General features: G+C 65.0%; 55 protein-coding genes, 1 tRNA gene and 5 pseudogenes (2 of these 61 cut by a window edge). 33 read left to right on the top strand and 28 right to left on the bottom strand.

Annotation, left to right across the window (positions count from 1 at the left end; all coding sequences use genetic code 11):
• Positions 1-955, top strand: partial view of an SPOR domain-containing protein gene (locus tag H5J25_RS12500; protein WP_202091468.1) — the 3' end only. 1208 nt of this gene lie to the left of the window's left edge; 955 of the gene's 2163 nt are visible here — the last part of the coding sequence; the start codon falls outside the window, past its left edge; the stop codon is at positions 953-955.
• Between the two features lie 34 nt (positions 956-989).
• Positions 990-2147: a deoxyguanosinetriphosphate triphosphohydrolase gene (locus H5J25_RS12495; protein ID WP_404829535.1), complete on the top strand. Its 1158-nt coding sequence runs from the start codon at positions 990-992 to the stop codon at positions 2145-2147.
• Positions 2148-2533: 386 nt separating this feature from the next.
• On the opposite strand, the gene ypfJ is transcribed toward H5J25_RS12495, so the two are convergent.
• A complete protein-coding gene (gene ypfJ / locus H5J25_RS12490) occupies positions 2534-3439 on the bottom strand; it encodes a KPN_02809 family neutral zinc metallopeptidase (RefSeq protein ID WP_202091464.1) in 906 nt (301 codons plus the stop codon).
• 143 nt (positions 3440-3582) lie between these two features.
• On the opposite strand from ypfJ, the gene H5J25_RS12485 reads away from it, so the two are divergent.
• The 3 genes from H5J25_RS12485 to H5J25_RS12475 all read left to right on the top strand — a co-directional run bounded on the left by H5J25_RS12485 (position 3583) and on the right by H5J25_RS12475 (position 6290).
• Positions 3583-4758, top strand: a complete 1176-nt coding sequence (locus H5J25_RS12485; protein ID WP_202091462.1) for a patatin-like phospholipase family protein — start codon at positions 3583-3585, stop codon at positions 4756-4758.
• Between the two features lie 12 nt (positions 4759-4770).
• On the top strand, positions 4771-5556 hold the full coding sequence (locus tag H5J25_RS12480; RefSeq protein ID WP_202091460.1) for a 3-hydroxybutyrate dehydrogenase: 786 nt from the start codon (positions 4771-4773) through the stop codon (positions 5554-5556).
• A 92-nt stretch (positions 5557-5648) separates the two neighbouring features.
• On the top strand, positions 5649-6290 hold the full coding sequence (locus H5J25_RS12475) for a DUF4893 domain-containing protein (RefSeq protein ID WP_225883098.1): 642 nt from the start codon (positions 5649-5651) through the stop codon (positions 6288-6290).
• On the opposite strand, the gene H5J25_RS12470 is transcribed toward H5J25_RS12475, so the two are convergent.
• Positions 6283-7242 (bottom strand): cation diffusion facilitator family transporter, encoded by a 960-nt coding sequence (locus tag H5J25_RS12470; RefSeq protein WP_202091458.1) that lies wholly within the window; start codon positions 7240-7242, stop codon positions 6283-6285. The genes H5J25_RS12475 and H5J25_RS12470 overlap by 8 nt on opposite strands.
• Before the next feature lie 131 nt (positions 7243-7373).
• Between H5J25_RS12470 and H5J25_RS12465 the strand changes: the two genes are divergently transcribed.
• The 3 genes from H5J25_RS12465 (at position 7374) to H5J25_RS12455 (ending at position 9658) form a co-directional block, all read left to right on the top strand.
• Complete coding sequence (locus H5J25_RS12465) at positions 7374-7589, top strand: AbrB/MazE/SpoVT family DNA-binding domain-containing protein (RefSeq protein WP_318781302.1); 216 nt, start codon at positions 7374-7376, stop codon at positions 7587-7589.
• Between the two features lie 12 nt (positions 7590-7601).
• Positions 7602-7973, top strand: coding sequence for a type II toxin-antitoxin system death-on-curing family toxin (locus H5J25_RS12460; protein WP_225883524.1), 372 nt, complete (start codon positions 7602-7604; stop codon positions 7971-7973).
• Positions 7974-8269: 296 nt separating this feature from the next.
• Positions 8270-9658 carry a helix-turn-helix domain-containing protein gene (locus tag H5J25_RS12455; protein ID WP_202091456.1) on the top strand — a complete coding sequence of 463 codons (1389 nt, stop codon included), beginning with the start codon at positions 8270-8272 and terminating at the stop codon, positions 9656-9658.
• Positions 9659-9712: 54 nt separating this feature from the next.
• On the opposite strand, the gene H5J25_RS12450 is transcribed toward H5J25_RS12455, so the two are convergent.
• Positions 9713-10876: a glycosyltransferase gene (locus H5J25_RS12450; protein ID WP_202091454.1), complete on the bottom strand. Its 1164-nt coding sequence runs from the start codon at positions 10874-10876 to the stop codon at positions 9713-9715.
• A 210-nt stretch (positions 10877-11086) separates the two neighbouring features.
• Between H5J25_RS12450 and parC the strand changes: the two are divergent.
• A pseudogene (parC, locus tag H5J25_RS12445) lies at positions 11087-13341 on the top strand (DNA topoisomerase IV subunit A).
• 78 nt (positions 13342-13419) lie between these two features.
• On the top strand, positions 13420-15135 hold the full coding sequence (locus H5J25_RS12440; RefSeq protein ID WP_202091452.1) for a putative bifunctional diguanylate cyclase/phosphodiesterase: 1716 nt from the start codon (positions 13420-13422) through the stop codon (positions 15133-15135).
• On the opposite strand, the gene H5J25_RS12435 is transcribed toward H5J25_RS12440, so the two are convergent.
• The 4 genes from H5J25_RS12435 to H5J25_RS20760 all read right to left on the bottom strand — a co-directional run bounded on the left by H5J25_RS12435 (position 15111) and on the right by H5J25_RS20760 (position 18038).
• Positions 15111-16310: a CCA tRNA nucleotidyltransferase gene (locus H5J25_RS12435; RefSeq protein WP_202091450.1), complete on the bottom strand. Its 1200-nt coding sequence runs from the start codon at positions 16308-16310 to the stop codon at positions 15111-15113. The two genes, H5J25_RS12440 and H5J25_RS12435, sit on opposite strands and share 25 nt — an antisense overlap.
• A complete protein-coding gene (locus H5J25_RS12430) occupies positions 16298-16897 on the bottom strand; it encodes a CoA pyrophosphatase (RefSeq protein WP_202091448.1) in 600 nt (199 codons plus the stop codon). The genes H5J25_RS12435 and H5J25_RS12430 overlap by 13 nt, the downstream gene beginning before the upstream one ends.
• On the bottom strand, positions 16894-17460 hold the full coding sequence (locus tag H5J25_RS12425) for a DUF1285 domain-containing protein (protein WP_202091446.1): 567 nt from the start codon (positions 17458-17460) through the stop codon (positions 16894-16896). The genes H5J25_RS12430 and H5J25_RS12425 overlap by 4 nt, the downstream gene beginning before the upstream one ends.
• Before the next feature lie 68 nt (positions 17461-17528).
• Positions 17529-18038: a GNAT family N-acetyltransferase gene (locus tag H5J25_RS20760; protein WP_225883097.1), complete on the bottom strand. Its 510-nt coding sequence runs from the start codon at positions 18036-18038 to the stop codon at positions 17529-17531.
• A gap of 204 nt (positions 18039-18242) precedes the next feature.
• Here H5J25_RS20760 and H5J25_RS12415 point away from each other — a divergent pair, with 204 nt between their 5' ends.
• Positions 18243-18614: a dihydroneopterin aldolase gene (locus H5J25_RS12415; protein WP_202091442.1), complete on the top strand. Its 372-nt coding sequence runs from the start codon at positions 18243-18245 to the stop codon at positions 18612-18614.
• Positions 18611-19003: a Rossmann fold domain-containing protein gene (locus H5J25_RS12410; protein WP_202091440.1), complete on the top strand. Its 393-nt coding sequence runs from the start codon at positions 18611-18613 to the stop codon at positions 19001-19003. The genes H5J25_RS12415 and H5J25_RS12410 overlap by 4 nt, the downstream gene beginning before the upstream one ends.
• Here the strand turns inward: H5J25_RS12410 and H5J25_RS12405 are convergent.
• On the bottom strand, positions 18946-19797 hold the full coding sequence (locus tag H5J25_RS12405; RefSeq protein ID WP_225883096.1) for a hypothetical protein: 852 nt from the start codon (positions 19795-19797) through the stop codon (positions 18946-18948). The two genes, H5J25_RS12410 and H5J25_RS12405, sit on opposite strands and share 58 nt — an antisense overlap.
• Before the next feature lie 215 nt (positions 19798-20012).
• Between H5J25_RS12405 and H5J25_RS12400 the strand changes: the two are divergent.
• The 5 genes and pseudogenes from H5J25_RS12400 (at position 20013) to H5J25_RS12380 (ending at position 23087) form a co-directional block, all read left to right on the top strand.
• Positions 20013-20682 (top strand): annotated as a pseudogene (locus H5J25_RS12400) (TonB family protein).
• Positions 20683-20749: 67 nt separating this feature from the next.
• Entirely contained in the window at positions 20750-21532 is a 783-nt protein-coding gene (locus H5J25_RS12395) for a MotA/TolQ/ExbB proton channel family protein (RefSeq protein WP_202091438.1), read from the top strand.
• 97 nt (positions 21533-21629) lie between these two features.
• Entirely contained in the window at positions 21630-22109 is a 480-nt protein-coding gene (locus H5J25_RS12390) for an ExbD/TolR family protein (protein ID WP_202091436.1), read from the top strand.
• Between the two features lie 30 nt (positions 22110-22139).
• The gene (locus tag H5J25_RS12385; RefSeq protein ID WP_202091434.1) at positions 22140-22568 is read left to right on the top strand and encodes an ExbD/TolR family protein; all 429 of its coding nucleotides are present in this window, start codon (positions 22140-22142) and stop codon (positions 22566-22568) included.
• 165 nt (positions 22569-22733) lie between these two features.
• The gene (locus H5J25_RS12380) at positions 22734-23087 is read left to right on the top strand and encodes a tetratricopeptide repeat protein (protein ID WP_202091432.1); all 354 of its coding nucleotides are present in this window, start codon (positions 22734-22736) and stop codon (positions 23085-23087) included.
• A 702-nt stretch (positions 23088-23789) separates the two neighbouring features.
• Here H5J25_RS12380 and H5J25_RS12375 read toward each other — a convergent pair.
• The 7 genes and pseudogenes from H5J25_RS12375 to H5J25_RS12345 form a co-directional block, all read right to left on the bottom strand.
• The gene (locus tag H5J25_RS12375; protein WP_202091430.1) at positions 23790-24149 is read right to left on the bottom strand and encodes a hypothetical protein; all 360 of its coding nucleotides are present in this window, start codon (positions 24147-24149) and stop codon (positions 23790-23792) included.
• A 34-nt stretch (positions 24150-24183) separates the two neighbouring features.
• On the bottom strand, positions 24184-24738 hold the full coding sequence (dcd, locus tag H5J25_RS12370; RefSeq protein WP_202091428.1) for a dCTP deaminase: 555 nt from the start codon (positions 24736-24738) through the stop codon (positions 24184-24186).
• A 77-nt stretch (positions 24739-24815) separates the two neighbouring features.
• A pseudogene (map, locus tag H5J25_RS12365) lies at positions 24816-25593 on the bottom strand (type I methionyl aminopeptidase).
• A 1-nt stretch (position 25594) separates the two neighbouring features.
• Positions 25595-25813 carry a ParD-like family protein gene (locus tag H5J25_RS12360; protein WP_202091425.1) on the bottom strand — a complete coding sequence of 73 codons (219 nt, stop codon included), beginning with the start codon at positions 25811-25813 and terminating at the stop codon, positions 25595-25597.
• Between the two features lie 57 nt (positions 25814-25870).
• The gene (locus H5J25_RS12355; RefSeq protein ID WP_202091423.1) at positions 25871-26347 is read right to left on the bottom strand and encodes a cytidine deaminase; all 477 of its coding nucleotides are present in this window, start codon (positions 26345-26347) and stop codon (positions 25871-25873) included.
• Positions 26348-26364: 17 nt separating this feature from the next.
• A complete protein-coding gene (locus H5J25_RS12350) occupies positions 26365-27057 on the bottom strand; it encodes a GH25 family lysozyme (RefSeq protein WP_225883095.1) in 693 nt (230 codons plus the stop codon).
• 4 nt (positions 27058-27061) lie between these two features.
• Complete coding sequence (locus H5J25_RS12345; RefSeq protein ID WP_202091421.1) at positions 27062-27544, bottom strand: UPF0262 family protein; 483 nt, start codon at positions 27542-27544, stop codon at positions 27062-27064.
• A 164-nt stretch (positions 27545-27708) separates the two neighbouring features.
• Between H5J25_RS12345 and H5J25_RS12340 the strand changes: the two genes are divergently transcribed.
• Positions 27709-29523: a methyl-accepting chemotaxis protein gene (locus H5J25_RS12340; RefSeq protein WP_225883094.1), complete on the top strand. Its 1815-nt coding sequence runs from the start codon at positions 27709-27711 to the stop codon at positions 29521-29523.
• 409 nt (positions 29524-29932) lie between these two features.
• On the opposite strand, the gene H5J25_RS12335 is transcribed toward H5J25_RS12340, so the two are convergent.
• Positions 29933-30484: a phosphatase PAP2 family protein gene (locus H5J25_RS12335; RefSeq protein WP_202091419.1), complete on the bottom strand. Its 552-nt coding sequence runs from the start codon at positions 30482-30484 to the stop codon at positions 29933-29935.
• 333 nt (positions 30485-30817) lie between these two features.
• Here H5J25_RS12335 and H5J25_RS20755 point away from each other — a divergent pair, with 333 nt between their 5' ends.
• From H5J25_RS20755 to H5J25_RS12320, 3 genes are all read left to right on the top strand, one after another.
• Positions 30818-31492, top strand: coding sequence for an FxDxF family PEP-CTERM protein (locus tag H5J25_RS20755; RefSeq protein ID WP_225883093.1), 675 nt, complete (start codon positions 30818-30820; stop codon positions 31490-31492).
• A gap of 211 nt (positions 31493-31703) precedes the next feature.
• Positions 31704-33122 (top strand): replicative DNA helicase, encoded by a 1419-nt coding sequence (locus tag H5J25_RS12325; RefSeq protein ID WP_404829613.1) that lies wholly within the window; start codon positions 31704-31706, stop codon positions 33120-33122.
• Positions 33123-33138: 16 nt separating this feature from the next.
• Entirely contained in the window at positions 33139-34518 is a 1380-nt protein-coding gene (locus H5J25_RS12320; RefSeq protein WP_202091416.1) for an RNB domain-containing ribonuclease, read from the top strand.
• Between the two features lie 312 nt (positions 34519-34830).
• Here H5J25_RS12320 and H5J25_RS12315 read toward each other — a convergent pair whose 3' ends face one another.
• From H5J25_RS12315 to H5J25_RS12280, 8 genes are all read right to left on the bottom strand, one after another.
• Entirely contained in the window at positions 34831-35586 is a 756-nt protein-coding gene (locus tag H5J25_RS12315; protein ID WP_202091414.1) for a phosphoadenylyl-sulfate reductase, read from the bottom strand.
• Positions 35579-36037, bottom strand: coding sequence for a DUF934 domain-containing protein (locus tag H5J25_RS12310; protein ID WP_202091412.1), 459 nt, complete (start codon positions 36035-36037; stop codon positions 35579-35581). The genes H5J25_RS12315 and H5J25_RS12310 overlap by 8 nt, the downstream gene beginning before the upstream one ends.
• The gene (locus H5J25_RS12305; RefSeq protein ID WP_202091410.1) at positions 36030-37661 is read right to left on the bottom strand and encodes a nitrite/sulfite reductase; all 1632 of its coding nucleotides are present in this window, start codon (positions 37659-37661) and stop codon (positions 36030-36032) included. The genes H5J25_RS12310 and H5J25_RS12305 overlap by 8 nt, the downstream gene beginning before the upstream one ends.
• Before the next feature lie 45 nt (positions 37662-37706).
• Entirely contained in the window at positions 37707-38003 is a 297-nt protein-coding gene (locus H5J25_RS12300) for a DUF2849 domain-containing protein (RefSeq protein ID WP_202091408.1), read from the bottom strand.
• Positions 38000-38788 carry a uroporphyrinogen-III C-methyltransferase gene (cobA, locus tag H5J25_RS12295; protein WP_202091406.1) on the bottom strand — a complete coding sequence of 263 codons (789 nt, stop codon included), beginning with the start codon at positions 38786-38788 and terminating at the stop codon, positions 38000-38002. Before cobA ends, H5J25_RS12300 begins: the two co-directional genes overlap by 4 nt.
• A 97-nt stretch (positions 38789-38885) precedes the next feature.
• Positions 38886-39542: a peptidylprolyl isomerase gene (locus H5J25_RS12290; RefSeq protein ID WP_202091404.1), complete on the bottom strand. Its 657-nt coding sequence runs from the start codon at positions 39540-39542 to the stop codon at positions 38886-38888.
• Between the two features lie 57 nt (positions 39543-39599).
• On the bottom strand, positions 39600-41015 hold the full coding sequence (gene astD / locus H5J25_RS12285; protein ID WP_202091402.1) for a succinylglutamate-semialdehyde dehydrogenase: 1416 nt from the start codon (positions 41013-41015) through the stop codon (positions 39600-39602).
• Between the two features lie 42 nt (positions 41016-41057).
• Positions 41058-42419: a protein adenylyltransferase SelO gene (locus H5J25_RS12280; RefSeq protein WP_202091401.1), complete on the bottom strand. Its 1362-nt coding sequence runs from the start codon at positions 42417-42419 to the stop codon at positions 41058-41060.
• 37 nt (positions 42420-42456) lie between these two features.
• On the opposite strand from H5J25_RS12280, the pseudogene H5J25_RS12275 reads away from it, so the two are divergent.
• From H5J25_RS12275 to H5J25_RS12225, 11 genes and pseudogenes are all read left to right on the top strand, one after another.
• Positions 42457-43316, top strand: a pseudogene (locus H5J25_RS12275) (alpha/beta fold hydrolase).
• 82 nt (positions 43317-43398) lie between these two features.
• Positions 43399-44157 (top strand): SDR family oxidoreductase, encoded by a 759-nt coding sequence (locus tag H5J25_RS12270; protein WP_202091398.1) that lies wholly within the window; start codon positions 43399-43401, stop codon positions 44155-44157.
• Between the two features lie 25 nt (positions 44158-44182).
• On the top strand, positions 44183-45301 hold the full coding sequence (locus H5J25_RS12265; protein WP_202091396.1) for a glycoside hydrolase family 130 protein: 1119 nt from the start codon (positions 44183-44185) through the stop codon (positions 45299-45301).
• Positions 45302-45393: 92 nt separating this feature from the next.
• Positions 45394-45573: a CsbD family protein gene (locus tag H5J25_RS12260; RefSeq protein WP_202091394.1), complete on the top strand. Its 180-nt coding sequence runs from the start codon at positions 45394-45396 to the stop codon at positions 45571-45573.
• 112 nt (positions 45574-45685) lie between these two features.
• Complete coding sequence (locus tag H5J25_RS12255) at positions 45686-46822, top strand: glycosyltransferase family 4 protein (RefSeq protein ID WP_202096348.1); 1137 nt, start codon at positions 45686-45688, stop codon at positions 46820-46822.
• 66 nt (positions 46823-46888) lie between these two features.
• Positions 46889-48292 carry an NAD(P)H-dependent flavin oxidoreductase gene (locus H5J25_RS12250; RefSeq protein ID WP_202091392.1) on the top strand — a complete coding sequence of 468 codons (1404 nt, stop codon included), beginning with the start codon at positions 46889-46891 and terminating at the stop codon, positions 48290-48292.
• 82 nt (positions 48293-48374) lie between these two features.
• The gene (locus H5J25_RS12245; protein WP_202091384.1) at positions 48375-48911 is read left to right on the top strand and encodes a superoxide dismutase family protein; all 537 of its coding nucleotides are present in this window, start codon (positions 48375-48377) and stop codon (positions 48909-48911) included.
• Positions 48912-49117: 206 nt separating this feature from the next.
• Positions 49118-49855 carry a Bax inhibitor-1/YccA family protein gene (locus H5J25_RS12240; protein WP_202091382.1) on the top strand — a complete coding sequence of 246 codons (738 nt, stop codon included), beginning with the start codon at positions 49118-49120 and terminating at the stop codon, positions 49853-49855.
• Positions 49856-49982: 127 nt separating this feature from the next.
• A complete protein-coding gene (locus H5J25_RS12235) occupies positions 49983-50762 on the top strand; it encodes a transglutaminase-like domain-containing protein (RefSeq protein WP_202091380.1) in 780 nt (259 codons plus the stop codon).
• An 88-nt stretch (positions 50763-50850) separates the two neighbouring features.
• The gene (locus tag H5J25_RS12230) at positions 50851-51141 is read left to right on the top strand and encodes a hypothetical protein (protein ID WP_202091378.1); all 291 of its coding nucleotides are present in this window, start codon (positions 50851-50853) and stop codon (positions 51139-51141) included.
• Positions 51142-51421: 280 nt separating this feature from the next.
• The gene (locus H5J25_RS12225) at positions 51422-51961 is read left to right on the top strand and encodes a hypothetical protein (protein ID WP_404829534.1); all 540 of its coding nucleotides are present in this window, start codon (positions 51422-51424) and stop codon (positions 51959-51961) included.
• A 39-nt stretch (positions 51962-52000) separates the two neighbouring features.
• Here the strand turns inward: H5J25_RS12225 and H5J25_RS12220 are convergent.
• The 4 genes and pseudogenes from H5J25_RS12220 to H5J25_RS12205 all read right to left on the bottom strand — a co-directional run bounded on the left by H5J25_RS12220 (position 52001) and on the right by H5J25_RS12205 (position 54950).
• Positions 52001-52730: pseudogene (locus tag H5J25_RS12220) on the bottom strand (extensin-like domain-containing protein).
• Positions 52730-53488 (bottom strand): NUDIX hydrolase, encoded by a 759-nt coding sequence (locus tag H5J25_RS12215; protein WP_202091374.1) that lies wholly within the window; start codon positions 53486-53488, stop codon positions 52730-52732. Before H5J25_RS12215 ends, H5J25_RS12220 begins: the two are co-directional and overlap by 1 nt.
• Positions 53485-54765, bottom strand: coding sequence for a chymotrypsin family serine protease (locus H5J25_RS12210; RefSeq protein WP_202091372.1), 1281 nt, complete (start codon positions 54763-54765; stop codon positions 53485-53487). The genes H5J25_RS12215 and H5J25_RS12210 overlap by 4 nt, the downstream gene beginning before the upstream one ends.
• Positions 54766-54874: 109 nt before the next feature.
• Positions 54875-54950 (bottom strand) — tRNA-Ala (locus H5J25_RS12205).
• Positions 54951-55183: 233 nt separating this feature from the next.
• Between H5J25_RS12205 and H5J25_RS12200 the strand changes: the two genes are divergently transcribed.
• On the top strand, positions 55184-56132 hold the 5' portion of the coding sequence (locus H5J25_RS12200; protein ID WP_225883092.1) for a DUF2171 domain-containing protein. The gene runs 311 nt beyond the window's last position; the window shows 949 of its 1260 coding nt (coding positions 1-949); its start codon is at positions 55184-55186; its stop codon lies beyond the right edge, outside the window.

The following is a 56132-nucleotide window of genomic DNA, read 5'->3' as shown; positions in this document are numbered from 1 at the left end:
TCGCACGGTCGCGCCGTCCGCGCGGCCGCAGGTGCTGGAGGAAGCGGCTGGCCCGTATGAGCCGATCGGCCGGCAGGTGGTGGCGTCCTCACCGTCTGCCACGGTCGCGACGGCGCCTAACGCTACGACCACGCCTGCCACGATGGCCCCGGCCCCGGCCCCGATTACTTCCCCGGCAACGGTGGCAGCCGCCCCGACGATCAGTTCGTCGCGACTAAGCGGAGAGGGGGCTTATCCGTCGCCGGTCGTGACCGCGGCAGCGCCGACCGCCAGCACGATCAAGCCGCTTCCGCCCGTCCCCGGCCCGGTGAAGGGCGAGGATCCGATCCTGGCGGCGATCATCGCCAACATCACGGTGCCGGGATCGGAACTGGAAGTGTCGCAGCCGGCATCCGAACCCGAGCCGGTGCGGATTGCCGAGGCAAGGCCGATCCGGCCGATCGCACGTGCTCCGGTCCGTACCGAACCGGACACGGCGGCGCTTCAGGCAAAGGCGCTGGCTGACAAGACGGCTGCCGATAAGGCAGCAGCGGATAAGAGGCTTGCCGACAAGAAGCTCGCGGATAAAAAGCTGGCCGACAAGAAATTGGCCGACAAGAAGATCGCCGATGCGAAGAAGCTTGCCGATGCCAAGAAGGCGGCGGAGGACCTGAAGAAGAAAAACGATCCCAAGCTGCTGGAGCCGTCGCGTATCTGGGTGCAGGTGGCGGGCGGCGCGAACGAGGGCGACCTGCCGAAGGAATGGTCGAAGGTGCGTGAGAAGGCGCCCGCTGCGTTCAAGGGCAAGAGCGGCTGGATGACGCCGTTGCGCGCGACCAACCGCGTGCTGACCGGGCCATTCAAGACCGATGCGGAGGCACGCTCGTTCGTCAACACGCTGGCGAAGGAAGGTGTGTCCGGATTCGCGTTCACCAGCGAGGCGGGGCAGAAGGTCACCCGGTTGGCCGGCAAGTGAGGGCCCTGACCGCGAGCGCGCCGCGCGCGTGATCATGCCTGCGCGCTGGGCCTCCGACCCGGATCATAGCCGGGGCCGGCTGCATGCCGAACGCACGGGCTCGGTGCGCGGGCCGCGCGACGCGTTTCAGCGCGACCGCGACCGGATCATCCACTCGATCAGTTTTCGCCGGTTGCGGCACAAGACGCAGGTGTTCCTGGCGCCGGACGGCGACCATTTCCGCGTTCGACTGACGCACAGTCTGGAGGTCGCGCAGATCGGACGGACGATCGCGCGCGCGCTGGGGCTGAACGAGGATCTGACCGAGGCATTGTGCCTGGCGCACGATATCGGCCATCCTCCGTTCGGCCATGCGGGCGAGGATGCGTTGCAGGCGGCGCTGGCCGGGCGGGGCGGCTTCGACCATAACGGCAACACGCTGCGCGCTCTGATGACGATCGATTCCCCCTATCCGCGCTGGCCCGGGTTGAACCTGACCTGGGAAACGCTGGAGGGATTGGCGAAGCATAACGGCCCGATCGCGGCACCGGGCTGGGCGCTGGCCGAGGCGGATGCGGCGTTCCCGCTGGATCTGGGGCGCTGGCCCAGCCTGGAGGCTCAAGTCGCGGCGATCGCGGACGATATCGCATACGACAATCACGATATCGACGACGGGTTGCGTGCCGGGCTGTTGACGGTCGATCAGATGATGGCGGTCGGTTTCGTCGCGCGCGGCTGGCACCAGACTTGTTCCGACAATGACGATATCCGGCCCGAACGGCTGGTCGGCGAGCTGATCCGCGCGCAGATCGGCGCGATGGTCAACGACGTGATCGCCGAAACCTGGCGACGGCTGGCCGAGGCGCGGATCGAGACCGCGGAAGACGTTCGCGCGGCGGGGCAGCTGGTCGGATTTTCGGACGGGATGCGCGAGGACGAGCGTGAGTTGAAACGCTTCATGTACGCGAACCTGTATCATCATCCGCGCCAACTGGCGGCGGCGGAGGCGGCGCACGGCGTCGTCGCGGGGTTGTTCGCGGCCTATCATGCCGATCCGGGGTTGATGCCGGGCGAATGGTCGCGGCGGCTACCGGCGGGTGAGCCGGGGCGGAGCCGGCATATCGCGGATTTCATCGCAGGGATGACGGACCGATATGCGGTGACGCGCTATTGCGAGGCGATCGGCCCGGTGGATCTGCCCGAGGGGTTTTGAGGCTGCGTTGTTAGGGTGGTTGGGTCCGGGAGGCAGGTGCTTCGACAGGCTCAGCACGAACGGGGGGTTGATGGGAATCCCTCATTTTCCGTTCGTTTCGAGCGTAGTCGAGAAACCTTTGCGACGGAGCGCGGGGTTTGTTTCTCGACTTCGCTCGAAACGAACGGGGGGTGAGAGGTTGGGGTGAGCGGTTGGGGGAGCGACCGGGTAGGGAGGTGCTTCGACAAGCTCAGCACGAACGGTTTGGAATAAGGTCCCTACGCTTTTTCGCGCTGGACCCCATATTCCCGTTCGTGCTGAGCCTGTCGAAGCACCTGTCCCTCAAGCCCGCCCGTCTCGTTTCGACCGCGCGAAGGTCACATAAAATTCGCGGCTTCCCCGCCCCGTCAGATCGCGCCGCTGAACGTATCGCACTGGCGCGGGTCGCCGCTGTCGAGACCGCGCTTGAGCCAGGCCTGGCGCTGTTGCGAAGATCCGTGCGTGAAGCTGTCGGGGACGACGCGGCCCTGCGATTTCTGTTGCAGCGTGTCGTCGCCGATCGCGTGGGCGGCGGTCATGCCTTCTTCCAGATCGCCGGGTTCCATCCGGTCGCGGTTCTGCGCGGCCCAGACGCCGGCGAAGCAATCCGCCTGCAGTTCGAGGCGGACGGATAGTGCGTTGCCCTCCGTGCGGCTCGATTGCGCCTGTTGCTGCTGGACCTGTGTCGACGTGCCGAGCAGGTTCTGAACGTGATGGCCGAATTCGTGCGCGATCACATAGTCCTGCGCGAAATCGCCTTTCGCGCCGAAGCGGGTGGCGAGTTCGTTGAAGAAGTTGGTGTCGAGATAGATGCCCTGATCGCTCGGGCAATAGAATGGCCCCATCGCGCTTTGCGCCGCACCGCAGCCGGATTGTCCGCCCTGCGAGCCGAAGAAAACGAGTTTTGGCGCGCGGAATTCGGACCCGAGCAATTGCTTCCACGTCTTGTCTGCCGAACTGAAGGCGTTGCACGCCGCCTTGCTTTCGTCATTCAGGGTGCAGCTGCTCGCGGTGTCGGTGCCCGCCTGCCGTTCGCTCGATTGGCCGACGCGCGACGTAGGGGCGGGGCCGCCGCCGCCGCCCAGGATCGATCCGAACCCGCCGAACACCGCCAGACCGATCAGCAGGATGGCGACTCCGCCGCAGCCGAAGCGGCTGAAGACCATCGGCAGCAGCCCGAGCAACATGCCGCCGCCCCCGCCGCCAAACCCGCCGCCGCTGGCACCGCGCTGGTCCTCGACATTGATATTGGGATCGAAATCGTCGAGCCGCATTGCCGGGCGCCTTAAATCGTTGTCGTTGCGGTATGAATGATCAGTCGGCGGTGTTGTTGCAAGCGGCGGTTGAATTTGTCGGAACGCGCGGCGATCGACGTGGCCGTTGATCCCGGCGCGCGGCTGGCCCATGACCCATATCAATGGCCGATGTCGAACCCCAGCCCCGATCCGGGCGCCGCCGCCGCGCGAAATCGCTTCCGCTCCCCGATTGCGTGGCGCTCGTCCTGCAAGGCGGTGGCGCGCTGGGCAGTTATCAGGCGGGCGTGATCGAGGGGCTGGCGGGCAGCGGGATCGATGTCGACTGGGTGGCGGGCATCTCGATCGGGGCGGTGAATGCGGCGCTGTATGCTGGCAATCCGGCAGACTTGCGCGTCGAACGGCTGCACGCCTTCTGGAACAAGGTGACGGGTGCGCTTCCGAGTTTTCCGATCTTTCCCAACGACATGGTGCGCGAATTCGTCCACGAATGGTCGGCGGGCTTCGTGATGATGGCAGGCGTCCCGGGCTTCTTCTCGCCGCGCATGGTGCCGCCCGTCTTCGCCGCGCCTGGATCGATGGAGGCGATGAGCTTCTACGATTCCGCGCCGTTACAGGCGACGTTGGACGAACTGGTCGACTGGGACCGGCTGAACAATGGCGACGTGCGGTTGTCGGTCGGCGCGGTGGATGTCGAGAACGGGAACTTCCGCTATTTCGATACGACCGAGACGCGGATCGACGCGCGGCACATCATGGCGTCGGGCGCGTTGCCGCCGGGATTGCCGCCGGTGGAGATCGACGGGCGGCTGTATTGGGACGGCGGGCTGGTATCGAACACGCCGCTGACGCATGTGCTGGATCATCAGCAGGGCGATCTGCTGGCGTTCCAAGTCGATCTGTTTGCAGCGGCGGCGGATCGCCCACGCACGATCATGGACGTCGCGGCGCGGCAGAAGGAAATCCTGTTCTCCAGCAGGACGCGCCAGGTGTCGGATCAGGTGATGCGCGTACGGCAGGACCGCGAAGCGATGCGCCGCGTGCTCGACAAACTGCCGGCGGCGATGCTGGACGATCCCGACGTGCAGGCGCTCGCCGCACGATCGGCGGAGGATGCGGTCAACCTCGTCCAGCTCGTCTACCGCGCCAATGCGTGGGAAGGCGGCAGTCGCGACTTCGAATTCTCCACGCGAACGATGCGCGAGCATTGGGCGGCAGGGCTGGAAGCGGTTGCCGAGACGATGGCCAATGCGCAAGTGGTGGCGGCCAATATCGAGACGGGCAAGAGCGCCGCCTTCGATCTGGTGCGCAAGCCGGTATCAATCGAACAGCAGGTATAAGGAGTTTCAGCGATGTTCCTGAAGGGCAAGAGCGCGATCGTCACGGGATCGACGTCGGGCATCGGGCTGGCTTATGCCAAGGCGTTCGCGGCCGAAGGCGCCAGCGTGGTGATCAACGGGTTCGGCGATGCGGCCGGGATCGAGAAGGAGCGGGCCGCGCTCGCCGAGACGAGCGGGGCGAAGGCGCTATACGATGCGGCGGACATGACCAAGCCGGGCGAGATCGCGGCGATGGTCGCGCGGTGCCATGCCGAGCTGGGCGGGCCGGACATCATCGTCAACAATGCCGGTATCCAGCATGTCGCGCCGATTGAGGACTTTCCGGCGGACAAGTTCGAAGCGATCATGAAGATCAACCTGACCTCCGCCTGGTATCTGATGCAGGCGGCGGTGCCATTGATGAAGGCGGCGAAATGGGGGCGGATCATCTCCACCGCGTCGGCGCATTCGCTCGTCGCCAGCCCGAACAAGTCGGCGTACGTGATGGCGAAGCACGGGATCGCCGGGCTGACCAAGACCATCGCGCTGGAAACGGCGACGTTCCGGATCACGGTGAATTGCATTTCGCCGGGCTATGTCTGGACGCCGTTGGTCGAGGGGCAGATTCCGGACACGATGAAGGCGCGCGGGCTGACGCGCGAGCAGGTCGTCAACGACGTTCTCCTGTCCGCGCAGCCGACCAAGGAATTCGTCACGGCGGAACAGGTCGCGGCGATGGCGGTGTATCTGTGCGGCGATGCGGCGAAATCGATTACCGGCGCGAACCTGTCGATGGACGGGGGCTGGACGGCGGCCTGATCCGGCGGCGACCAAGGGGGCTTTCCCGCAACGGGTTGGCAACCCTTTACGGGCATGGTTAAACCCATGTCCATAATCGGAATTGGTCGCACATGAAATCGATGTCGGGATTCGCGCTCGCCGCCTGTGCGGCGCTGGCGGCATGCGGGGGTGGCGACCGCCCCGCGCGGGCCTCCGTCAAGGCCGGGACGAGCGCCGCGCTGGACTGGCGGCAGGTGGCGACGCGCGCTGATCGCGACCGGTTGCGCAACTGGCGGACATCCTGGGTAGCCGCGATCGACAAGGCGCGCGCGTCTGGCAACGGCGCGGCGCTGGCGGCGGAAAGCAAGCTGTTCGAACCCGATCGCGCGCTGTCCGGCGCGGTGCCCCCGCCGGGGGCGTATCGCTGCCGCGTGTTCAAGATCGGCGCGAACGGGACGGCGGCGCGCGATTTCACCGCCTATCCGTATTTCGACTGCCGGATAGAGGCGGAGGGGGACGTTTCCAGTTTCTTCAAGACGGGCGGATCGCAGCGCCCGGTCGGCCTTGCCTTTCCGGACAGCGACACGCGCGCGGTGTTCCTCGGTACGATGATGATCGGGGACGAGAAGGCGGCGCTGCAATATGGCCGCGACGCCGAACGCGACATGGCCGGGATTGTGCAGCGCGTGGACGAGAAGGTGTGGCGGATCGCCTTGCCGCAGCCGCGGTTCGAATCGATGCTGGACGTGGTGGAGATCGTGCCGGTCAAGTGACGGGGGGTATCGCCGCCGGTTTGAAGACAGCGGCATTCTCGCGCTTTTCGGGGCGGATGTAGATCGAGGACAGCATTGGTTCGGCGACGCGCAGATCGTCCTCAATGCGTTCGATCAGGCTTTCCGCCTCGCCCATCGTCAGCAAGTCATCGAAATCCGCGCTGATCGCGACGAAGATGCTGTCGGGCGCGGTGTGGATCGTGCGGACGTGATTGACGGACGTGATCGCGGCGTGGCGATCGACCACGGCGCGGACCTTGGCGACGACCTTCGGGTCCGCGCCTTCGCCGATCAGCAAGCCCTTCGCCTCCCGCGCAAGCAGCATCGCGACCAGAGCCAGGATCAGGCCGATCGCGATCGAGGCGACGCCGTCGATCCGCGCGTCGGCGTAAGCGTGGCTCGCCCACACGCCGATCGCGGCGATGACGAGCCCGCCGAGCGCGGCGCTATCCTCGAACAGGACGATGAAGCCGGCCGGGTCCTTCGACCGGCGAACGGCCTGCCACCATCCGTCATCGCCCTTGGCGCGTGCGAATTCGCGCATCGCCAATACCCAGGACGTGCCCTCCATCGCGAACGCGACGCCAAGGACGATATAGTTGATCAGCGGATCGCGCAGCGGTTCGGGTTCGAGGATGTGGGTATAGCCTTCGTAGATCGACACGCCCGCGCCGACCGCAAAGATCAGGATCGCGACGACGAACGCCCAGAAATACAGTTCGCGGCCATAACCGAACGGATGCGCCTCATCGGGCGCGCGCTTTCCGCGATGCTGGCCGTACAGCAGCAGCACCTGGTTGAGGCTGTCGACGACCGAGTGGAACCCCTCGGTCAGCATCGAGGACGATCCCGAAATCCCGGCGGCGATGAACTTCGCCACGGCGATACCGAGATTGGCCGCCAGCGCGGCGAAGATGACGAGGTTCGATCCGTCGTGTTTCGATGCCGCCATTATCCAAACATCCCAAATGCATGCTCCTGCGGCTTATGGCTGCGTGCAGGTCGCGTCCAGCGCGGTTGTGATATGAAGGCGTTTCGTGTTATAACGTCTGTATGAACATGTTGTCGCGTATCTTCAAACCGTTGAAGCTCATTAAGATCGGTAACTCGGTCGGCGTAATCCTTTCCAAGGACGTGCTGGCCAAGTTGCGCGTTTCGCAGGGCGAAACATTGTACCTGAGCGAAACGCCGACCGGCTACACATTGTCCGCGACCAATCCCGAGTTCGTCGATGCGATGAAAAAGGCGGAGGAGATCATGCGGGAGGATCGCGACATCCTTGCCGTGCTTGCGAAATAGCGAGCGAACGACATCCGCTTCATCGAGACCGAGATTGCCGTCGCCGTGCATGAACGGCAATTGGCGGAGCATGGCGGACTGAGCGGGACGAAGGATATCGGCCTGCTGGAATCTGCGATGGGCCGCCCGCTCAACAAGCATTCTTACGGCGAGACGGACCTGTGCGCGCTTGCTGCTGCCTATGCCTTTGGCATCGCGCGCAACCATCCGTTCAACGATGGGAACAAGCGCACTGCGTGGGTAATCGCGCGATTGTTTCTGCGGTTGAACGACGTGTCCATTGCGTTCGAAAAGACGGACGCGATCGAGACGGTGCTCGCACTTGCCGCCGGCCAATTGCCGGAGGAGCGACTAACCGAATGGTTCGGATCAAAGATCGTTTAGACACAAGAAAATGCCCGCCGAGACGTGCTCGGCGGGCATCCTTTCCTCCCCAGGAACGTGTGCGGGGCGGCGGTGCAAACCCTTTACAGGTTCCTGCGTCGCGTCGCGTCGCGCCGCGCTTCGCTGACGGTGTAAAGCCACGATATCGTTGTGTTCCGCCAGCTTCCGCCTTGGCCGGTCGCGGTCAAGATGTCGTCGGACATGCCGGGCATCATTGTCCTGTTGTAAATAGATGACAAATTAGGTCATGGGGCGGGGCGTTATCCGAACCAGTAACGCCACGGGGGATCAGGATCATGGCCGATCGCAAATTGTTCGCGGGGCATGCGGTGCGGCGGTTGCGGCGTCAGGTGGGGCTGACGCAGGCGGCGATGGCCGAAGCGCTGACCATCTCGCCCAGCTACCTCAACTTGGTGGAGAAGAACCAGCGGCCATTATCGGCGGCGTTGCTGGTCAAGCTGGCGGAATCGTTCGATTTCGATCCGCGGTCATTGGCGGCCGGGGAGCCGGGCGGGGGCGAGGCGGCGATCCGGCGGCGGCTTGCCGATCCGCTCTTCGCCGATCTGGAAATCGACCGGAACGAGATCGAGGAATGGCTGGCCGGCGCGCCCGGCGGCGCGGAGGCGTTCGCGCGGGCATATGACCGGGCAGGCGCGGGTGGCGGCGATACGACGGAGGGAGTAGCCGATCCGGTCGCGGAGGTGCGGCGCGAGATCGAGCGATGGCGCGGGCACTTCGCCGATCTGGACACGATGGCGGAGGCGCTGGCCGATGAATTGCGACTTGGCGCGGGCGACCTGTACGGCGCGATCGCTGAGCGGTTGCGGGTCAAGCATCAACTGACGATCCGTGTGCTGCCGGTCGATGTCATGCCCGATCTGTTGCGCCGCACCGATCTGCATGCGCGGCAGTTGCAGTTGAGCGAGACGCTGGACCCCGCGTCGCGGACGTTCGCCGCGGCATTCCAGCTGGCGCAGATCGAGGCGCGAGGCGAGATCGAGGCGCTGGCAAAGGGGGCGGGTTTCGCCGATCGCGCGGCGGAGCGGATGTACCGGCGCCACCTTGCCAGCTATTTCGCGGCTGCCGTGATGATGCCGTACGCCCGCTTCCTGCGCGGCTGCGAGGCGACGGGATACGATCTCGAACTGTTGCAGCGTCGCTTCGGCGCGGGCTTCGAACAGGTCGCGCATCGCCTGACCACGCTGCAACGCGTCGGCGCGCGCGGCCTTCCGTTTTTCATGGTGCGGATCGACCGGGCGGGTCAGGCATCGAAGCGCTTTTCGGGCGCGAGTGGCGCTGCCTTGGCGGAGGCGGAGCGGCGCTGCCCGTTATGGCGCATCCACCACGCGTTCGACCGGCCGGGTGCGCTTGCCGTGCAACTGGTTGAACTGGAGGACGAGACACGCTGGCTGACGTTGGCCCGGACGGTGGCCCCGCAAGGGCGGCGATACGGCGCGGTCCGGGCGGAATTCGCGGTCGGCCTTGGCGTGGCGAGCGAGCATGCCGGCACGCTGGCCGCGGCGCGCGGGATCGATCTTCGCGGGGAAGCGACTCCGATCGGTCTGGGGTGCCGCGCCTGCCTGCGCAGCGACTGTCCACAGCGATCGATGCCGCCTGCGGGTCGGGTGCTGTCGATCAACGATCGGGAGCGCGGGCTGAGCGCCTTCACTTTCGCTGGCGACTGATCGGAGATCGGGTTTCTCATTTTGCCTGATCACGCCGTGGAAGTGCGCGACCGGCTATGTCGTCGCTTCGGTCAGCAGCGCATGATGCAGTCGCCCCGTTTCCCGCCAGTTGAACGTCTCGGCATAGGCGCGGGTCTTCGCCCGATCGGGCGGATCGGCAATGAGGTGGGCGATGGCATCCGCGATCGCGGTGTCCGAACGGTCGCGCGCCAGCATTCCGGCCTCGGCGCACGATACGACCTCCGGCGATCCCCAGACGGGCGTCGCGACCAAAGGGGTTCCGCACGCCAGCGCTTCCAGCAGGACGTTTGAAATCCCTTCGCGCGCGGAGCAATTCGCGACGATGTCGGCCGCGCCGTACAATTCGGGCAGCGATTGCTGATCGACATGGCCGAGGAAATTGACCCGATCGCGCACGCCTAGCGACTCTGCCAGCGCCGTCAGCGCGGTGGCACAGGGGCCGGTCCCCGCGATCATCAGCCGGACGCCGGACAGGAGGGCGATCGCGCGGATCGCCAGATCGATACCCTTGTTTTCGACCAGATAGCCGACGCACATCACGGTCGGTCCGGCCATACCGAGCCGTGCGCGTAGTGCGGCGCGGTCGGGCGGCGGACTGAACAGGTCGAGATCCACGCCGTGCAGCACCACGCTGATATTGTCCGGCCGTGCGCCGAGCGTGAGCAGTTGATCGCGCAGCGCGCCCGCGACGGTCGTGACCGCCGCCGCCCGCCGCGTCGCGGACAGGATCATGTGCCGGGCGGAGGCCGATTCCGGAATCTGCGTCACGTCGCTGCCCAGCGCCGTCATCGTGAACGGCACGTCCAACCATTTGGCGAGCAACGCCGCCGCGACCCCGTCGGGATAGAGATAATATGAATCGATCACGTCGAATTCGAACCTCCGGCGCAGCTTCGCCAGCACGGGATACAGCGCCGCCGCCATCAGCATCGGTGCCAGCGTCATCCCCACTTTCGGGATGACGGGATAGCGCGGATAGATGACCGCAACGCCGCGGCGCGTCGTCGCCTTCGGGATGCGCGTCAGGGCGGCGTAGTGGCCGAACCGGGGGTTGCTGCTCGGGAACCACGGGACCGGTGCGACGACCTGGATCTCGTCACCGGCGCGCGCGAGATGCGCGACGCGATGTTCGATGAAGATCCCGTGGCGCGGCTGTACGTCGTTTGGGAACAGGCTGGAGAGGACCAGGATTTTCAACGTCGTTCGGTCCCGGTGCGCGGCATAGCCTGAAGGGTTTACGACAAAGGCGGCTAAATTTGCATTAAGTGTTCCGGATGACGGGGCGGGTGGGGAATGTACGTCCGTGATCGAGGACCGGGGCGGTTGGCGCCACGAGCGAACGAACCACACCACGCCGCCCCGTCGTCGCCCTTTGATCGGCGCCCGCACGCCTGCTAGGCAGTCTTCATGCCGACAGACGTCAAAGACCCGGAAGATCCCTTCAACGCCATCGTGGACGCGCCGTTCGACAGCGCGTTGAGCGACCGGTATCTGGTCTATGCGCTGTCGACGATCACGGCGCGGTCGCTACCCGACCTTCGCGACGGGTTGAAACCGGTCCATCGCCGGCTGCTCTGGGCGATGCGGCTGCTCAAGCTGGATCCGGCGCAGGGCTACAAGAAATGCGCGCGCGTCGTCGGCGACGTGATCGGCAAATACCATCCGCATGGCGACCAGTCGGTCTACGACGCGATGGTGCGGTTGGCGCAGGGGTTCGCGATGCGATATCCCCTGGTCGACGGTCAGGGGAATTTCGGGAATATCGACGGCGATAATGCCGCCGCCTATCGCTATACCGAGGCGCGGCTGACGCAGGTCGCGATCGATATGATGGACGGGCTGGACGAGGACGCCGTCGATTATCGCCCGACCTACAATAACGAGGATCACGAGCCGGAACTGTTTCCCGGCCTCTTCCCCAACCTGCTGGCCAATGGCGCGGCGGGGATCGCGGTCGGCATGGCGACGAGCATTCCGCCGCACAACGCCGCCGAACTGTTCGACGCCGCGATCCTGCTGATCGAGCAGCCGGATGCCGGCGATGCGCAGATGCTCGAGTTCATCAAGGGGCCGGATTTCCCGACCGGCGGGCTGGTGGTGGATTCGCCGGCCGCGATCGCCGAGGCCTATGCCACCGGGCGCGGCGGCTTTCGCGTGCGTGCGCGCTGGTCGGTCGAGCGGGAGAAGGGCGGCACCTGGAATGCGGTGATCACCGAAATTCCGTACGGCGTGCAGAAGGGCAAGCTGATCGAGCAGATCGCCGGGCTGATCAACGACAAGAAGCTGCCGATCCTGGCCGATGTGCGCGACGAATCCGACAGCGAAATCCGCATCGTCATCGAACCGCGCAGCCGCAGTGTGGATGCGGACATGCTGATGGAAAGCCTGTTCCGGATGACCGATCTGGAAAATCGGGTCAGTCTGAACCTCAACGTGCTCGACAAGACGCGGACGCCGCGCGTGATGAGCTTGCGCGATGCGTTGAAGGGCTGGGTCGATCACCAGTTCGTCGTGTTGCAGCGGCGGTCGCAATACCGGCTCGACAAGATCGCCGACCGGGTCGAGCTGCTCGACGGTTATCTGATCGCCTATCTCAATCTCGACCGTGTGATCGAGATCATCCGCAGCGAGGATGAGCCGAAGCCGATCATGATCGCCGAATTCGGCCTGACCGACCGGCAGGCGGAAGCGATCCTCGACATGCGGCTGCGGCGGTTGCGGAAGCTGGAGGAGATGCAGATCCGCAAGGAGCGTGAGGGTCTGGAGGCGGAGAAGTCCTCGCTGGAGGCGCTGCTGGGCAGCGACGCGCGGCAGCGGACCCGGTTGAAGCGCGACATGGCGAAGCTGCGCGATCGCTACGGCCCCGAAACGCCGCTGGGCAAGCGGCGGACGACCGTGGCGGAGGCTGCACCGGCGCGGGAAATTCCGCTGGAACTGATGATCGAGCGCGAGCCCATCACCGTGATCCTGTCCGAACGCGGCTGGATCCGCGCGATGAAGGGGCATGCCGACGATGCCGCGATCGCCGCACTGAAGTTCAAGGAAGGTGACGGGCCGGCCTTCGCCTTCACCGCGCAGACGACGGACAAGATCCTGCTGGCGGCGGAGAACGGGCGCTTCTTCACGCTCGCGGCGGACAAATTGCCTGGAGGGCGCGGGTTCGGCGAGCCGGTGCGCCTGTTGATCGATCTGGACGGCGAGGTCGGGATCGTCGCCTTGCTTCCCGCCAGCCGCGCGAAGAAGCTGCTCGTCGCAGCATCGGACGGGCGCGGCTTCATCGTGCAGACCGCCGATACGATCGCGGAGACGCGCAAGGGCAAGACGGTGGTCACGCCGCGGATCGGGGCGAAGCTGAAACTGGTCAAGCCGGTGGAGCCGAATGCGGATTACGTCGCGGCGATCGGCGACAATCGCCGGTTGCTCGTCTTCCCTTTGTCCGAACTGGCGGAACTGTCGAAAGGGCAGGGGTGCAGCTGCAACGCTATGGCGATGGCGGCCTGTCGGATGCGATCACGTTCGTCTACGCCGACGGTCTCAGCTGGCGGATGGGCGGCGAAACCGGGCGGACGCGGACCGAATCCGATCTGTCGCAGTGGCGAGTTGCGCGGGGTGCGGCGGGGCGGATGCCGCCGACCGGATTCCCGCGCGATAACAAGTTCTGATCGGTACCGGTCGTTGGGATAGCGGAATGAACCGGGCTTTAGCGGGCCTTAACTAAGTTAGCTTACCGCTCAAGTGTAATGGTGACGCCAAGGCCACTGAACCTGTTCCGCAAGAAGCTGCCCACGCCCGTGGACGGCCCGGCGCCCTATGCGCCCGATCAGGCGATCTCCACGGCGACGATCAACTTGCTGCCGATCCCCGCGGCGATCATTACCCATGTCGATCAGGTCTTTGTCCTGCACGCGCATAACGACCGGTTCCGGCTGGCGGGACTTGGCGTGTCTTCGGATCAGTCGCCGTTCATCGAGATTTTCGGGGCCGAGATCGCCGACTTCCTGGACAGCGACTCGCTGCAACGGGAATGCGACTGGGCGTTCGGCGAGAGTATCGACTGCCGGCATTACCGCGTCACGATCGCGCGGGTGCAGCGGAACGAGCTGCGCCGGTGCCTGGTGACCTTCGTCGATCACACGTCCGAACTGCGCACCGAACACAATCTTCGCCGCGAGATGATGACGGACAGCCTGACCGGGCTGCCGAACCGCGCCGGGTTCTCCGATCGGCTCGAGGGGCTGATGGCGGTTCCGGCCGAACGTGCCTCCTATGCGGTGATGGTGCTGGATCTCGATCGCTTCAGCCGCGTCAATGCGTGCCTGGGGTCGATGGCGGGGGACGAATTGCTCATCACGCTCGCGCGCCGGCTGAAGGGGGCCTTGCGCGCCCACGATGTGCTGGCGCGGACGGGGGGCGATGAATTCGGCATCCTGCTGACGCTGGAGGACGGGCCGGGCGATGCGCAGCATGTCGCCAAGCGGATCGAAGGCGCGCTGGCCACGCCCTTCCGCCTGACGGATTTCGAGATCAAGGTGTCCTGTTCGATCGGGATCGCGTTCGGATCGACCGAGATGGACGATGCTGAGGAATTGATCCGGCACGCGCAGTTTGCAGTGAAACGCTCGAAGATCAGCGGTCGCCCCGAAGCCTATCAGATCCAGCAATTCGATATCGCGCGCGAACAGTTCGGCATGGAAACCGCGCTGCGCCGCGCGATCGAGAACGGGATGATGCGGCTGACCTACCAGCCGATCTGCGATCTCGCGACGGGGCGAATCGTCGCATTCGAATCGCTCGCGCGCTGGACCGACGAGGATGGACGCGCGCATTCCCCGAACGATTTCATTCCCGTGGCCGAAGAATCGGGGCTGATCGTACCGCTCGGGCGCTGGGCGATCGACGAGGCGGCGACGACGCTGGCTGGTTGGGATACCAGATTCGGCGGCGATTGCGGCGTGAAGCTGGCCGTCAATTTGTCCGCGATCCAGTTGCAGCGTGATCGCATTCCGATCCTGGTTGAGCGTGCGCTGAGCGCGAACGGTCTCGACGGGCGGCGCTTCACGCTGGAACTGACCGAAAGCGCGCTGGTGACTGACCCGGATCGCATCGCGGCGATCATGCATGCGCTGAAGGGGCTGGGCACGACGATCGCGATGGACGATTTCGGCACCGGTTATTCGAACCTCGCCTATCTCCAGAAGCTGCCGATCGACGTGCTGAAGATCGATCGCAGCTTCATCACCGGCATGCTGGCCGATCGCGACAAGGTGTCGATCGTCCGCGCGATCCTGAGCCTCGCATCCGCCCTGGGCATGAAGACCACGGCGGAGGGGATCGAGACGAACGAACTCGCCCAGACGCTCGCCGCGCTCGGCTGCACCTACGGACAGGGCTATAGTTTCGCGCGACCGCTGGAGGCGGACGCTGCCTACACCTACCTGCTCGCCACCAACCACTGAGCGACCGCCGCGTCGGCAATCGCGTTGGTCCGTTCGGCATCGGGAAAGCCCTCGGCAACCCACTGGCTTTCCACCACGCGCAACAGGCGCGCCACGTCCGGCCCCTTGCCGACCCCGCGCGCGACGAGGTCGCCGCCCTTGATCGGGAAGTTCTGCGTGGTGAACCCGGTCAGCGCGCGGGCGTCGTCGATCGGGCGATCGGACAGCAGCAGACGATCCGCCGCCAACGTCTCGCCCAGCCGATAGTGCAGCGCGCGGGCCTCGTCCCCCGCATCCGGTTCGGTAGCGGCGATCAAGCGACGACGGTCCACGTTCGACAGCCGCAGCCGCGCACCGACATCCTCCGCCAGAGCGGCATCGCGCGGCAGCAACGCGGCGAGGCGGCGGATCGGATCGGGCGCGATCCCGGCCTCCGCCTCCCGCGCTGCCAGCGCGACCAGACGATCGGCTGTGTCGATCTCGGGCAATACGGGGCGGAAGATGCCGGAATCGATCATCAGCGCCACGACGCGCGGCGCATGTTTCGCGACGAGCAGTTTCAGCAGTTCGGCCGCGATCCGTTCGCGCGACAGTGCCATCAGATCGTTGGCGCGGTCCCGACAGGCGGCCAGACCCTCGGCATCGGGCACGTCGCCGAAACGCGCATGGAAGCGGAAGAAGCGCAGGATGCGCAGATGATCCTCCGCGATACGCTGTAAGGGATCGCCGATGAAACGCACCCGGCCCGCCGCGAGGTCGTCCAGGCCGCCGAAATAATCGATCACTTTCAGCGATACCGGATCGGCGTATAGCGCGTTGATCGTGAAATCCCGCCGTGCGGCATCCTCGCGCCAGTCGTCGGTGAAGGCGACGATCGCATGACGGCCATCGGTCGATACGTCGCGGCGCAGCGTCGTCACCTCGACCGGGCCGGACGGCAGGATCGCGGTCACCGTGCCGTGCGCGAGGCCGGTCGGCACGACCTTGATCCCGGCGCGCTTCACCGCGTGGATCACGTCCTCCGGCTGATGCACCGTCGCCAGATCGACATCCGCCGCGTCGATCCCGATCAGCGTATCGCGCACGATTCCGCCGACGAACCGCACCTCGCCACGCGCCGCGCCGAGCGCCTCGGTCAGCGCGGAAAGGCCATCGCGGTGCAGGAATGCGGCATCGGCGGAAATCAACTGGTCCATCGTAGCCGCCGCGAAAGGTTGACGATCATCGCTGCAGTCGCGCCCCAGATGCGGTGCCCGCCCCATAGTATCTCGTAATAGTGCCGGTTACGGCCCTGAAACTCCACCGAAGCCTCGAGATGATTCGCGCCGTCGAGGATGAAGTCCAGCGGCACTTCGAACACCGCCGCCACCTCGGCCTCGCTTGGCGTCAGCACCAGATCGGGCGGGATCACGCCGACAACGGGCGTCACCTCGAACCCGGTGATCGTGCGATAGCGATCCGCGATGCCGACGACCGTCACCGCTTCGACCGGGAGTGCGATCTCCTCCTCCGCCTCGCGCAGCGCGGCGGCGACCGGTCCGCTATCGCCGGGGTCGATCCGCCCGCCCGGAAAGGCGACCTGTCCGGGATGCTTGCTCAGCGTATCGGTACGCCGTGTCAGAAGGACACCCGGATTGGCGCGATCCGTCACCGCGATCAGCACGGCGGCCTGCATCGGCGCGTCCATCACCGCATCCCCGTCGACATGATCGCCGGTAAGCAGAACGGGGTCGGCAGCATTCCCGGTTTCCAGTGCGTGAAACAGCCGTTCGGCCAGCGTCACGCCTTATTTTCCAGCGGGAAGAAGGCGCCCGCACTCCAGATGCCGGGCGGTTGATCGTCGCCGGCCAGCGCCAGCGTGGCGAGTTCGTAATAGACCGGCCGCGCGACCAATGCCTCCAGCCCGCCGCGGACGTGCAGATAGGGGCGGGGGCCTTCGTCGGTCGATTCGAAGCGCAGCGGATGCTCGGCGCCGGCGGTCACGATGTCGCCGGTGTTCAGGCGGAAGGCGAGCGTGGTGCCTTGGCCCTCGCCCTCGATCTTCACCTCGACGGCCTGAAACGGCGCATCCTCGACGGCGATATCCAGTTTCTCGACCGGCGTGACGAGCACGTAGCCGCCATCGGGTTCGCGCCGCAGGATCGTCGAGAACAATCGGACCATCGCCGGGCGCCCGATCGGCGATCCCTGGTGAAACCATGTGCCGTCGCGCGCGATCCGCATTTCGCTGTCACCGCAATGCGTGGGATTCCAGCGTTCTACCGGCGGTAGGCGATTCTCCTCCGCCAGCCGGGCAATGTCGGCGAGCGAAAGGGAGGACAGATCGGGAAGGGGGGGCATCGGCATATCGAACCGGTAGGCGCGGTGCCGCCAGGCCGCAAGAGTCGCCAAAGGGTGACGACGGTCGCGGCGTGTCAGGTACAGGCCGGAACGCGTGGCCCCAGCATACCGGCGGCATCGGGCACATCCGCTCCGCGCGCGAGCAAGCGGTGGCGTTCGACCGGGCCGGGAACGCGCCACGCGGCGGTCGCCGTCGCCGTGAAACCGAAGAAGCGTCCGTAATATTCGGGATCGCCGATCAGCATGACCGCGGGCGCGGCGCTGTCCGCATCGATCGCGGCGAGCGCATGCGCGGTCAACGACCGGCCAAGCCCACCCTGTTGACGCAGCGGCTCGATCGCCACCGGGCCGAGCATGATCAGCGGAAGGCTTCGTCCGTCATCCGTATCGAGCGCGATCGGCCAGCATTGGATCGTCCCGATCAGCGTTCCGTCCTCGACCCCGGCAAAGCTGAACGCCGGCAGCGCGTCCATGCCCTCGCGGATGCGATACGCGGTGCGGGCGCGGCGGGCGGAACCGAAGGCGCGATCCAGCAACTGTTCGACCGCATCCGCGGACACATCGGCAATCGGCACGATCTGCACGGCAAACCCTTCGCGTTCCGCACAGCCGAACGCCGCGCGGGATGCGCGATTTAGGAGGGTGTGGGGGGAGAGGCCAAGCGGAATGGCACCCGCAGGCCCGCGGTGCGCCTTTCCCGCGGCCGCGCTTCTGCTATGGCGCGGCTTTGACGGTCCCGGCCCGCACAGGCGGCGCGGGCGGGGCGATTGCGAAAGGAATATCCGGGTTTGGACGACAGTCTCACGCTCGAAGTGCACGATCTCGAAGTCCAGGTGCTCACCGGAATTTATTCCGAGGAAACGCATCTGCCGCAGCCGTTGCGCATATCGATCACGCTGGGGATGACCTGCCCGGACCGATTCGCGCCGGATACGCCGCTGTCCGCGTCGAAAAACTATCTCGATCTGAAACACTCGGCGACGACCGCGCTTCCCGAGGGCGTGCATTTCACGCTGATCGAGGGCGTCGCCGATCATATCTGCGAGACGTTGTTCCTGCAGGACGATCGCGTGACGTGGGTCGAGGTGAAGATCGTCAAGCTGGCCATTTCCGAAGCGGGCGAGGCGATCGGAATGACGTTGCGCCGCCACCGGCGATGACGCTGGCGGACCTGATGGCCGAGGCGTTCGCGCGCGATGAAGGCGTGGCGATCGTTTACATGACGGACGGGCCGGCATCCGCGATCGACCGAGTCCGCGAGGGAACGAAGGCGTTTACGCTGGTGGTCGTGGATAGCACCTCCGCATCCGTCGACCGGGCGATGATGCTCGCCGCAATCGGTGCGCTCGCGATCGAACTCGGGCCGGAGCGGCGAATCGGGGCGCTGGACGTGGGTATCGATGGTGCGCCAGCAGACAGTGTATCGGCCGCGCGGTTCCTCGCTGGCGCCGGATCGACCACTGGCCAGATCCTGGCGCTGACCGCGAACGGTCAGGCCGGGGGGCTTCCCCGGTCGCAGGAGCCGAGCGAGTCGAGCACGAAGCGATAATCCTCCGCCGCCTGCGGTTCCGCCGTGCCGGGCAAAGCGGGCGGCAGGAAGCAGGCGAGGCGATACCATAACAAGGTGTCGCGTTCCGGTGGCCGCGCCGCCTGGTCCACCACGTCGCTGAGCGAGACGACCCAGCGCTTCGTTCCCGCGGGTTGCGTGACGATGCTGAGCGAAACCGGGCGCGCATCGGCCGTGATCAGGAAGATCTGCGTCTCGCCTTCGCCGGGCAGCGCGCCGGGCGTGTGGAAGCTGTTGCCAAGCCCTGTGATGCTTGGCGGCGCGTCGGCCGCCAGCACTTCGGTCGTGATCCGGCGGGTGAGCGCGTCCGCGGCGGGGGTCCAGTCGCGCTGCGCATCCGGGCGGATCAACTGGATCTGCGCATCGTTCCCCGCCACCGGGCGGGCGAACAGCAGCACGCGCAGCTTGCGGAGATTGGGCAGCCGCCCGCGCGCATCGGGGCGGACGTCGAGCAGATAACCGATGCGCAGCGGCATCGCGGCGGGGCCACGAATCAGCGACTGGATATCGGCCTCGACATACAGACGCGCCAGGCCGGGGGGGACGTTCGCGGCCTCGGGACCCTTGATTCGCGTGGTGCTGCGAATCGCCGCATCGACGATGACCGGCGCGTCGAGCACCAGATCGGCGAACGGTGCATATGGCGGCGGGGGCAGGGGGGCGGCGAGCTGCGGACCGGATTGGGCCTGCGACTGCACCGCCGGTTGCGCACCAATTGGTGTTGCAAAGGCCAGCGTGGCGGTTGCAACGGCCAGCATTTTTCGGATCGACTGCATGCCCCGCAGGTTACGCGATCGTGCCAGGGTTAAACAGAAATAATTCTGCCACCTCGCGATTGTACGTTTGTTGCGTCCGACAAAGCGTTTGCGTCGTAGTTTACGCCGCGATAGAGGTTTGGGCTCTGTCCGAGGATACACTAGCCCATGGCAGGCGGAATCATGGTCAATAGGCCGGTGCCGGGGTTGCCGTGATTGAGGAGTGTCGTTTCTGAATGGCTTACGCTGACCAAAAGATGAGCGGTGGTAAGGTGGTCGCGATCGTTATCGTCGCGCTCATCCACGCCGTTATTGGATATGCCTTCGTCACCGGGCTCGCGTACAAGTACGTGAAGAAGGCGACGGAGAAGATGGATGTGTTCGACGTGGAGGAGCCACCTCCCCCCGCCGCCGGATGAACCCCCACCCCCGCCGCCGCCAGACCAGCCGCTGCCTCCGCCGCCGGTGGTTTCCCCGCCGCCGATCGTGAACACGCCGCGTCCGCCGGTCGTGATGCAGACGGTTACGACGCCGCCGCCGGCTGCGCCGATGGTGCCGATCGCGGCGCCGCCGGCTCCGCCAGCACCGCCGGCTCCGCCGACGGTCATCAGCAAGGCGGCTGGTATCAAGGGTAATCCGCAGTCGTGGATTACGGATGACGACTATCCGCCGTCGTCCGTGCGTGATCAGGAACAGGGCGTCAGCGGCCTGACCTTCGAGGTCAACGCACAGGGTCGTATCGAGAATTGTCGCGTCAGCTCCAGTTCCGGTTCGTCGACGCTCGACCGTACGGCATGCTCGCTCGTGACGCGTCGTGGTCGGTACACCCCGGCATTGAACGCCGCGGGCCAGCCGGTTCCGGGTGGTACGAAGACGCTGCGCTTCACCTGGAAGCTTCCGGAATGACGAATTCAGCCGGAGCCCGCCGGGCTCCAGCCATCCATATGCTGCTATCTAAGAGGGATTTACCGCAATGATGACCACCATTCTCGCCGCCGGTGCGGCACCCGCCGCCGGCTCGAACCCGTACGGTTTCTGGGAAGCACTCGAACAGGGCGGCGTTATCGCCTGGACCGTGTTCTGCATCCTGGCGTTCATGTCGATCGTGTCGTTCTACATCATGTTCACCAAGTTGTTCGAACAGCAGAAGGTGATGAACCAGGCCAAGCGCGTGCGTCAGACGTTCTGGAGCTCGCCTAACCTGAAGGAAGGCGCTGCCAAGCTCGAGAAGAACTCGGCCTATCGCCAGATCGTCGACGACGGCCTCGCCGCTCAGGAACAGCACACGCAGCTGACCGATCCGGTCGAAGCGCATGACTGGCTGCACGGTTCGCTCGCGCGTTCGGAAGCAACGATCAACTCGAAGCTGGGTGGCGGTCTCGCCTTCCTCGCGACGGTGGGTTCGGTCGCTCCGTTCGTCGGTCTGTTCGGTACGGTTATCGGCATCTACCGCGCACTGATCAAGATCGGTGCGGCTGGTCAGGCATCGATCGACGCCGTTGCCGGCCCGGTCGGTGAAGCACTGATCATGACCGCACTCGGCCTCGCCGTCGCCGTTCCGGCCGTGCTTGCCTATAACTGGCTGCAGCGTCGCAACAAGTCGATCGCGGAAGACCTCGCCGCCTTCTCGAACGACGTGCTCGGCTTCCTGGCATCGAACGGTGCGGTTCGTCCGACGGCTCGCAAGGCGGCTCCTGCCGCTGCGGTGAAGCCTGCTGCGACGACCACGACCGCCGGCACCACGCCGCGCGCATAATTGAAGGACACGGGGTTGCGGGCGTCCGCCCGCATCCCGGTCCCCCGCTGCAGGACCCGGTCCGGCAGCGCGATTGAACACATAGGGATAGCCCTCAATGGCAATAAGTGCTGGCGGTGATACCGAAAAACCAATGTCGGACATCAACACGACCCCGTTGGTCGATGTTATGCTCGTCCTGCTGATCATCTTCCTGATCGCGGTTCCGGTCGCGATCCAGGCCGTCAAGGTCAAGCTTCCCAGCGTGAAGTACGATCCGACGACGACCAAGCCGGAAAACGTGTCGCTGTCGATCACGACCGATAAAGAAGGCAAGTGCGCAATCTACTGGAACATGACGCGGGTGACGCATCAGGAACTGCTGGATCGCGCCGTAACGAAGCTGAAGGCGGAAATCGATCGGCAGGGCGGCGTAGGCAATCCTGCGCTCGAACTGCCGGAAGCGCATATCCGCGGTGACGTAGCGACGCCCTACCAGTGTATCGGTGGCGCGATCTACACGATGCAGATGGCAGGTTTCGCGAAGGTCGGGTTCATTTCCGAACCACCTCCGGGCGAAGCGACTGCCCGTCTGTAACGAACCGCGCAAGACTCAGGAGTAATTGATATGGCAATGGCTGGCGGTTCCGACGACGGTGAACCGATGATGGAAATGAACATGACGCCGTTGATCGACGTCCTGCTCGTTCTCCTCATCATGTTCATCATCACCATCCCGATCCAGACTCACGCGGTGAAGGTCGATCTTCCGGTCAACGACCCGAACAACAAGACGCAGGTCATCGATCCGCAGAAGAACAAGGTCGTCATCGATCCTGCGGGCACGATCTCGTGGAATGGTGCACCAGTCGACGGCGTGACGCTTCAGCAGTATCTGGAGCAGACCACGCAGATCAAGCCTGAGCCCGAGCTGCACTTCCAGCCCGATCCGCAGGCGCGGTATGCCCGCGTCGACGAGGTGCTGGCCGTGATCAAGCGTTCGGGCGTGACGAAGCTGGGCTTCATCGGCAACGAGCAATACCGCAACGACTTCTGATCCCGGATCATCGTCGTTGACGCCGATAAGGGCGGTCCCAAAAGGGGCCGCCCTTTTGCGTTGGGGCCAATTCATCTGCTCTTGCTTCCGTTACACAAAAGTGACACAAGGATGTCACAAAACTGAAACCTTCGGATAAGCGAAGGCGGTAACGGGAGATCGAGCATGCGGACGTTTGCTGCCACCCTGGTCGTTCTGGGCGCTATGGCGCTACCGGCGACGGCGCTCGCGCAGGATCATACCGGCTATCGCCAGATCGCGACCGGTGACTATGCCCGTGCCGAGCGGTCGCTGGCATCGCAGCTCAAAGCCTATCCGGAACGTCCCGAACTGATGCTTAACCTCGCAGCCGTCTATCGCCACACGGATCGGCAGCAGCAGGCACGCGCGGCTTATGAAGCCGTCCTGGCGCAGCCGAACGTGCTGATGGACCTGTCGGGCGAGAAGACTGCCTGGTCCCACAATTTGGCGCGTGCCGGCCTCGGGAAATTGGTTGGCGTCCAGCTTTCGTCGCGCTGACCGGAACTCGTCCTGTCGCACGGCCGCTTGGGTTCTGGTCCCTGCAATAACGGCGCGGGCCTACACGGCTGGGCCTCAACGTGAGCCAGTCCTGCACGGTTTCGTTCCTGGGCGCTTTCGGGTAATCTGGCGTCGCGCCGTCCAGGCCGTTCGCACCGAATACCGCAAGGGCAGGCAGGACGTCCCCGGCGGTTCGCTCAGCATCGCGGCGGGTGTGCCACCGTGTTGCTGGAACCAACCGACCTGCCGGTCCTCGGACTGAATTGCTCCAGCGATCCCGCCACCCCGGAAAGAGCCACGGGCGATAATGGCTTCCGGCTTCACGATCTTTTCGCGAGGCCCTCTTAACTCCCTCCCGCTTGCGGGAGGGGCTGGGTAGGGGCTGTTCTGGCGAATTGCCTGAACCCCCAGACCCTCCCCCGACTCCTACCGCAAGCGGGAGGGGGGAAGAGAGTGGCTGGCTCAGGATCGCGATGCCGCCGGTTTCAAGCCTCGACCGTCGTCAGTATGACGTTCCGGTCCGGCAAGCGCATTTCGCACGGAATTCCCGTTCGAACACCGCATGGTCCGTCAGCCACGATCTGTTCCGGGGACTATACTCACCCGAATCCCGCGCTGACGGGAGCGGCGGTCCAGCAAGCACGATCGGATTGCCGTCATCGGACGCCCGCTCGATACGGGCAAAGCCTGCCCAATCCGACTCTATTGAAAGCGCGATAGTTTCTCGAAGCCGGTATTGGTCTTCGTCATCTTGATCACCTTGCGCAGGCAGGCTCGGACTTCGCGTTCGAAGCGGCGGTCGTCATGGATGCCCGGCCGGCGATATTCATCCTGCGCCAACAGCGTCTTCAGCAGCGCCTCGAACCGCTTAGGATCGTCAGCAGCGTCGCCCCGGCCGGCCGCGCGGCAGACCCATTCCTCGGCCGCGGCCTTGTCGTAATCATCTTCGTGACCGCGCCCGTTCCTGTCTGCACGGGCCTGTTCGGCGAGCGATGCCTCGATCCGGCGATCGAGCCATGTGCGGACTCGCCCGCCATCCCAGCTATCGATAGGTTCGCTCATTCCGCCCCGCCACTCCATATCCCCGGACGACCGCTCAAAGCTTCGGCAAGGTCACCCCGCGCTGGCCCATATATTTGCCCGCCCGGTCGGCATAGCTGACCTCGCACGGCTCGTTCCCTTGCAGGAACAGGAACTGGCACGCGCCTTCATTGGCGTAGATCTTCGCGGGCAGGGGCGTGGTGTTCGAGAATTCCAGCGTAACATGCCCCTCCCAACCGGGTTCCAGCGGCGTGACGTTCACGATGATCCCGCAGCGCGCATAGGTCGATTTGCCGAGGCAGATGACCAGCACGTCGCGGGGCACGCGGAAATATTCGACCGTGCGGGCCAGCGCGAAGCTGTTCGGCGGGATGATGCAGACATCGGTCTTGCGATCGACGAAGCTGTTGGCGGCAAAGTCCTTCGGATCGACCATCGCGCTGTCTATATTGGTGAAGATCTTGAATTCGTCCGACACCCGCGCGTCATAGCCATAGGAGGACAGGCCATAGCTGATGCAGCCGTCGCGTTGCTGCCTATCGACGAACGGCTCGATCATACCGGTGGCGAGCGCCTGCTCGCGGATCCAGCGGTCGGACAGGATAGACATGGCGATTCCCCTTTTCCGTGTCTTCGCGGGATCGGGCCAAGGAGGCAAGCGCGCGTTCCACTCGGGGCGTCGCGGGCTCAGGCCCGAGGCAAAGCGTGCTTCTCGTCACTGCGGAGCGTCAGCACCTCGACACCGTGCCGAGTCACCGCGACGGTATGTTCGAACTGCGCGGAAAGCTTGCCGTCGTCGGTCACCACGGTCCAGCCATCCGCCTCGGTCGAGACGCGGCGCGTGCCCTGATTGACCATCGGTTCGATCGTGAAGACCATGCCTTCGCGTAATTTCAGGCCGGATCCGGCACGCCCGAAATTCAGCACCGCCGGTTCCTCGTGCATCTCGCGGCCGATGCCGTGGCCGCAATATTCGCGCACCACCGAATAGCCGTGGCGTTTCGCATGCTTGTCGATCGCGAAGCCGATATCGCCCAGATGCGCGCCCGCCCGGACCTGGCCGATGCCCTTCCACATCGCCTCCTGCGCCACGCGGACGAGGGCGCCGCGCGGCGGGCGTCGCCTCGCCGACCAGATAGGTCTTGCTCGAATCGGCGATGAAGCCGTTCTTTTCCAGCGTGATATCCAGGTTGATGATGTCGCCGTCGCGGACGATCCGGTTCGCGTCGGGCACGCCGTGGCAGACGACATTGTTGATCGAACAGTTCAGCACGAAGCCGTAATCATACTGCCCCTTGCTTGCCGGGCGCGCGGCGAGATCGACGGTGATGAACCGGTCGACCAGATCGTTGATCTCCAACGTGGACAGGCCCGCCAGTTGCTGCCGATCCAGCATCTCGAACACGGACGCGAGCAGTTTGCCCGATACGCGCATCAGCGCCAGTTCGTCGGGCGTCTTGACCATGTCAGGCGGCTGCGAGTTCGGGGCCGAGTTCCGGCAGGCGGACGTTGGCGGCGGCAAGCTGCATCCGCATGATCTGGGCGAACGACAGCGCCGGATTCGCCTCCGCCAGCATGCCGATCCTGATCCAGTATTCGGCCTGCGCATTGATCGAGCGGCACATCGCGCCGCTCGCCCGGCGCACGTCGGCATGCAGTTCGTCGTCGATCTTCACGATGCCCAAAATACGTCTCGCAATGCGGTCGATATACGAAACGTATACGATCCGTATCGCGACCCGTCAACGCGGGGGCGTGCTGATCCCCAGATCCGCCGGGCCGAAAGCGTGCGGAAGCAGTTCCGACAGCATGTGCCGGTCGACCTGCGCGCCGGTCGCGCTGCCGCACCAGACGACGATGTCGCGTCCGCCGATCTGCGCGGCTTCGTTGATCACTTGGCGACACCGGCCGCACGGGCCGACCGGCGTGTCCCCGGTCACTGCGCCGTCACGGATCGCGCCGCCGATCACACCGACCGCGACGACGTCCGCCAATCGGCCCGCGCTGTTGGCGGTGGCGAGCGCGACGGTTTCCGCACAGAGCGACAGGCCGTAACTGGCATTCTCGAAATTGGCCCCGGTCACGATGCTGCCATCGGTCAGCAGCAAGGCCGCGCCGACGCCGAAGTTCGAATAGGGGGCATGCGCGCGGGTGGCGGCGTCGCGCGCGGCGGCGATCAGCGTGTCGCGCACGGTGTCGTCCAGCGTGAAGTCAGGCATCACAATCTCCAGATACGTCACGGGGCCACCACGTTCCAGCGCACTGGACCGTTCACGCCATCGATATGCCGAATGTCGCTGGCCTGCCACATGCGCCACGGGCGGGCGGCGTAGTTCGGTGGAATGAAGTTGCGCATGCTCCACAACGGGCGCTGGATCGCGGCGGAAAGTTCGTACTGCGTCTCGACCGGCGCGGCGATCTTCAACAGGATCGGCGTGCCCGTATGCGCCTCGACCATCGACGCGAACCGGTCGATCTCCGCGATCAGCGCAGCGCGGTCCGGCTGGACGGTGCATCCCGGCGAGACCTGGATCAGGACGGCGGCGGGCAGGGCGTCGTCGACGCGCGGCACGGTGGTATTGAAATTGTTCGCCTGATCTGCGGCCGGCTTGCAGAAGGACCAGATGTGCAACGCGCCCCGCCGCATCCCGGCGGCATGCACGTCCGCCCAGTTCGTCGCGAAGCGCGAATCGCGGCCATCGGCGCCCATCGTCGCGCGGACATAGGCGAAATCGGCGCCCCCCGCGGCGATCGTCGGCCAGCGGATCGCGCCTTGCTCGTCCGAAACGTCGATCCCCTGGAAGACATAGGTCTTGCGCGACGGGTGCCACCCGGTGACGACCCACCAGCCGAGCACGCCGATCAGCGCGAGGATCACCGCGCCGATCGCGACACGCCCGGTGCCGCTGGCAAGAAACCGCAAACTCACCGCCTCAACCCTTGATGTGCAACACGCAGATCAGCGTGAACAGGCGGCGGGCGGTGTCGAAATCGATCTCGATCTTGCCCTCCAGCCGTTCCTTCAGCAGTTCCGCCGCCTCGTTGTGGATGCCGCGCCGCGCCATGTCGACCGTCTCGATCTGCGCCGGCGTCGCGTTGCGGATGGCGGCGTAATAGCTGTCGCAGATCGCGAAATAGTCCTTGATCGGCCGCCGGAAGCGCCCCAGCCCGAGGACATAGGTCTCCAGATGCGTATCGTCCGCGCGGTTGATCGCGATGCCCAGCCGCCCTTCCTCGACGCTCAGCGCGATCTTGTACGGCCCGGCATAGCCGTCGGGATGCACGCGTTGCGGCGCGAAGTGATTGCCCTCGATCAGATCGAAGATCGCGATCCGCCGTTCCTGTTCGATATCCGCCGAGCGCCACAGGATGGTGCGCTCGTCCAGCGTGACATCGATGATCCGGGGGTCGGCCATCGTCACGCCCTATAAGGGATGCGAAGCCGGGACAATGCATCGATCTGCAATACGGTCGCGCAGATTGCACGTGCCGCCCGCCCGCCGGCGCTGGTTCCCTCCTATGATGCCTCGGCATGGTCGCTCGTGATCCGCTTGAGCGGCAGGTGAAAGGTACGTCCGGGATGAAAATACGCAGCCTCATTGCAGGCGCGGCCGCAGCGTTGGTCGTCCTGCTCATCGTGGCGGCGGCGACGGTGTGGCTGGTGGTCGAGCAGATCAAGATGGGTGGCCCGCTACAGGTGCAGTCGCAACACGCGTCCGATTACATCGCCGACATCCTGCCGCCGCCCGAATATATCATCGAACCGTATCTGGAAGCGACACTGGTCCTGGCGCATCCGGCGGAGGTCGCGGCGCGGAGCGAGCGGCTCGCGGCACTGCATCGCAGCTATGACGAACGCCACGAATATTGGCTCGTCACGACGATGGACGCGAAGCTGCGCGATCAACTGACCATCACCACGAACGCCCCGGCACAGCAATTCTGGAAGGAACTGGAAACGCGCTTCCTACCCGCGATCAAGGCGGGGCGGACGGAGGAGGCGGGGGCAAGCTATCGCCGCCTCGCCTCGGCCTATGATCGCCACCGTGCGGCGATCGACGTTGCCGTGACGTCCGCTACCGAATTCCAGACGGCGCTGAAGGCCAGTTCCGCGCGGTCGGTCCGTAACGCGCAAATCGCCGCGGCGGGGGCGGCGATCGCTCTGCTCGCGGGCCTGGTCGGCTTCCTGTGGATGATCAACCGGCGGGCGATCGCACCGCTGAGCGTGGCGGCATCGAACATGCAGCGTCTGTCGGCGGGCGACTACACGGCGGCGACATCGGTGGGCACGCGGCGGGACGAGATCGGCGCGCTGAATGCGGGTCTGGAGACCTTCCGCCTTGCCGCAATCGCCAAGCGAGACGCGGAGAATGCCAAGATCAGTGCCGATCGCGAACAGAAACACGTCGTCGATACCGTGTCTCGCCATCTGGCGGATCTGGCCGGGGGCGACATGACCGCGACGATCCACGAACAGTTTCCGCCGGACTATTCGGTCCTGCGATCCAATTTCAACGACGCCTTGGACAAGTTGCGCACCCTGATCGGATCGGTCGGCGACAGTGCGGCGGCGATCCGGCTGGGATCGGGCGAGATCGCGCAGGCATCGGAGGATCTGGCACGCCGTACGGAAGGCAGCGCCGCGTCGCTGGAACAGGCGGCAGGCTCGCTGTCCGCGGTGGACGATCGCATCAAGGCGTCGGCGGACGTCGCCTCGCAAACCGTCGCGCGCGCGGATCAGGCGATCGCCACGGTCGGCGGCGGACGATCGAAGGCGAGCGAGGCGCGGCAGGCGATGGACCGCGTCAGCGGCAGCGCGCGGGGTATCGACGACGTCATCGAAGGGCTCGACAAGATCGCCTTCCAGACGCGCGTTCTGGCGATGAACGCCGCGGTCGAGGCGGGGCGCGCAGGCGATGCCGGACGCGGCTTCGCTGTGGTCGCGGATCTCGTCTCCGCACTGGCGATGCGCGCGGAAGAGGAAGCGAAGCGCGCCCGCGACCAGTTGACCGTGACGCAGGCGGACATCATCACCGCCGTAGATGCGGTGACGCTGGTGGACGAGGCGCTATCGGACATATCCTCGGACGTCGGGCACGTGCATCAATTGCTGGCGACGATGGCAAGCGACAACCGGATACAGTCCGCCGCGATATCCGAGATCGCCGCGGCGGTCGGCCTGATGGACCGGTCGACGCAGCAGAATGCGGCGATGGTCGAACAGACATCCGCCGCCGCGCGCAATCTGGCGAACGAGGTCGGCGGCCTGACGCAGCAGGCGAGCCGGTTCAAGCTGGGCAGGGACGGGGGTGGGGCCGGGGCTGGGGCTGGTTCCGGGACCGGCTCGGGGCGGCGGGCGTCGGCGGCGCACTTCGATCTCGCCGAGGCCTGCTGAGCGATACCCGATCATCCGGCACGTGGGAGCGACGCGACCCCGAGCCTCGAAGCAGCACCGCCGCCCCCACCGTTCGTCCTGAGCCCGTCGAAGGGCGTGCGCCACGCACAGGTGCTTCGACAAGCTCGGCACGAACGGTGGGATTGGAAACCCTGTTGGCCTTCGAGAACCCGGCCCGACGCAGGCTGTCCTACACGGACGCTGCCGACTATCTTCCTTGCCGCTACTAATCCCGCTCTTTCAAATCGTCGCCCAACAATGATCCTTTGCCCAGCCAATCGCGCGCCGTGCAGGACCCGATATCGTGTGAACTTGTGTGAACTTCGGCATACACGATCGGCCGCGATAGTGTGACCCTGATGTGACCCTAATGCGATTTTTCGTCCCGCTCTTCCCGGCTCGGCGCCGGTCAGAACCGCATCGCGAACGACACGCCGCCGCCCTTGCTGTCGCCAAAGGGTAGCAACCGAACGGAAGAATTCCGCTTCCGTGTCAGCAGCAACCCGCTTCCCGTTCCGATCGCCGCACCGGCAACGACGTCATACCAGCGATGCTTGCGCGCGGTCAGGCGGCTGGCGCCGACGAAGGTCGCGACGGCGAAAGCCGGAACGCCGACTTTCCAGCCATAGCGATTGTCGAGCGTCGCGGCGGCGGCAAACGCGGTCGTCGCATGACCCGATGGAAAGCTGCGCGAATCGCTTCCGTCCGGGCGCCCGGACGGGATGATCCGCTTGAGGCCGTAAGTGATCCCGCTGCCGACCAGGATGCTGCCCCCGGCCTGCAAGCCGCCCTGCCAGTCGCCCTTGATCACGGGTATCCCGAGCGCCGCCCCGACCAGCACGTTGCGCCCGATATCCCCCGCCATATCCCAGCCTTCCGCATGCGCCGCACCGGGCATCGCCGCCGTAAGCGCGATCGTTCCGACCAAGATCAGGCGACGGGAAGAAGAAGGGGTATGCATAGGTGATCCCGCACGATTTCCGCCTTGGTGGCCCGATCCTTCACTTTGCGCAATGACATGAAGCAACCACGCGCCTGCCTGTCGTGGGGCGATGCAGCGATCCGGTTGAAATAATTTAATACTTAATATGAAATCCAGGATCTTTCAGAACTTGAAAGTTAATCGAGGGCACCGGCTAGAGAGCACACGTATAGGGGTGTAAGAGAAACTTACATTAACTATCGCCTCCAAGCGTGTTTACCATCGCGATGGCACGAAAGCCGCCATTGGCACGGCAATTGCTCTGATGTCCCCGTAGGCACATCGCCATCATCGAGACACAGGATTTTTGCCATGAAGAAGTTCAACAGCCTGCTCGCCGCTACGCTTCTGTCCGCAACCGCATTCGGCGCCGCACCTGCGATGGCCTCGGTGGTTTTCGACAACCAGGTCGGATCGAACGTCGCGGGCGGTAATAACCCTCAAGCTCTGGATAATTGGGTTGCCCAGGATTTCGTGCTGAGTGAAGCGACGGCGCTGACCAGCTTCACGTTCAACGCTTTCACAAGGCAAACGACGGTGCCAACGTCGGCAATCCGCCTGAACATCTATGAAGGCGGCAATAGCGGACCCGGCGCGATGCTGTATTCGGGGTCCTTCGGGGTCGCATCGACCGCCGACACCGACATGCAATGGGGCTACACTTTACGCGACTTTACGGCAGACTTGCCGAACTGGAACCTGGGCGCGGGGGCCTATTATCTGGCACTGAACGTCCAGCCATCGCAGTATGACATGCACTGGTCGATTCCGAACACGCCGACGCTCGATGGAAATAGCTGGATCAGCACGACCGGCGCGGCCGGCTCGTTCAACGGCTACTCGTTCGATCATTCGTTTCAATTGAACGGCAACGTCGCAGCGGTGCCGGAACCGGCAACCTGGGCGATGATGATCGCCGGCTTCGGGATGGTCGGCTTCGCCATGCGTCGCCGCGCGAAGGTTTCGACCGCCGTCGCCTACGCCTGAGCGGTTCGACCCTGACCGACGGGAAGCCGCTGGCCGATGGGCTGACGGCTTTTCGTCATGTGGTCCGTCCCCGCAATCCACAGCCCGTTCGGCGCAAACGGGTTGAGGGATGGACCGGCAGGGTTATGAGCGGGGCATGGCCACTATCATCCCCATTTCGCCCGTCACCGAATCGACCAGCCTGCCGCAGAACGTGGAGGCCGAGGCGGCGATGCTCGGCGCGATGATGATCGACAACCGGCTGGCGGACGATCTGATCGACAAGCTGGAACCGGAGCATTTCTTCGAGCCGTTGCACGGCCGCATCTTCGCCGCGATCAAGACCGCGCGTGCCGCCGACATGCTGGCCACCCCGGTGACGCTGCGCCCGATGTTCGAAAGCGACGCGGGGATGCGCGAGCTGGGCGGGCCGGCCTATCTCGCGCAATTGACCGGCAGCGGCGCGGGCCTGATCGGTGCGCGCCAGTTCGCGCAGCAGATCTACGACCTCGCCATGCTGCGCACGCTGGTGACGGTCGGCCGCGGGCTGGTCGAACGTGCGATGGACACGTCCGAGGAGGTCAATCCGCGTGCTCAGATCGAGGCGGCGGAAGAGGAATTGTTCAAGGTCGCGGCGGATGGCGGCACCGAAAGCGCGGTCAAGACCTTCGCCCAGGCGACGACGATGGCCGTGAAGATGGCGCAGCGTGCGCTCAATTCCGGCGGTCATCTGTCCGGCATCACGACCGGTCTGGACAGCGTCAATTCCAAGATCGGTGGCATGCACAATTCGGATCTTATGATCCTCGCCGGACGTCCGGGCATGGGGAAGACGTCGCTTGCCACCAACATCGCGTTCAACGCGGCGCAGCGCTACATGCGGGATCGGGCGGACGGCATCGAGCACAGCGCGTCGATGGGCGCGAAGGTCGCGTTCTTCAGCCTCGAAATGTCCGCCGACCAGCTCGCGACGCGTATCCTGGCCGAGCAGGCGCGGATCAGTTCCGAGGCGCTGCGCATGGGCAAGATCAGCCGCGCGGAATTCAACCAGCTGGCGGCGGCGGCGGCGGACCTCGAAAATTTGCCCCTGTTCATCGACGACACGGCCGGCCTGACGATCGGCGGCCTGCACACCCGCATGCGTCGTCTGCAGCGGCGGCATAATAACGAGATCGGGCTGGTGATCATCGATTACCTCCAGCTGCTGACCGGGTCGGCCAAGGCGTCGGGCGACGGACGCGTGCAGGAAATCTCCGAGATTTCCCGCGGGTTGAAGACGCTGGCCAAGGACATGAACGTGCCCGTGATGGCACTGTCGCAGCTCAGCCGTCAGGTCGAAAGCCGCGAGGACAAGCGTCCGCAGCTGTCGGATCTGCGTGAATCGGGATCGATCGAGCAGGACGCGGATATCGTGATGTTCGTGTTCCGCGAGGATTATTACGTCGCGGCGAAGGAGCCGAAGCGCCCGACCGAGGGCGACAATGCCAAGACGTTCGAGGATCACGCACAATGGGCGACGGACATGGAGCGCGTCTTCGGTCTGGCCGAACTGATCATCGCCAAGCAGCGTCACGGCGCGACCGGCAAGGTGCTGCTCAAGTTCGAGCCGAGCGTGACGCGCTTCTCCGATCTGGACGTTGCGGGGTATTGATCGCACACCCTTGCACATGAAGACGCTGATCGATCCCGATCTGGCGCTGGCCCCTGGGCTGGCGGCGATCCGTGCGCAATTTTCCGTCCCCACCGGCTTTTCGCCCGAAGTGCTGGCGGCGGCGGAAGCGGCGGCGGCGCGACCGCTGAGCGAACATGCCGATCGCACCGACATGCCGTTCGTCACGCTGGACCCGGCGAGTTCGACCGACCTGGATCAGGCGTTCACGATCGAGCGGAGCGGCAACGACCTGGTGTTGCGCTATGCGATCGCGGATGTCGCGTGGTTCGTCGACGATGGCGGCGCGATCGATATCGAGGCTTGGAAGCGCGGCACGACGCTGTACCTGCCGGACGGCAAGGCCAGCCTGTACCCGCCGGTTCTATCCGAGAAAGCGGCAAGCCTGTTGCCCAAGGGGCCACGCGCCGCGGTGATCTTCACCGTGCGCGTCGGACCGGACGGCACGAGTCTGCTGGACGGCGCCGAACGGGCCGTGATCCGCAACCGGGCTAAACTCGCCTATGACAGCGTACAGGCTGCCGATCTGCCGCCTGATTTCGCCGCATTCTCCGTGCGTATGGCCGAGGCGGAGGCGCGCCGCGGGGCGAGCCGCGTCGATCCGCCGCAACAGGAGGTCGAGGCGGTGGCGGGCGGCGGGTATCGCCTGACGTTCGCACCCCGGCTTGCGTCGGAGGACAGCAACGCCGCCTTGTCGCTGGCCACCAACCTGGCGGTCGCGACGGCCTTGCAGGAGCATCATACGGGACTGTTCCGGGTGATGGCCGGGCCGGACGATCGCGCGGTGGCGCGGCTGCGTCAGATGGCGCGCGGCCTCGGACTGACCTGGCCGGACGCACTGGCGCTTACCGCATTCGAACCGACGCTCGATGCGGCGGACCCGGCGCAGGCGGCGTTCATGGTCGCGCTGCGCCGGGCAGGCAGCGGCGCTTCGTACATGCCGTATCACGAGCGCGTCGTGCCGTGGCACGCGGCGATGGCGGCGACCTATGCGCACGCCACCGCGCCGCTCCGCCGGCTCGCCGATCGCTATGTCGTACAGGCGGCGCTGGCGATCGCCAACGGGCAGGCGGTGCCGGATGTGGTGACGCAGGCGTTCGAGACGCTGCCGCCGGTCATGGCACGCGCGGATGCGATCGGCGGCCGGATCGACCGTGCGGTGATCGACCTTGCCGAGGCGGTGATGCTGCACGGTCGGGAAGGGGAGGTCTTCCCGGCGGTGATCGTCGATGCCGACGACCGCGGCGCGCACATCCAGTTGCGCGACCTTGCTGTATTGGCGAGCGCGAAGGTGACCGGACGACCGGGCGATGTGGTGGACGTGCGGCTGGTGAAGGCGGATGTGGAAGCGCGGACGCTCGGTTTCGAGGCGGCGTAGCGTGCGATGACGTTCAAAGGACCCGTTCGTGCTGAGCCTGTCGAAGCACCTGTCCCGGGCTGCCTGCCCTTCGACAATCTCGGACGAACGGTAGAGGTGGACCGACCTTATGTCATCCTGCTCGAGCGCCCTGGGGCTCGGTTATGCTACTTGCCTGCCCTATACCCCGTTCGTTTCGAGCGAAGTCGAGAAACAGGCCTGGGGGACTGTCCGAAGGGTTTCTCGACTTCGCTCGAAACGAACGGAGGGAAGGGACGGTGCCATATCACGTAGCGCCGGCAGCACCCCACTACCTCAATTGCGCTTTCACCTTCAGAAAACCGGTTCTTCGCCCGGTTTCTCGGCGACGTGGATGCCGCATTCCACCTTGTCCCACCCGCGCCAGCGGCCAGCGCGCGGGTCTTCGCCCGGACGGACCTTCGACGTGCAGGGTGCGCAGCCGATCGAGGGATAGCCCTCCGCTTCCAACGGATGACGCGGCAGCTCGTGGACGGCGAAATAAGTGTTTAGCCGCTCCTTGTCCCAATCCGCGAGCGGGTTGAGCTTCAAACGACCCTCGTCTTCCTCGAAACGCGGCATCAACTGGCGTGTACCGGCCTGGAAGCCCTTGCGCCCCGAAATCCATGCGTCGAACGGCGCGAGCGCACGGCGCAGCGGTTCGACCTTGCGCATCTCGCAGCACCCGTCGGGATCGTAGTTCCAGCGCAGCCCGGTCGTGTCCTTTGCGGCGAGGATACGCGGATCGGGGCGGAACACGCGCAGGTCGGTCAGGCCCAGCCGTTCCGACAGTTCGTCGCGATATTGCAGCGTCTGTCCGAAGATCTTCTGCGTGTTGATGAAGATGACCGGCACGTCCTTGTCGATCTGCGCGACCATGTGCAGCAACACCGCGCTCTCCGCCCCGAACGAGGATACGGCGGCGATCCGGCCGCGCAATTCGCCGGCCAGCAGGTCGGCGAGCATGTCATGCGTCGACACCCCCTCGAACCGCGCATTCATCTCCGCCGCATCGACCTTCGTGAACGGCGTGACGTTGATCTCGTCGAGTACGCGCGCTGCCTCACCCATGACGCTTCTTCCAGATCGGGACGGCGCCGTCGGCGGCGGTCTGATAGTAGTTTTCGTACCGCGACAGGCTGGCCTCGGCCGTCGCGGCGTCGATCTCCGCCTCGGGCGCGAAACTGTCGAAACCGCACCGGCGCATCGGCAGCAACTGATCGACCAGCACGTCGCCCTGCGCGCGCAATTCGCCGGTATAGCCCGCCTCGCGCAGGATCCGCGCGACGGAATAGCCTCGCCCGTCGCGGAAGCTGGGGAAGCTGACCTCGACCAGAGCGATCTGTTCGAGATGCGGGATCAGTGCGCGCGCATCGTCACCCGCCTCGATCCGGACGGCGGTGGCGTTGCTTTGGCCCAGAAAGGACTCGAGCGTCACGGCGGGTTCGTCGTGCGGCGCGTCGTCGCGGAAGCGCAGCTTTACCTCCCGGTCCTGGGAGGAAGCAGACGGAGACTTATCCATAGATCGCCTCCTTGAACGGCGCCATGCCGACGCGGCGATAGGTGTCGATGAAGCGTTCGCCGTCTTCCCGTACCACCAGATACTTGTCCGTCACGCGTTCGATCGCATCGACCACGCCGTCCTCGTCGAAGCCGGGGCCGGTGATCTTGCCGAGGCTGACATCCTCCGCGCCCGATCCGCCGAGCAGCAGCTGGTAATTCTCAGTGCCTTTCTTATCAACGCCAAGAATGCCGATATGTCCTGCATGGTGATGGCCACATGCGTTGATGCACCCGCTGATCTTCAGCTTCAGTTCGCCGATGTCGCGCTGCTTCGCCGGATCCGAATACCGTTCAGTTATCTTCTGCGCGAGCGGGATGGAGCGCGCATTGGCAAGGCTGCAATAATCGAGACCGGGGCAGGCGATGATGTCACTGATCAGGTCCAGATTGGCAGGCGCCAGACCGGCCTCGTCGAGCCGCTGCCAGATCGCGTGCAGGTCGGCGCTTCGCACGTGCGGCAGGACGACGTTCTGCGCATGCGTGATGCGTAACTCGTCGAAGCTGTATCGTTCGGCAAGATCGGCCATCAGGTCGATCTGTGCCGATGTCGCGTCGCCCGGAATGCCGCCGGTGGGCTTCAGGCTGATGTTGACGATCGCATATCCGGCTTGCTTGTGCGGCTTGACGTTCTGGTCGAGCCAGAGCGCGAAATCCGGATCGCTGCGGTCGAGTTCGGTGGGTGCATCCGCCTCGAACGCGGGCGGGGCGAACATCGCGGCGATGCGGTCGAACTCGGCCTTTGGCGGATCGATGCCGAGTGCCTTCACATGCGCGAACTCCTGTTCGACCTGTTCGCGATACGCATCCGCGCCGATCTCGTGGAGCAGGATCTTGATCCGCGCCTTGTAGATATTGTCGCGCCGGCCATAGCGATTGTAGACGCGCAGGCACGCCTCGACGTAGCTGAGCAGATCGTCGGCGGTGACGAAATCCCTGATCTCGTGCGCGATCATCGGCGTACGGCCCATGCCGCCGCCGACGAAGATCTTGCCGCCGAGCACACCGTCGCGCTCGACCAACTGGATGCCAATGTCATGTAGGCGCATCGCCGCGCGATCCTCGCCCGAGGCGATCACGGCGATCTTGAACTTGCGCGGAAGATAGCTGAATTCGGGGTGGAACGTGCTCCACTGACGCAACAATTCGGCCCAGACGCGCGGATCGGCGACCTCGTCCGCGGCGGCACCGGCATATTGATCGGACGAAATATTCCGGATGCAGTTTCCGCTCGTCTGGATCGCGTGCATCTCGACCGTCGCCAGTTCGGCGAGGATGTCCGGCGTATCCTCCAGCTTGATCCAGTTGAATTGCAGGTTCTGGCGAGTCGTGAAGTGGCCGTAATCGCGGTCGTATTTGCGGGCGATATGGGCGAGCATCCGCATCTGGCGGCTGTCGAGCGTGCCGTAGGGGATCGCCACGCGCAGCATGTAGGCGTGCAACTGCAGGTAGAGGCCGTTCATCAGCCGCAGCGGCTTGAACTGATCCTCCGTGATCTGACCGGATAGCCGGCGCTTCACCTGGTCACGGAATTCCTCGACGCGATTGTCGACCATCTGCTGGTCGTATTGATCGTATTTATACATAAAACTCTTTCGATCCCGTCATACGACGACGGATAGGCATGGCGCTCATATAACCCAGCTTCCCGCCTCTGGATCGGCGGGCTTGAGTGTCAGATCGGGGCGCACCGTTGGTCCGAGAGCGCGGATCCGGTCTTTGATATGGGCGGGGCGGGGGCCGTCGGCGGTGATCTTCGCGTCGATCACATATGGTCCGGTGACGTGCTGAACGCTTTCCTCCGCGCGACCGATCGCCTCGCCACGATCGGCGACGTCGCCCGCATCCTCAATATGGCGGGACCAGCCGCTGCCGGTCCACCAGATGACGTCGCCGGTTGGCAGATCGTTTCCGGTCAGCAGCTTCATGCCGCAGCCTCCGCGATACGTGCCCAGCGGGCCAGCTTGTCCTCGGCGTCGCTGAGATCGACAACCTCTCCGACGACGATGATCGCCGGGCTGGCAACCTTCTCGCGCGCGACCATCTGTCCGAGATCGGCGAGCAATGTCTTGATCGCGCGGTGCCCGGCGAGGGTCCCTCGTTCCAGCACGGCGACGGGCATGTCGGGTGCGACGCCGTCCGCCATCAGCTTGTCGGCGATATCGTTCGCGGTCGCGACGCCCATATAGATGACCAACGTCCGGCCCTGTCCGGCGAGACCCGACCAGTCCTGATCGGCCAGTCCCTTGCACTGCCCCGCAACGAAACTGACCGCGCTGCTGTGATCGCGGTGCGTGAGCGGGAGCATCGCCTCCGCTGCGCAGCCGAGTGCGGCCGATACGCCGGGAATCACCTCGACCGGCAGCCCGGCGGCCCGGACGGCCTCGACCTCTTCGCCACCGCGCCCGAAGATGAACGGGTCGCCGCCCTTCAGACGGATGACGATCGCGCCGGTCTTCACATGCGCGACGATCAACGCATTGATCGCTTCCTGCGACAGCGTGTGGCGCGCGCGCTGTTTGGCGACCGATATCCGCTGTGCGGACGGCGGTGCGATGTCGAGTACACGTGGATCGATCAGCCCGTCGTGAACGACGATGTCGGCCTGTTTCAGCGCCTCCACCGCGCGGACGGTGAGAAGGCCGGGATCGCCCGGTCCCGCGCCGACGAGGATGACGCGCCCGCGGGCGGTGGGATCGAGGAGATTTGCCATGTGATTGATCTGGTCGCGGACACGCGGTTTCGCAACGGACGCTTGCTTTGTCAGTGGGTAGCGAATCTTTTTTGGTCGGGCATGTGATGCCCCGAACTCACCGCGACCGGCGCTCCGGCTTCTTGATAAGCCACGGCTTGACCAGCCCAGTCGGCTTTGCCGGACCGTCGAGCCGCTTCGCGCTGAGGATGCGGATCGGCCGGATCAGCATCTGCCCGCCCATCCGTCCGCCGGTCGCGCCATCGTGGATCTTCTTCACGACCGCCAGGCCGCCGATGACGTGGCCGAACGCGGCATAGCCGGGGAACGTGCCCTTCGCGTCGAAACTCGGCAGCGCGCCCAGCGTGATGAAGAAGTTTCCACCGGCCGAATTCGGTTCCGTACGACGCGCCATCGATATCGTACCATCGGTATGGCGAACGCCCGTCTGGTCGGTCCGCTCATGCTTGAACGGAGGAAGGATGCGGCGGGCGTCTGTGCGGATGCCGCCCTGGATGAAGCCGTATTGGGTCGCGTTCTTCGTCTTCGCCGATCGATAGATCACCGCGCCGTCGAAGCGCCCGTCATCGACATAGGCGAGAAAGTTCTTGGTCGTTTCCGGCGCGCGGCGAGTTTCCAGCGCGAGCGTGATCGGGCCCTGATCGGTGACGATCTGCACCCGCACGAGACCCGCCGGGGGGCGGGACGGCTTCTTCTGTGCGATGGCTGGCGTTGCGAGGGAGAGAGCGGCGAGGACGAGGAGTGTTGAGCGCATGCCATCGAGCTAAGGTGTCGCGCGCCGGATCGCAACTTGCACCTGACGGACGCTCGGTCAGCCGTCGCGCAGACCGATGCCGATCGTGGCGCGTGCTTGGTCCGCTTCGTTGCTGACGACTGGATAGGCGCAGTAATCCGCCGCATAATAGGCGCTCGGCCTGTGATTGCCGGACCAGCCGATCCCGCCGAACGGTGCGCCGGACGAGGCACCGTTGGTCGGTTTGTTCCAGTTGACGATCCCCGCCCGCGCATTCGCCCAGAAGCGGTCGTACAATTCCGGATTCTGGCTCAGCAACGACGCGGACAGGCCATACCGGGTGTTGTTCGCCTCCGCGATCGCATCGTCGAACGTCTCGGCACGGATAACCTGCAGCACCGGGCCGAACAGTTCGATATCCGGACGATCCCTGATATCGGTCGTGTCGATCAGGCCGGGCGTCAGGAACGGGCGTTCCGTGATCGGCCGCTCGGGATGGCGGATCGGCCGACCGCCGCGCATCATCAATTCTAGGAAGCTTTCCGTCAGCATGTCGGCGGAATCGTTGTCGATCACGCAGCCCATGAACGGGGCGGGCGTTGCGTGCGGTTCGTCGACGATCAGCTTGCCGCACAGTTTGACGACCTGCTCGACGACCTGATCGTAGACGCGCGTATCGACAATCAGCCGGCGCGCGGCGGTGCAGCGTTGCCCGGCGGTCGTAAACGCGCTTTGCACGATCAACGCCGCGGTCGAGTGGACGTCGGGCGATTCCCAGACGATGATCGGATTGTTGCCGCCCATCTCCAGCGCCAGAATCTTCTCCGGCTTCGTCGCGAATGCGCGGTTCAGCGCGGTGCCGGTCGATGCCGACCCGGTGAACAGCAGCCCATCGATCCCGTCATGCGCGGCCAGCGCCTTGCCCTCCGCCGGACCGCCGATGACGACGCGGACGCACCCCTCCGGTATACCTGCCGCGTGAAAGCATTCGACCAGAAACGCGCCGGTCGCCGGCGTCTTTTCGGACGGCTTGAACACCACCGCATTACCGGCGAGCAGCGCCGGCACGATGTGCCCGTTCGGCAGGTGCGCCGGGAAGTTGTATGGACCCAGCACCGCCAGCACGCCGTGCGGCTTGTGGCGCAGCGCCATGCGGCTGCCCATCGGAGAATCCAGCCGGCGTTGTGACGTCCGTTCGGCATAGGCCTTTACCGAGATGTCGACCTTGGCGATCACCGTCTCGACTTCGGTCCGCGCTTCCCACAGGGGCTTGCCGGTTTCGCGCGCGATCAGATCGGCGAAGGGTTCAAGCCGGGCGCGCACGACGTTGCCGAAACGGCGCAACGCCTCGATCCGGTTCGTCAGCGGCTGCGCGGCCCAACCGGCCCAGCTTGCACGTGCGGCTGCCACTTCGGCATCGACATCGCCGACCGCCCCGCGCCACAAAAGCGCACCGGTCGCGGGTTCATAGGACAGGAGTTCGGAGGCGGACATGTCGGGTGTTTGCCTTAGATTTCAGGACTGGTCTACAGCGGTTCAGGGCAGCGCTTCGCCCATGCCTCGTATGCGCGCGACCTTGGCGTAGAGCGGCGCCCAGTCGTCGCGTTCGTCGATCGCCGACCAGATCGCCTCGACCTCGTCGATCAGCATCGAACAGGGCTCGCCCGTCCAATAGTCGCTGCGCACCTTGCGCGGCGTATAGGTGTCGAGCATCGCACGCGCGGCGACGAAGGCGGGGCCGTAGCTGTCCGGAATGCCAATTGCGAAACAATCGTGGAAGAAGCGGTCGACCTGCACCCCCGTTTCACGCAGCGCGGGTTCGATCGCTTGGATCAGCGCGAGGTCCTCGGCCGGGTTCTTGGGTGAGAACCCCAGCCGCCACAGGATCGCGGACGAGACGGCGGGCTGGTAATAGTCGGCAAAGGTTTCCAGCACGTCGATTAAAGGTTGCGCCTCGCTGACGGTGCGTAATGATACCGCAAGCTGCATCGCGTCCCAGTGGATCGCCTCCGGTTGCCGCCCGAAGGCGTACAGGCCCTGATGGTCGAAATAGGCCGCGGTGAAGGCCGGGTCCCATGTCGGGTTGAAACGCCACGGCCCGTAATCGAAGCTCTCGCCCGTGACATTGATATTGTCGCTGTTCAGCACGCCGTGGACGAACCCTGCTGCCATGTAGCTGGCGGCCAACCTTGCGGTACGTTGCACCACATGGGCGAGCAGGCGCTGCGGCGCATCGTCGCCTGCCTCTTCGCCGTAATAGGTGCGCAAGACATAGGCGATCAGCCGGGTCATGTCCGCGTCGTCGCGCAGATAGGCAAGCCGCTGGAACGTCCCGATCCGGATATGACCGTGGCTCAGGCGGACCATGACGGCCGAGCGTGTGGGGGAGGGTTCGTCGCCGCGCGTCAACGCCTCGCCCGTTTCGACCAGCGAGAAGGTCCGCGAGGTTTCGACCCCCAATGCCTCCAGCATTTCGGTCGCGAGGATTTCGCGCACACCGCCTTTCAACGTGAGGCGACCGTCGCCCGACCGGCTCCACGGCGTCGGGCCGGTGCCCTTGGTGCCGAGATCCATCAGCCGATCGCGCCCGTCGCGCATCTGCGCGAACAGGAATCCGCGACCGTCGCCGATATCGGGATTGTACACGCGGAACTGATGCCCGTGATAGCGCAGCGCCAGCGGGCGTTCGAGATTGTCCGGCAGCGGTTCGAACCGCCCGAAATGCCGTATCCATTCCGCGTCGTTCAGCGCGTCCAGCCCGACCTGCGCGGCGGCGCGGTCGTTGCGATAGCGCAGTATCGTTTGTGGAAAATCCGCCGCGGCGACGGGATCGTAGAACGCGTCGCCGAGTTCGAGAATGCGCGGGTCGGGTCGATATGCTTGCGGGGAGGGGGCCATGCGGCAATATGGTGGCTCCCAACCGCAGGACGCAAGCATGGCCGCCTATGAGAATAAATATTGGTGGTCCCGCGACGAGGTGCGGTTGCATTACCGCGATTATCCCGGCCCCGCCGACAAGCCGCCGATCCTGTGCATTCCCGGGCTGACGCGCAACGCGCGGGACTTTGCCGATGTTGCGGAAAGGCTTGCGAGGGATTGGCGCGTCATCGCGATCGACCTGCGCGGGCGGGGCGAGAGCGGCTATGCCAAGGATCCGATGAGCTACGTACCGCTCACCTATGTGCAGGATGTCGAGGCGTTGCTCGGCGAACTCGGCGTCGTGTCCTATGTCGCGTTCGGCACGTCGCTCGGCGGGATCGTGACGATGCTGCTTGCCGGCACCGCGCGCGAACGGCTGGCGGGTGTGTTGCTCAACGATGTCGGGCCGGAGATCGAGACGGCGGGGCTCAGCCGCATCCGCAGCTATGTCGGCAAATCGAACACCTGGCCGACCTGGATGCACGCAGCGCGTGCGGTCGCGGAGGCGAATGGCGACGTCTATCCGGGCTATGACATCGAGGATTGGCTGGCGATGGCGAAGCGGCTGTACCGGTTGAACTCTGCAGGACGCATCGTGCTGGATTACGACATGAAGATCGCGGAGCCGTTCCGCGTGCCCGGGAACGAGGCGGGGCCGGACATGTGGCGTGCGCTGGACTCACTCTCGGGTATTCCCACCCTGCTGATCAGGGGGAGCGGTCGGATGTCCTGGGTGCGAAGATCGCGGGGAAGATGATAGAGAAGCTGCCGGGTGCGGAACTCGTTACCGTCGCGGGCACCGGACATACGCCGACGCTCAGTGAGCCGGAGGTGCAGGCCGCGATCGACCGTCTGCTGGTGCGGGTGAGCAACTGAACTCTTCTTACGCCAAGTCCCTGTCGCGGCAGTGGAACCTCTTTCCGGCGCAGGCGTCTGCTCTGCTCAGCAGGAGACGCATATGACGCAAGCAGCCGACGCCCATACCGAGATGCCAAGCCTGAAGGGCAAGCGCGCGATCATCACCGGCGGGACGACCGGCATCGGCCGCGCGATCGCGGTGTTGCTCGCGTCAGAGGGCGTGAACGTCTTCATCTGCGGCCGCGACCCGGATCATCTGGCTGACGCGCTCGCGCGGATCCGCGAGGTCGGCGAAGGCGACGGCATGACGATCGATCTGGCCGAGCCGGATGCGAGCAAGGCGTTCGTCGATGCGGGCGTCCGTGCGCTGGGCGGGCTGGACATTGCGGTGGTCAACGCCGCGATCGCAGCCAAGGGCCTGAGCGAGATGAGCGAGGAGGAACTGCGCTATGCCATCGCCACCGACTTCACCGCCTATCTGCTGACGGCGCATGCGGCCGCGACGGCGCTGGTCGATCGCGGCGACATCGTGCTGATCGGATCGATGAGCGCGCATGTGCTCGGACCGCATTCGACCGTCTATGCCGGTATCAAATACGGCATCCAGGGCTTTACCGAGGCGCTGCGCCGCGAACTCGGGCCGAAGGGCATCCGGGTGGCGAATGTCGAACCGGGCAAGACCGGATCGGACATGCAGGAACCCGACATCTCGCCGGAAGAGCAGCGCGAGGCGATCGGCAAGGACGAGATGCTGCGTGCAGAGGACATTGCAGTCGGCGTGCATTATCTGCTCACCCAACCGCGACGCGCGGTGGTGCAGCAATTGACGATCACGCCGCGCGCCGAAGCCGCCGAGTAATCGCGACAAAACGGACGGAAACCCCATGACCTTCGCTTTCGACCAGCTCGTCTTCACCCCCGCCGACGTCGACCTTTCCCGGTCGCCATTGGCGGGGAAGCTGGGGGCGGAGACTTACATACTCGGCGCGTTCAACCCGGGCATGACGCGGCTGCCGAACGGCAATCTGCTGTTGATGGTGCGCGTGGCCGAGGCGTTGAAGCATCCGGTGCACGACCATCACATCCATGCGATCCGCTGGTCCGAAGATGGCGGCTACACGCTCGACCCGTGGCCGCTGGAACATGTCGATACCAAAGATCCGCGCAAGTTCATGATGCGGAGCGCGGGGTGGAAGGTGATGGCGCTGACGTCGCTGTCCTGGCTGCTGCCCGTCGAACTGTCCGCCGACGGTCGTTCGGTGGTGACGGTGCATTACGACAAGGCGATCGAACCGCGCCGCGATTATCAATGTTACGGTGTCGAGGATGCGCGGATCAGCAAGGTCGGCGATCGCTATCTGATGACGACTTGCTCCGTCAGCCCCGAACGGCATTCGACGACGCTCTACACGTCCGACGACGCGATGGATTGGACGCTGGAGGGGATCGTGCTGGATCACCAGAACAAGGACATGCTGATCTTCGAGGGCAAGATCGCAGACAAGTATTTCGCCCAGACCCGTCCGCTCGGCGACCTGTACTTCGCCTATCCGCCGGGCAGCGAATGGCGCGCGGGGCCGTCGATCAATCTGGCGAGTTCGCCCGACGCGTTGCACTGGAAGCCCTATGACAGGCCCGGCATCCGGCCGCATGCCGCGACGATGGCGACCGCGCGCATGGGTGGCGGGGCACCGCCCGTCCTGACCGACGAAGGCTGGTTGACGCTGTGGCACGGCGTCGAGCCTTACGGGGTCGTCGGCATCTATCGCACCTATTGGTCGATTCTGGACCGCAACGATCCAAGCGTGGTCGTCAAGACGAGCCATCAGGCGGTCCTCGAACCCGCGCCCGAACTGACCGATCCGATCCGCGACCAGATGTATCTCGACAACGTCGTCTTCACGACCGGCATCGCCGATGCCGGGGACCATTGGGTCGTCGCCAGTGGGGAGGCCGATCTCGCCTGCCGGGTCACCTGGGTCGACAAGTCGGCGCTGATTTAAATCAGGGAATTTGGTCCGGTTCGGAACCCATTTTCCTATCCCGGGTTATTCCAGCCAGACGACCATGAGGCGGTCGCCACAGGAGATTTCAGATGGGTGAGTTCACCGATAAGCTCGACGCAGCAGGCAACAAGATCGCAGGCAAGGCGAAGGAATTGTACGGCGACGCGACCGACAACACCGAGCTGGAAGCCGAAGGCAAGGCGCAGCAGCTGAAGGGCAGCGCGCAGGACGTCAAGGGCGACGTCAAGGGCAAGCTGAACGACCTCTAAGGTCTTTCCTACCCACAAGAACGAGCCGCCGCGGAGCCTCTCCGCGGCGGCTTTTTCATGTCCCCGCAATCCGCGCATGACCGGCACGTATTTCAGCGCTAATCCACGCCACATGGCCCAGCCCGTCAATATCCTCCACCTGCATTCGACGTTCAACTTGGGCGGCAAGGAAGCGCGCGCCGTCCGGCTGATGAACGCGTTCGGCGATCGCGCCCGGCACACGATCGTATCGGGCATGCCGGACCAGCTGAGCGCACGCGACGCCATCGCTCGCACCACGCGGTACGAGATCGCGCAGGATCCGCCGCCGCTGACCGGGCGCCCGTCCGTCGCGCGGTTCGAGGCCATTGCGCGGTACATGCGGCGGTTCGATCTGGTGCTGACGTACAATTGGGGCGCGATCGACGGCGTGATGGCGAAACGCGTGTTCGGCAAGGACACGCCGCCGCTCGTGCATCACGAGGACGGGTTCAACTCGGACGAAGCCACCGGTCTGAAGCGCGAGCGGAATTACTATCGTCGCTTCGCCTTGTCCGCGGCGCATGCGCTGGCGGTGCCATCGGAGGTGCTGCACCGCATCGCGCTCGACATCTGGAGACAGCCTGACGCGCGCGTTCACCGGATCGTCAACGGCATCGCGACGCAGGCCTATGCCGACAAATGCGATCCGAAGGCGATCCCCGGTTTCCGACGCAAGCCCGGCGAGATCGTCGTCGGCACGCTGGCGGGCCTGCGCGACGTGAAGGACCTGCCGATGCTGGTCCGTGCGGTCGGCGGATGTTCGTCGCGCGTGCGGCTGGTGATCGTCGGCGAGGGGCCGGAGCGCGAACGGATTACCGATACGGCGGAGAATATGGGCATCGCCGACAAGGTGCTGCTGCCCGGCTTCCTGCCCGAACCGCACACATTCGTCGGCCTGTTCGACATCATGGCGATGTCGTCGAAAAGCGAACAGTTCCCGATTTCCGTCATCGAAGGCATGGCCGCCGGTCTGCCGATCGTCGCCCCGGCGGTGGGCGACGTGCCGTACATGGTATCGCCTGAAAATGCGGACTTCATTCCGCGATTGAAGGGGGAAGTGCCGTTGCGCGACGCAATCGAGACGCTTGCGCGCGACGCCACGCTTCGGGCAAGTATCGGGACCGCGAACCGCGCCAAAGCCGTAGCGGAATATGACGAGGGAATCATGATCGCACGCTATGCGAAGCTGTACGAAGCTGCGATGGGGCGGCCCGATTGCCTTGTTTGAGTCGTAATTCGCTCGCGCGCAGGCATCCTTTGGCTATATCGAACGTATGTTAATCCGGAGAATTTGGTGTTCAAAGGTCTGAAGCCCATCGTCTATAACGGCCGCGAAGTCTGGCCGATCGTCGAAGGCGGCAAGGGCGTCGCCGCGACCAATCACGCCTCGGCCGGGGCGTGGGCGGCGGCGGGCGGGATCGGCACCGTATCGGCGGTCAATGCCGACAGCTACGATCCCGAAGGCAAGATCATCCCGCAGGTCTACAAGGCACTGACGCGCCGGGAACGGCATGAAGAACTGATCGACTATGCCATCGAAGGCGCGGTGCAGCAGGTCGAGAAAGCGTATGAGATTTCCGACGGCAAGGGCGCCGTCAACATCAACGTTTTGTGGGAAATGGGCGGTGCGCAGCGCATCCTGCATGGCGTGCTGGAGCGCACCAAGGGCAAGGTTGCGGGCGTCACCTGTGGCGCGGGCATGCCGTACAAGCTGAGCGAGATCGCCGCCTCCTACAACGTCACCTATCTGCCGATCGTCAGCTCCGGCCGTGCGTTCCGCGCATTGTGGAAGCGGGCCTATTCGAAGGCGGCCGAGTATCTGTCCGCCGTGGTCTACGAGGATCCGTGGCTCGCCGGCGGGCATAACGGCCTGTCCAACGCCGAAGACCCGTTGAAGCCGCAGGATCCCTATCCGCGCGTGAAGGAATTGCGCGACGTCATGCGCGAGGGCGGCATTTCCGACGACGTTCCGATCGTGATGGCGGGCGGCGTATGGTTCCTGCGCGACTGGGACAATTGGATCGACAATCCGGAACTGGGCGCGATCGCATTCCAGTTCGGCACGCGTCCGTTGCTGACGCAGGAGAGCCCGATCCCCGAGGGGTGGAAGAGCAAGCTGATGAACATCGAGCCGGGCGAGGTGCTGCTGCATCGCTTCAGCCCGACCGGTTTCTATTCGAGCGCGGTCAAGAACCCGTTCCTCCGCCAGTTGGAGGCCCGCTCCGAACGCCAGATCGCATTCTCGACGCAGGAAGCCGGCGACCATGTCTTCCAGCTGGACGTGGGCGTGAAGGGCAAGAACTTCTGGGTCACGCGCAACGATCTGCTGCGCGCGCGCCAATGGTTCGGCGAAGGGCATACCGATGCGCTGAAGACGCCGGACAACACGCTCGTCTTCGTTTCGCCGGAGGAGAAGGGCGTGATCCGCAAGGATCAGGCGGATTGCATGGGTTGCCTCAGCCAGTGTGCCTTCTCATCCTGGGCCGATAGCGAGACGAACTCGACCGGGCGCCTCGCCGATCCGCGCAGTTTCTGCATCCAGAAGACGTTGCAGGATATCGCGCATGGTGGGCCGACCGACGAGAATCTGATGTTCGCGGGTCATGGGGCGTATAATTTCAAGAAGGATCCGTTCTATTCGAACGGGTTCGTGCCGACCGTGAAGCAGTTGGTGGATCGGATCCTGACCGGCGACTGATCCCGCACCTGGGCGGAGGTTCGGTGGAACCCGCGCACCGCTACGAATGTTCGCCAACCGATACAGATCAGGGAGATTGAGCATGCGTACGATATTGATCGCAGGGGCGGCGTTGACGACATTGGCACTCTCCGCGTGCGACAAGAGCGACATGGCGGTCGGCGCACCCGTTGCGGGCGGTGCGCGGGCGAGTGCGATGCTGCGGACCGCGACCGGCGCGGACGTCGGCACGGCGACCGCCAGCGAGGTTGCGGGCGGGCTGCGCTTCACCGTCGATGTGAAGAACATGCCCGCCGGGACGCATGGCGCGCATGTCCACACGACCGGTCGGTGCGATGCACCGGACTTCGCGACGGCGGGGCCGCACTGGAATCCGACATCGATGAAGCACGGATCGATGAACCCGCAGGGGCCGCATGAGGGCGATCTTCCGAACTTGATCATCGGGACGGACGGCCGCGGGACGATCGGCATCACGGTGCCGGGCGCGACGATGGCCGGATTGCTCGACGCCGATGGCGGGGCGATGGTGGTGCATGCCGGGCCGGACGATCTGATGACCGATCCTTCCGGCAATAGCGGTGGCCGGATCGCTTGCGGTGTGTTCACCGCGGCCTGAGCGCCTGCTGGCCTGTCGAACTCAGTCGCGGGGGAAATCGCCAATAGGTGACGGCGGTTACGGCGGCGTACGTTCGCGCCAAGTGACCGCCGGAATGTAACGAAATGTTGCTTCCGCCATTTCACCCCAATTCGCTTGAAAACTGCCGTCCTCAGGCCGATATTCCACGTATCCGGCATAGAGCCGGGCAAAGGAGTTACTTCGCAATGGCTAACTGGTCTGACCCACGGTCGAATGGCGCGACCTTCGCGACATCGACGGGTGCGCGTACGGAAGCGTACGACGCGGGCCTCCGGTCCTATATGCTGTCGGTCTACAATTACATGACGTCGGGCATCCTGCTGACGGGCATCGTCGCGTTGCTGTTCGCGACGTCCGGCTATGCCGAGCAGGTGTTCTTCAGCGGCGGTCTGCTGAAATACGTCATCATGCTGGCGCCTTTGGGCTTCGTATTAGGCATGAGCTTCGGCCAGGGCCGCATGTCGTTCGGTACGCTCCAGGCGATGTTCTGGGGCTTCGCGGTGGCGATGGGTCTGTCGCTGTCCACGGTGTTCCTGCAGTATAGCGGTACATCGGTCGCGCAGGCGTTCTTCGCGACGGCTGCGGCATTCGGTGCTCTGTCGCTCTACGGCTACACCACGAAGCGTGATCTGTCGGCCATCGGTACGTTCCTGATCATGGGTCTGGTCGGCCTGATCGTCGCCAGCCTGCTGAACCTCTGGTTCCAGTCGGGCGTGATGGCACTGGTGATCAGCATCGTCGGCGTGGTCCTGTTCGCAGGCCTCACCGCCTATGACACGCAGCGCACGAAGAGCATGTACGCCCATGTCGCCGGCACGGCCGACGAAGGACGCACGGTCATCATGTCGGCGCTGTCGCTGTACCTCGACTTCATCAACATGTTCCTGTTCATCCTGCGCATCTTCGGTTCCAGCCGGAACTAAGTCGCAGTACAGGTCTTATGGCGAAGGCCCGGCAGGGAGACCTGCCGGGCCTTTTCTTTTGCCCGCGGCCGGAGCCGGTGCGCGGTCTCTCCGTCTCCGTTACCATCTCAAATCCTGAGGAATACCCATGCGCCTGTCGATCGACGTGACGCTCGACTATAATATCGACGACAGCGCCGAGATCCTGTTGCAGGTCGAGGCTGCGGCGATGGTCGACCAGCATCTGGAACACCAGGACATGCGCGTCTTTTCGGCCGACCCGATCCGCGCGGTGCCTGGCGAGGATGCGATCGGGCAGCGGACCTGGGCGCGCGGCACCGGGCATTTCCGCGTCGAATACAACGCGATCGTCGCGATCGACCGCGCGTCGATCGACTTTGCGGAACTGCCCGCGACGCCGTTGTGGCAATTGCCTGGCGACGCGGTGCCGTATCTGATGCCCAGCCGTTACTGCGAATCCGACCGGTTCGAGGGCTTCGTGCACGCCGAATTCGGTGACCTGACTGGCGGCGCGCTCGCGGCCGCGATCGGGAAATGGGTGCAGGGGAACCTGACGTACAAATCGGGCTCCAGCGCGGGCGAGACGACCGCGCTGCGTACCTTTGCCGACCGGCGCGGCGTCTGCCGGGATTACGCGCATCTCGTCGTCGCGCTTGCCCGCGCCGGGGGCATTCCCGCCCGCTGCGTCGCCGCCTACGCGCCCGGCGTCGATCCGCCCGATTTCCACGCGGTGGCGGAAGTCTGGCTGGACGGCGGCTGGCATCTGATCGATGCGACCGGGATGGCGGCCTGTGGCGACCTTGCGCGCGTCGCGGTCGGTCGCGATGCTACCGACATCGCCTTCATGACGGTCTTCGGCACCGCATGGATGAACCATCAGAAAGTCGTTGTTAAACGGCTGGATTGATCCGGATCAGTCCTTGGACCGGCCGACGCGCGGAACGCCTTGGGTACGGCTTCGTTCTACTAGCGGAACAGCCTTGAGAGGATTGGCGATGACGAACAGTATCGACGAAAGGGCGCTGGACAGCCTGTCGGTTGCACCGAGCGAGGACGACGCCAAGGGCGGGCGGGATCCGCGTCAGGATGCCGGCCAGGACAAGTCGATCGCCGAGCGGCTGGAGCGTGATCCGGAAAACAGCGAGGCGCGGCTGGATGCCGGGCTGGACGAGTCGATGGATGCATCGGACCCGCCATCCGCGACCCAGCCGATCCATAACACCAAGCCAGCCGAGTCGTCAGGCTATGACGCAGACGCCGAGGCCGCGCTGAAGGCGGATCGCTGAAACGATCCTGTTACTCGATCGAAGATGGCCCGTCCCCGGCAGGGGGCGGGCCTTTTTGATGTCCATAAGCAAAAGCGCTTGGCCCAGATACCCGGTCTATCGTTTGCCCGATCCCCTCCATTCGTCGCAACCCGTGTTGCACTGCACAACATTCTGTGATGCCTTGCCATTACCGGCCCGAAAACGCGTTAAGGAATGCGTTAACCAACATGGCGCATGATCGGTACGGTAGAGACTCGGTTCCACGATAGCGGGGTGGGGTGACGATATGGCTTCCAGAATGAAACAGGCCAACGGGGCGATGTCCCTGGCGGAAATGAAGGAATTTGCGAGCTTTCCGGCGGCAACGCAGCGCTACGTGCGGCGTTCGCTGGACATCGGGCTGGACCGTGACGATGCGATGACGCGTTGGTCGCGCGATGTTGTCGAGGCGGCGAGCATCCGCGCGCAGGCCCGGCTCTACACACGCCTTCCCGACATTCGCGCAACGGTGCCCGACGATAGCGGGCTGGACTCGGTCGAGCCGTTCCTGGCCCCGTTGATGACGGTTACCGCCTTCGATCTGGGGCAGGGGCGGCTGACGACCTTTTCCGCCTATCGCTTCCTCTACGAACGGTTGATCGGCGCGGACGTCCGTCCGTGGTTGCCGGCGGCATTCTGCTCGTCGGCGGCGCTGCCGCATCTCCATCCCGATCTGCGCCGCAAGTTGCTGCAGTCGATCAGCGAAGCCGCGGCGACCGCATCCGGCTGGTCGAACCGAGCACCGGCATTCTTTCCCAAATGGGTCGAAAAGGTCGACGCGACCGCGCTGCCGCACTGATCGGACGGGCGGGCAACGGATGATCGCGTGGGGGCGCGATCATCGGCATGCCCGCCAGCCCATCTGGCCACGTTCCGCCTGATCGAGATGCAGGTGATCGCGGTGCGCGGCATTGTATTCGGGGCTAAGCACGGTGGCATACAGGTCGCATGCGCCATTGCGCACCGTGCGCAGGAACGTGCCCTTGTCGCCACTATCCTTCCAGTCGGCGATAATGCTCACCCGCGTTCCATCTTCCAGCCGAAACCCGGCCACATCGATCGCGTCGGCGGTGGCGTGTTCGCTGAAATCGCCTTGCGTCCGGCCATACATGCGTCGGCAGTTATAGCTGCCCAGATGCTCGATCGCGACCACGCGCTGCCCGAAATATCGTCGCGCCGCCGGTTGCACGACTTCCCATTCCCACACCGAAATCGCCGCCGCGACCGGGCATGCCATGCCGAGATTGGCGGGCGACAACGCTAATCGCCGTGCGCCGCCAGCAGTCAGCCGAACCCCATCGGCATAGCCGCACTGGCCCGAACTGACGCGCGGCAGGACGGTATAATTCACCCCAGCGCGATCGAGCAGCCTGCGGCATTTCGGGGAAATCCTGCGTCAGCCCAATCAGCTTCCGCCCGGTGAACATGCCGACGGGTTGCGACAGGTCGAGCGGTGTCCACGGAAGATCCTGCGGCCGGCCGCGCGACAATGCGAACAGCAACACGGCAGCGATCGCGACCGCTGCCAACACCACCACCCAGCCGACGATACGGCGCACGGCGCGCATCAGCCGCGCATCGCGCTCTTCATCGCCTCCGACGTGACCGGATAGCCAAGATCGGTCGGGATACAGAGATGGTCGACGCCATCCCTTTGCTCGACCCACGGGGTGACCGCACGGATGTCGTGCCGCCTTGCGTCCGCCACCGCCTCGTCGAAGTCGCCGAACCGTGCCAACCGTTCGAGGTTGCGCCGCGTCGGGAAGATGATGTGCGCTTCGCCCGCATCCGCCGCGTCGAGTATCCCCTGCGCAGACGACCAGGTCAGCCGCACATTCTCCGTCGCATCGACCTCCGCTTCCGGTGCGTCGACCGGCAGGCGGGCGAGGTAGAACAGCGTGTCGAAGATCCGCATATGCGCATGCGCCGGCAGCCAGCGCGCGAACGGGACCAGCGCGTAGAGGTCGAGCCCCAGACCGTGCGCCGCGAGCGCTTCACCGAAGGACGACCCGGCGTGCAGCGCGGAGCGCACCGCCGCAAGCGTTGCCGCATCCGGTACGGGTGTCAGCCCGATGGGCAGGCCGACCTCCTCCAGCGTCTCGCGGATCGCGGCGATCCGCGCGGCGGTATCGTCTCGCGGATCGCCGATCGCCTCCGCCAGCACATAGTCGCCGGGATCGATCCGCCCGCCCGGAAACACCAGAGCGCCGCCCGCAAAGACCATCGCCTTGGCGCGTTCCACCAGCAGCAGATCGGGCGGGCCGTCCGCCCGGTCGCGAAACAGGACGAGGGTAGCGGCTGGGATCGGCGTCTGTGTCTCGGTCATCGGCTGGATGTAGGGGGCGCGACCGTCGGTGGATAGGTGCCGTCCGCCGCCGCATGCAGCACGGACCAGCCGACCGGCAAATAATCGACCGACATGTAGAAGTAGAAGGCGCACGATCCGTCCCCGCGATAACTGCCGCCTTTCAGGATGCCGAATGCGGTCGTCCCGCTGAACACCGGAGATCCGCTGTCCCCGCCCTTGCACGTCGGGCCGGACACGGTGACCCAGGTCGGCAGGCACGCCCCGCCGCAGATATCGCCCGCAGGCGCGAAATCGGTCAGTTCGACCAAGGCGCAGCTATAGCCCGTCCGCTCGCCCCGGTGGCAGACGAAGTCGCCCGCGCGCGTCGCTGCGCGTGTCCGCTGGCCGGTGATCGGGCGCAGCCGGGTCTTGGCGGTGTCCGTATAGATGGCCGGGGGCAGGGGGGCGGTGCTGCCGTGGATCTGCACGTCGCGATATCCCCAGCCCCATTGCCCGACGAAATCCAGCGGCACGACGTCGCGGTTCGTGTCGCGAAAGTTCATCCCGTCGAGGCAATGCGCGGCGGTGGTGATCGCGGTGCGCGTCCCGTCGCCGATCGTGAAACCGGATGTGCAGATATAGCGCTTGCCGTCGACCGGACTGATCCCGTCCATCCGCGCGCCGCCTGCTACCTCCAGATTGCGGTCGGTCTGGTTCAGGATGCGCAACTGCACCGGGACTTCGGCGATCGTTTCCAGTTTCGCCTTCAACGCAGCACCGTCGTCCTGCACCGACGACCGACCGATGATGACGACGAGTTCGCCGGTGCGCGGGTCCAGACCGATTCCTGGAGGACGGGGCAGGGCGGCGCGGATATCCCGCTGATGCCAGGTCATCGCCCACACCACCCGGTCCCGCGTCGCCCGTGCGCCCGTCTGGAACACGACCGGAACGGTAAGGTCCCCCGCCTTGAAGCGCCGCTCCCGAACCGGCTCGTCACCCGTCAGGTGTACGACGATGCGGTAATCCGGAACATGATCGATCGCGATCCCGGCCAGCCGGTCGCGATACTGGTCGGCAATCTTCTCGGTTACCTGCACGCTCGATTGCTGCGCCACCAACCGCTGGATCGCCACTGCGACCGGCACGGAAAACTGTTTGGCATACTCCACCGCATCCTGCGCGACGGCATCGGCGGGGGTTTCGAGCGTGACCGTCGGCCTCGCCACCGTTGTCGCCGCGGGACCCTGCGCGGCGCCAACTACCGGCGCACCGAGACACGCCAGGATTGCCAATGCTCCAAAATTGCTACGCACGGGCGACGATTAGCACCGCGGCCGATAGGGGGCGAGCGTGAAGGCGGGGTAACCCGACCAGCGGAGCACCCCGTCCGGCGAACGGCGGCGATTTCGGTACCCGAAAGCCTGGTGGAGCTGAGGGGAATCGAACCCCTGACCTCTGCAGTGCGATTGCAGCGCTCTCCCATCTGAGCTACAGCCCCGCTCCGGACTTCGCGCGTTTTATCCCGCCTCTTTGGGCGATGCAACGGCTCTCCGGTATCTCCGATACGGGTTCCCGATGATCGCTTGCGGCCAAGCGCCGCGATCAAGCGACGACGCACGACGTCTGGCCGAAATGGCCGGAACATACTGCACGGGAATGATTTGTATCAGCGACGAGCGGGCAGCGCGACGACTGCCGGCCGCCGCAGGAGCGCAATCAGGAGACTCTATCATGGGCTATGAACGCAACGACAATGCCGGTTCGCAAGGCGAGTATTTCGGCGCACGCGAGCCGTGGGACACCGATCACATGGGCCATCGGCAGACCAACGGCAATTACTCCAGCGCGGAGGATTATGCCGCGGCAGGGCAGTATGGCGGCGGCGGTCAGCAGGGCGATCGCGGCGGATATGGTCGCGGATCCTATGGCGGCGGATCCTATAGTGGCGGACGGGGCGGATCGGGCCGCGACGATTACGGTCACAACGATCGCGGACAAAGCCAAGGCGGATATGGCCGCGAGAGCTATGGCCAAGGCTCCGGGCAGGGCCGTTCCGGCGGCAGCGATTACGGTCGCGGCGAATATGGCAACGCCCGTTACGGCCAGCGCGAGCAGCAGAATGCCGGGCGCAATTTCCAGAACCGCTCTGGTGGCTCGTCGCAGCCTTATTATGGCAGCTATGCGCATGACGGGCATCGTTTCACCGACGAAGGCGGCAACGACCGCGGCGACCGCAGCACCTATTACCGGCCCGATCGCAATTACGGCCCGTCGCAGCAACAGGGTCGCGGATCGCAGGGCTATGGCCGCCAGCCGCAGGGTTACGACTATGAGGATCGCGGCTTCTTCGCACGCGCGGGTGACGAGGTCCGCTCCTGGTTCGGCGATGACGAGGCGGAACGCCGCCGCGACATGGACGCGCGCTATGACGAGCGTCAGTACGGCCAGTCGAACTATGGACAGTCCGGCCGGGCGAACCACGACGACGACTATCATCACTGGCGCAAGGGCCAGATTGATGCGCTGGACCGCGACTATCACGAGTATCGCCAGGAAAATCGAGACCGGTTCTCGAACGAATTCAACACGTTCCGTAGCGAGCGCCAGACGCAGCGCGGATCGTTGTCGAAGGTGACGGAGCATATGGAAGTCGTCGGTTCGGACGGCGAGCATATCGGCA

It is taken from the genome of Sphingomonas aliaeris, assembly GCF_016743815.1.
GTDB lineage: Bacteria > Pseudomonadota > Alphaproteobacteria > Sphingomonadales > Sphingomonadaceae > Sphingomonas > Sphingomonas aliaeris.
The sequence above is the reverse complement of the archived record's forward strand: the minus strand, read 5'-3'. Positions and strand labels throughout refer to the sequence as shown.

Excerpts from the sequence above, each read along its gene's own strand:
- astD (WP_202091402.1), bottom strand. The coding sequence starts at position 41,015 with ATGTCCGCCTCCGAACTCCTGTCCTATGAACCCGCGACCGGTGCGCTT.
- H5J25_RS12375 (WP_202091430.1), bottom strand. The coding sequence starts at position 24,149 with ATGAGCGAACCTATCGATAGCTGGGATGGCGGGCGAGTCCGCACATGG.
- H5J25_RS12235 (WP_202091380.1), top strand. The coding sequence starts at position 49,983 with ATGCGCCTGTCGATCGACGTGACGCTCGACTATAATATCGACGACAGC.
- H5J25_RS12440 (WP_202091452.1), top strand. The coding sequence starts at position 13,420 with ATGGTGACGCCAAGGCCACTGAACCTGTTCCGCAAGAAGCTGCCCACG.
- H5J25_RS12435 (WP_202091450.1), bottom strand. The coding sequence starts at position 16,310 with ATGGACCAGTTGATTTCCGCCGATGCCGCATTCCTGCACCGCGATGGC.
- H5J25_RS12355 (WP_202091423.1), bottom strand. The coding sequence starts at position 26,347 with ATGCCTGACTTCACGCTGGACGACACCGTGCGCGACACGCTGATCGCC.
- H5J25_RS12345 (WP_202091421.1), bottom strand. The coding sequence starts at position 27,544 with ATGGCCGACCCCCGGATCATCGATGTCACGCTGGACGAGCGCACCATC.
- H5J25_RS12425 (WP_202091446.1), bottom strand. The coding sequence starts at position 17,460 with ATGCCGATGCCCCCCCTTCCCGATCTGTCCTCCCTTTCGCTCGCCGAC.
- H5J25_RS12300 (WP_202091408.1), bottom strand. The coding sequence starts at position 38,003 with ATGAAGCTGCTGACCGGAAACGATCTGCCAACCGGCGACGTCATCTGG.
- H5J25_RS12260 (WP_202091394.1), top strand. The coding sequence starts at position 45,394 with ATGGGTGAGTTCACCGATAAGCTCGACGCAGCAGGCAACAAGATCGCA.
- H5J25_RS12335 (WP_202091419.1), bottom strand. The coding sequence starts at position 30,484 with ATGCATACCCCTTCTTCTTCCCGTCGCCTGATCTTGGTCGGAACGATC.
- H5J25_RS12270 (WP_202091398.1), top strand. The coding sequence starts at position 43,399 with ATGACGCAAGCAGCCGACGCCCATACCGAGATGCCAAGCCTGAAGGGC.
- H5J25_RS12240 (WP_202091382.1), top strand. The coding sequence starts at position 49,118 with ATGGCTAACTGGTCTGACCCACGGTCGAATGGCGCGACCTTCGCGACA.
- H5J25_RS12230 (WP_202091378.1), top strand. The coding sequence starts at position 50,851 with ATGACGAACAGTATCGACGAAAGGGCGCTGGACAGCCTGTCGGTTGCA.
- H5J25_RS12280 (WP_202091401.1), bottom strand. The coding sequence starts at position 42,419 with ATGGCCCCCTCCCCGCAAGCATATCGACCCGACCCGCGCATTCTCGAA.
- H5J25_RS12215 (WP_202091374.1), bottom strand. The coding sequence starts at position 53,488 with ATGACCGAGACACAGACGCCGATCCCAGCCGCTACCCTCGTCCTGTTT.
- H5J25_RS12455 (WP_202091456.1), top strand. The coding sequence starts at position 8,270 with ATGGCCGATCGCAAATTGTTCGCGGGGCATGCGGTGCGGCGGTTGCGG.
- H5J25_RS12255 (WP_202096348.1), top strand. The coding sequence starts at position 45,686 with ATGGCCCAGCCCGTCAATATCCTCCACCTGCATTCGACGTTCAACTTG.
- cobA (WP_202091406.1), bottom strand. The coding sequence starts at position 38,788 with ATGGCAAATCTCCTCGATCCCACCGCCCGCGGGCGCGTCATCCTCGTC.
- H5J25_RS12315 (WP_202091414.1), bottom strand. The coding sequence starts at position 35,586 with ATGGGTGAGGCAGCGCGCGTACTCGACGAGATCAACGTCACGCCGTTC.
- H5J25_RS12320 (WP_202091416.1), top strand. The coding sequence starts at position 33,139 with ATGAAGACGCTGATCGATCCCGATCTGGCGCTGGCCCCTGGGCTGGCG.
- H5J25_RS12485 (WP_202091462.1), top strand. The coding sequence starts at position 3,583 with ATGGCCGATGTCGAACCCCAGCCCCGATCCGGGCGCCGCCGCCGCGCG.
- H5J25_RS12340 (WP_225883094.1), top strand. The coding sequence starts at position 27,709 with ATGAAAATACGCAGCCTCATTGCAGGCGCGGCCGCAGCGTTGGTCGTC.
- H5J25_RS12395 (WP_202091438.1), top strand. The coding sequence starts at position 20,750 with ATGATGACCACCATTCTCGCCGCCGGTGCGGCACCCGCCGCCGGCTCG.
- H5J25_RS12405 (WP_225883096.1), bottom strand. The coding sequence starts at position 19,797 with ATGCAGTCGATCCGAAAAATGCTGGCCGTTGCAACCGCCACGCTGGCC.
- ypfJ (WP_202091464.1), bottom strand. The coding sequence starts at position 3,439 with ATGCGGCTCGACGATTTCGATCCCAATATCAATGTCGAGGACCAGCGC.
- H5J25_RS12480 (WP_202091460.1), top strand. The coding sequence starts at position 4,771 with ATGTTCCTGAAGGGCAAGAGCGCGATCGTCACGGGATCGACGTCGGGC.
- H5J25_RS12305 (WP_202091410.1), bottom strand. The coding sequence starts at position 37,661 with ATGTATAAATACGATCAATACGACCAGCAGATGGTCGACAATCGCGTC.
- H5J25_RS12225 (WP_404829534.1), top strand. The coding sequence starts at position 51,422 with ATGAAACAGGCCAACGGGGCGATGTCCCTGGCGGAAATGAAGGAATTT.
- H5J25_RS12325 (WP_404829613.1), top strand. The coding sequence starts at position 31,704 with ATGCTCGGCGCGATGATGATCGACAACCGGCTGGCGGACGATCTGATC.
- H5J25_RS12410 (WP_202091440.1), top strand. The coding sequence starts at position 18,611 with ATGACGCTGGCGGACCTGATGGCCGAGGCGTTCGCGCGCGATGAAGGC.
- H5J25_RS12265 (WP_202091396.1), top strand. The coding sequence starts at position 44,183 with ATGACCTTCGCTTTCGACCAGCTCGTCTTCACCCCCGCCGACGTCGAC.
- H5J25_RS12290 (WP_202091404.1), bottom strand. The coding sequence starts at position 39,542 with ATGCGCTCAACACTCCTCGTCCTCGCCGCTCTCTCCCTCGCAACGCCA.
- H5J25_RS12475 (WP_225883098.1), top strand. The coding sequence starts at position 5,649 with ATGAAATCGATGTCGGGATTCGCGCTCGCCGCCTGTGCGGCGCTGGCG.
- H5J25_RS12380 (WP_202091432.1), top strand. The coding sequence starts at position 22,734 with ATGCGGACGTTTGCTGCCACCCTGGTCGTTCTGGGCGCTATGGCGCTA.
- H5J25_RS12470 (WP_202091458.1), bottom strand. The coding sequence starts at position 7,242 with ATGGCGGCATCGAAACACGACGGATCGAACCTCGTCATCTTCGCCGCG.
- H5J25_RS12385 (WP_202091434.1), top strand. The coding sequence starts at position 22,140 with ATGGCAATGGCTGGCGGTTCCGACGACGGTGAACCGATGATGGAAATG.
- dcd (WP_202091428.1), bottom strand. The coding sequence starts at position 24,738 with ATGTCTATCCTGTCCGACCGCTGGATCCGCGAGCAGGCGCTCGCCACC.
- H5J25_RS12390 (WP_202091436.1), top strand. The coding sequence starts at position 21,630 with ATGGCAATAAGTGCTGGCGGTGATACCGAAAAACCAATGTCGGACATC.
- H5J25_RS12310 (WP_202091412.1), bottom strand. The coding sequence starts at position 36,037 with ATGGATAAGTCTCCGTCTGCTTCCTCCCAGGACCGGGAGGTAAAGCTG.
- H5J25_RS20755 (WP_225883093.1), top strand. The coding sequence starts at position 30,818 with ATGAAGAAGTTCAACAGCCTGCTCGCCGCTACGCTTCTGTCCGCAACC.
- H5J25_RS12245 (WP_202091384.1), top strand. The coding sequence starts at position 48,375 with ATGCGTACGATATTGATCGCAGGGGCGGCGTTGACGACATTGGCACTC.
- H5J25_RS12495 (WP_404829535.1), top strand. The coding sequence starts at position 990 with ATGCCTGCGCGCTGGGCCTCCGACCCGGATCATAGCCGGGGCCGGCTG.